Annotated in this window: 46 protein-coding genes and 3 pseudogenes; 21 read left to right on the plus strand and 28 right to left on the minus strand. The window is 46.0% G+C overall.

Going from position 1 to position 52,286, the window contains the following annotated elements; genetic code table 11:
- The 6 genes from QUB61_RS15855 to QUB61_RS15880 form a co-directional block, all read right to left on the minus strand.
- Positions 1–1,259 (minus strand): tetratricopeptide repeat protein (locus QUB61_RS15855; protein WP_333190024.1); only part of this gene is annotated, 1,259 nt, incomplete at its 3' end.
- Entirely contained in the window at positions 1,252–5,343 is a 4,092-nt protein-coding gene (locus QUB61_RS15860; protein WP_333129438.1) for a tetratricopeptide repeat protein, read from the minus strand. The genes QUB61_RS15860 and QUB61_RS15855, both read right to left, overlap by 8 nt.
- A 24-nt stretch (positions 5,344–5,367) precedes the next feature.
- The gene (locus QUB61_RS15865) at positions 5,368–8,199 is read right to left on the minus strand and encodes a tetratricopeptide repeat protein (protein ID WP_333129436.1); all 2,832 of its coding nucleotides are present in this window, start codon (positions 8,197–8,199) and stop codon (positions 5,368–5,370) included.
- 118 nt (positions 8,200–8,317) lie between these two features.
- Complete coding sequence (locus tag QUB61_RS15870; RefSeq protein ID WP_333129434.1) at positions 8,318–8,761, minus strand: transposase; 444 nt, start codon at positions 8,759–8,761, stop codon at positions 8,318–8,320.
- A 164-nt stretch (positions 8,762–8,925) separates the two neighbouring features.
- Positions 8,926–9,939: an RNA-guided endonuclease TnpB family protein gene (locus tag QUB61_RS15875; protein ID WP_333129432.1), complete on the minus strand. Its 1,014-nt coding sequence runs from the start codon at positions 9,937–9,939 to the stop codon at positions 8,926–8,928.
- 24 nt (positions 9,940–9,963) lie between these two features.
- Positions 9,964–10,605, minus strand: a complete 642-nt coding sequence (locus tag QUB61_RS15880; protein WP_333129429.1) for an IS607 family transposase — start codon at positions 10,603–10,605, stop codon at positions 9,964–9,966.
- Between the two features lie 107 nt (positions 10,606–10,712).
- On the opposite strand from QUB61_RS15880, the gene QUB61_RS15885 reads away from it, so the two are divergent.
- Positions 10,713–11,003: a hypothetical protein gene (locus tag QUB61_RS15885; protein WP_333129427.1), complete on the plus strand. Its 291-nt coding sequence runs from the start codon at positions 10,713–10,715 to the stop codon at positions 11,001–11,003.
- 38 nt (positions 11,004–11,041) lie between these two features.
- Here the strand turns inward: QUB61_RS15885 and QUB61_RS15890 are convergent, their stop codons facing one another.
- From QUB61_RS15890 to QUB61_RS15900, 3 genes and pseudogenes are all read right to left on the minus strand, one after another.
- Complete coding sequence (locus QUB61_RS15890; RefSeq protein ID WP_333129425.1) at positions 11,042–11,182, minus strand: hypothetical protein; 141 nt, start codon at positions 11,180–11,182, stop codon at positions 11,042–11,044.
- Between the two features lie 279 nt (positions 11,183–11,461).
- Positions 11,462–12,328: a calcium-binding protein gene (locus QUB61_RS15895; protein WP_333129423.1), complete on the minus strand. Its 867-nt coding sequence runs from the start codon at positions 12,326–12,328 to the stop codon at positions 11,462–11,464.
- 1,592 nt (positions 12,329–13,920) lie between these two features.
- Positions 13,921–14,236: pseudogene (locus QUB61_RS15900) on the minus strand (IS5/IS1182 family transposase); the annotation flags it as partial.
- Positions 14,237–14,624: 388 nt separating this feature from the next.
- Here QUB61_RS15900 and QUB61_RS15905 point away from each other — a divergent pair.
- The gene (locus QUB61_RS15905; protein WP_333129454.1) at positions 14,625–14,984 is read left to right on the plus strand and encodes a transposase; all 360 of its coding nucleotides are present in this window, start codon (positions 14,625–14,627) and stop codon (positions 14,982–14,984) included.
- A gap of 273 nt (positions 14,985–15,257) precedes the next feature.
- On the opposite strand, the gene QUB61_RS15910 is transcribed toward QUB61_RS15905, so the two are convergent.
- Positions 15,258–15,446 carry a hypothetical protein gene (locus QUB61_RS15910; RefSeq protein ID WP_333129420.1) on the minus strand — a complete coding sequence of 63 codons (189 nt, stop codon included), beginning with the start codon at positions 15,444–15,446 and terminating at the stop codon, positions 15,258–15,260.
- A 1,013-nt stretch (positions 15,447–16,459) separates the two neighbouring features.
- Positions 16,460–16,666: a hypothetical protein gene (locus QUB61_RS15915; RefSeq protein ID WP_333129418.1), complete on the minus strand. Its 207-nt coding sequence runs from the start codon at positions 16,664–16,666 to the stop codon at positions 16,460–16,462.
- A 431-nt stretch (positions 16,667–17,097) separates the two neighbouring features.
- Here QUB61_RS15915 and QUB61_RS15920 point away from each other — a divergent pair, with 431 nt between their 5' ends.
- Both QUB61_RS15920 and QUB61_RS15925 read left to right on the plus strand, forming a co-directional pair.
- Positions 17,098–17,295, plus strand: coding sequence for a hypothetical protein (locus QUB61_RS15920; protein ID WP_333129416.1), 198 nt, complete (start codon positions 17,098–17,100; stop codon positions 17,293–17,295).
- Between the two features lie 748 nt (positions 17,296–18,043).
- A complete protein-coding gene (locus QUB61_RS15925) occupies positions 18,044–18,244 on the plus strand; it encodes a hypothetical protein (RefSeq protein WP_333129414.1) in 201 nt (66 codons plus the stop codon).
- A 341-nt stretch (positions 18,245–18,585) separates the two neighbouring features.
- On the opposite strand, the gene QUB61_RS15930 is transcribed toward QUB61_RS15925, so the two are convergent.
- Positions 18,586–19,335 (minus strand): pentapeptide repeat-containing protein, encoded by a 750-nt coding sequence (locus QUB61_RS15930; RefSeq protein WP_333129412.1) that lies wholly within the window; start codon positions 19,333–19,335, stop codon positions 18,586–18,588.
- Between the two features lie 54 nt (positions 19,336–19,389).
- On the opposite strand from QUB61_RS15930, the gene QUB61_RS15935 reads away from it, so the two are divergent.
- The gene (locus QUB61_RS15935; protein ID WP_333129411.1) at positions 19,390–19,902 is read left to right on the plus strand and encodes a phosphoribosyltransferase family protein; all 513 of its coding nucleotides are present in this window, start codon (positions 19,390–19,392) and stop codon (positions 19,900–19,902) included.
- 420 nt (positions 19,903–20,322) lie between these two features.
- Here QUB61_RS15935 and dxr read toward each other — a convergent pair whose 3' ends face one another.
- The gene (dxr, locus tag QUB61_RS15940; protein ID WP_333129409.1) at positions 20,323–21,513 is read right to left on the minus strand and encodes a 1-deoxy-D-xylulose-5-phosphate reductoisomerase; all 1,191 of its coding nucleotides are present in this window, start codon (positions 21,511–21,513) and stop codon (positions 20,323–20,325) included.
- A 127-nt stretch (positions 21,514–21,640) separates the two neighbouring features.
- Between dxr and QUB61_RS15945 the strand changes: the two genes are divergently transcribed.
- The gene (locus QUB61_RS15945; RefSeq protein WP_333129453.1) at positions 21,641–23,254 is read left to right on the plus strand and encodes a DUF2079 domain-containing protein; all 1,614 of its coding nucleotides are present in this window, start codon (positions 21,641–21,643) and stop codon (positions 23,252–23,254) included.
- Positions 23,255–23,263: 9 nt separating this feature from the next.
- Positions 23,264–24,706, plus strand: a complete 1,443-nt coding sequence (locus QUB61_RS15950; protein ID WP_333129407.1) for a DUF2079 domain-containing protein — start codon at positions 23,264–23,266, stop codon at positions 24,704–24,706.
- A 76-nt stretch (positions 24,707–24,782) separates the two neighbouring features.
- Here QUB61_RS15950 and cas6 read toward each other — a convergent pair whose 3' ends face one another.
- A complete protein-coding gene (cas6, locus tag QUB61_RS15955; protein ID WP_333129405.1) occupies positions 24,783–25,907 on the minus strand; it encodes a CRISPR-associated endoribonuclease Cas6 in 1,125 nt (374 codons plus the stop codon).
- A 300-nt stretch (positions 25,908–26,207) separates the two neighbouring features.
- Here cas6 and QUB61_RS15960 point away from each other — a divergent pair, with 300 nt between their 5' ends.
- From QUB61_RS15960 to QUB61_RS15980, 5 genes are all read left to right on the plus strand, one after another.
- Positions 26,208–26,582 carry a ferredoxin-thioredoxin reductase catalytic domain-containing protein gene (locus QUB61_RS15960; protein ID WP_333129403.1) on the plus strand — a complete coding sequence of 125 codons (375 nt, stop codon included), beginning with the start codon at positions 26,208–26,210 and terminating at the stop codon, positions 26,580–26,582.
- Positions 26,583–26,729: 147 nt separating this feature from the next.
- Positions 26,730–27,137: a DUF309 domain-containing protein gene (locus QUB61_RS15965; RefSeq protein WP_333129400.1), complete on the plus strand. Its 408-nt coding sequence runs from the start codon at positions 26,730–26,732 to the stop codon at positions 27,135–27,137.
- A 316-nt stretch (positions 27,138–27,453) separates the two neighbouring features.
- Complete coding sequence (locus tag QUB61_RS15970; protein ID WP_333129398.1) at positions 27,454–27,966, plus strand: LptA/OstA family protein; 513 nt, start codon at positions 27,454–27,456, stop codon at positions 27,964–27,966.
- A gap of 172 nt (positions 27,967–28,138) precedes the next feature.
- Positions 28,139–28,867, plus strand: a complete 729-nt coding sequence (lptB, locus tag QUB61_RS15975; RefSeq protein WP_333129396.1) for an LPS export ABC transporter ATP-binding protein — start codon at positions 28,139–28,141, stop codon at positions 28,865–28,867.
- Between the two features lie 81 nt (positions 28,868–28,948).
- Positions 28,949–30,115, plus strand: coding sequence for an LptF/LptG family permease (locus QUB61_RS15980; protein WP_333129394.1), 1,167 nt, complete (start codon positions 28,949–28,951; stop codon positions 30,113–30,115).
- 78 nt (positions 30,116–30,193) lie between these two features.
- On the opposite strand, the gene QUB61_RS15985 is transcribed toward QUB61_RS15980, so the two are convergent.
- Complete coding sequence (locus QUB61_RS15985; protein WP_333129392.1) at positions 30,194–31,558, minus strand: hypothetical protein; 1,365 nt, start codon at positions 31,556–31,558, stop codon at positions 30,194–30,196.
- Positions 31,559–32,022: 464 nt separating this feature from the next.
- Between QUB61_RS15985 and pgl the strand changes: the two genes are divergently transcribed.
- From pgl to QUB61_RS16015, 6 genes are all read left to right on the plus strand, one after another.
- Positions 32,023–32,742: a 6-phosphogluconolactonase gene (gene pgl / locus QUB61_RS15990; RefSeq protein ID WP_333129451.1), complete on the plus strand. Its 720-nt coding sequence runs from the start codon at positions 32,023–32,025 to the stop codon at positions 32,740–32,742.
- Positions 32,743–32,948: 206 nt separating this feature from the next.
- Positions 32,949–33,740, plus strand: a complete 792-nt coding sequence (locus tag QUB61_RS15995) for an FHA domain-containing protein (RefSeq protein WP_333129390.1) — start codon at positions 32,949–32,951, stop codon at positions 33,738–33,740.
- Positions 33,741–33,837: 97 nt separating this feature from the next.
- Positions 33,838–34,314 carry an FHA domain-containing protein gene (locus QUB61_RS16000; RefSeq protein WP_445300244.1) on the plus strand — a complete coding sequence of 159 codons (477 nt, stop codon included), beginning with the start codon at positions 33,838–33,840 and terminating at the stop codon, positions 34,312–34,314.
- Between the two features lie 57 nt (positions 34,315–34,371).
- A complete protein-coding gene (locus QUB61_RS16005; protein ID WP_333129384.1) occupies positions 34,372–35,109 on the plus strand; it encodes a PRC-barrel domain-containing protein in 738 nt (245 codons plus the stop codon).
- A 170-nt stretch (positions 35,110–35,279) separates the two neighbouring features.
- Complete coding sequence (locus tag QUB61_RS16010; RefSeq protein ID WP_333129383.1) at positions 35,280–35,840, plus strand: hypothetical protein; 561 nt, start codon at positions 35,280–35,282, stop codon at positions 35,838–35,840.
- Positions 35,837–36,289, plus strand: a complete 453-nt coding sequence (locus QUB61_RS16015) for an FHA domain-containing protein (protein ID WP_333129381.1) — start codon at positions 35,837–35,839, stop codon at positions 36,287–36,289. Before QUB61_RS16010 ends, QUB61_RS16015 begins: the two co-directional genes overlap by 4 nt.
- 145 nt (positions 36,290–36,434) lie before the next feature.
- On the opposite strand, the gene QUB61_RS16020 is transcribed toward QUB61_RS16015, so the two are convergent.
- Positions 36,435–37,013, minus strand: a complete 579-nt coding sequence (locus QUB61_RS16020) for a DUF1997 domain-containing protein (RefSeq protein ID WP_333129379.1) — start codon at positions 37,011–37,013, stop codon at positions 36,435–36,437.
- 209 nt (positions 37,014–37,222) lie between these two features.
- Between QUB61_RS16020 and pheA the strand changes: the two genes are divergently transcribed.
- Both pheA and QUB61_RS16030 read left to right on the plus strand, forming a co-directional pair.
- Positions 37,223–38,149 (plus strand): prephenate dehydratase, encoded by a 927-nt coding sequence (gene pheA / locus QUB61_RS16025; RefSeq protein WP_333129377.1) that lies wholly within the window; start codon positions 37,223–37,225, stop codon positions 38,147–38,149.
- Between the two features lie 35 nt (positions 38,150–38,184).
- Positions 38,185–38,829: a pentapeptide repeat-containing protein gene (locus tag QUB61_RS16030; protein WP_333129374.1), complete on the plus strand. Its 645-nt coding sequence runs from the start codon at positions 38,185–38,187 to the stop codon at positions 38,827–38,829.
- Positions 38,830–38,862: 33 nt separating this feature from the next.
- Here the strand turns inward: QUB61_RS16030 and QUB61_RS16035 are convergent, their stop codons facing one another.
- The 10 genes and pseudogenes from QUB61_RS16035 to QUB61_RS16080 form a co-directional block, all read right to left on the minus strand.
- Complete coding sequence (locus tag QUB61_RS16035) at positions 38,863–39,801, minus strand: PspA/IM30 family protein (RefSeq protein WP_333129371.1); 939 nt, start codon at positions 39,799–39,801, stop codon at positions 38,863–38,865.
- A 216-nt stretch (positions 39,802–40,017) separates the two neighbouring features.
- The gene (locus tag QUB61_RS16040) at positions 40,018–40,659 is read right to left on the minus strand and encodes an LON peptidase substrate-binding domain-containing protein (protein WP_006632192.1); all 642 of its coding nucleotides are present in this window, start codon (positions 40,657–40,659) and stop codon (positions 40,018–40,020) included.
- A 512-nt stretch (positions 40,660–41,171) separates the two neighbouring features.
- On the minus strand, positions 41,172–41,489 hold the full coding sequence (gene rpsJ, locus QUB61_RS16045) for a 30S ribosomal protein S10 (protein ID WP_006632193.1): 318 nt from the start codon (positions 41,487–41,489) through the stop codon (positions 41,172–41,174).
- Positions 41,490–41,672: 183 nt separating this feature from the next.
- Entirely contained in the window at positions 41,673–42,902 is a 1,230-nt protein-coding gene (tuf, locus tag QUB61_RS16050) for an elongation factor Tu (protein WP_333129369.1), read from the minus strand.
- 101 nt (positions 42,903–43,003) lie between these two features.
- Entirely contained in the window at positions 43,004–45,076 is a 2,073-nt protein-coding gene (fusA, locus tag QUB61_RS16055) for an elongation factor G (protein ID WP_333129367.1), read from the minus strand.
- A gap of 345 nt (positions 45,077–45,421) precedes the next feature.
- Complete coding sequence (rpsG, locus tag QUB61_RS16060) at positions 45,422–45,892, minus strand: 30S ribosomal protein S7 (protein WP_006632196.1); 471 nt, start codon at positions 45,890–45,892, stop codon at positions 45,422–45,424.
- A 137-nt stretch (positions 45,893–46,029) separates the two neighbouring features.
- Entirely contained in the window at positions 46,030–46,410 is a 381-nt protein-coding gene (gene rpsL, locus QUB61_RS16065) for a 30S ribosomal protein S12 (RefSeq protein ID WP_172186436.1), read from the minus strand.
- Between the two features lie 99 nt (positions 46,411–46,509).
- A complete protein-coding gene (locus QUB61_RS16070; RefSeq protein ID WP_333129365.1) occupies positions 46,510–46,680 on the minus strand; it encodes a hypothetical protein in 171 nt (56 codons plus the stop codon).
- Positions 46,667–47,939, minus strand: a pseudogene (locus QUB61_RS16075) (RNA-guided endonuclease InsQ/TnpB family protein). Before QUB61_RS16075 ends, QUB61_RS16070 begins: the two are co-directional and overlap by 14 nt.
- Before the next feature lie 108 nt (positions 47,940–48,047).
- Positions 48,048–48,530: an IS607 family transposase gene (locus QUB61_RS16080; RefSeq protein WP_445300245.1), complete on the minus strand. Its 483-nt coding sequence runs from the start codon at positions 48,528–48,530 to the stop codon at positions 48,048–48,050.
- Between the two features lie 1,140 nt (positions 48,531–49,670).
- On the opposite strand from QUB61_RS16080, the gene QUB61_RS16085 reads away from it, so the two are divergent.
- Positions 49,671–50,522 (plus strand): Npun_R2479 family HD domain-containing metalloprotein, encoded by an 852-nt coding sequence (locus tag QUB61_RS16085; protein ID WP_333129363.1) that lies wholly within the window; start codon positions 49,671–49,673, stop codon positions 50,520–50,522.
- Positions 50,523–50,773: 251 nt separating this feature from the next.
- Here the strand turns inward: QUB61_RS16085 and QUB61_RS16090 are convergent, their stop codons facing one another.
- Positions 50,774–51,289 carry a transcriptional repressor gene (locus QUB61_RS16090; protein ID WP_190744344.1) on the minus strand — a complete coding sequence of 172 codons (516 nt, stop codon included), beginning with the start codon at positions 51,287–51,289 and terminating at the stop codon, positions 50,774–50,776.
- Between the two features lie 48 nt (positions 51,290–51,337).
- Positions 51,338–51,604: pseudogene (locus QUB61_RS16095) on the minus strand (chlorophyll a/b binding light-harvesting protein); the annotation flags it as partial.
- Positions 51,605–52,286: the final 682 nt, after the last annotated feature.

A 52,286-nucleotide genomic window follows, 5' to 3' on the forward strand; every position in this document is an offset into this window, starting at 1 on the left:
ACAGGCATCTTGCCTGTATCTGGTTGTGGAACAGGCATCTTGCCTGTATCTGGTTGTGGAACAGGCATCTTGCCTGTATCTGGTTGTGGAACAGGCATCTTGCCTGTCTCTGGTTGTGGAACAGGCATCTTGCCTGTCTCTTCTTGTGGAACAGGCATCTTGCCTGTCTCTTCTTGTATAACAGGCATCTTGCCTGTTCTCTTACTGATAAGAGATGCAAAACTTTGTTTGTAACTGACAGTTCGATAAAAATCAATCGCCTCAGCAATTTTACCTTGCCTCGTCAAAGCTTCCCCCAAATTCAGATAAGGCCAAAAAGCCTCCGGTTTAGCTGCAACAACTTCGCGGCACAAGTTCTCAACTTCATCCAGCTTGTTCTGCCTAACAAAAACTTCCCACAAATTGTAATAAAACCACCAAGGAAGATCGGGATTTATTTGTATTGCTTGGAAAAATGCCGCCGCCGCTTCCTCCCAATATTTTTGGTGGCTCAGAACAGCACCTAAATTGTAATAAGACCAGCAATCATCTGGTTTTTGGGCGACAGTTGCGCGAGATGAGGCTAATGCGCGATCCTCTTCGAGGGCAACGCTTACGCACTTTTCTTGCTGCTGCAACAACTCCTCTAATTCCGCTGATTTTTTACCACAACTCGGCATAGCTGTCAAGAGATATTGGTAAAAAATAATTGCGCTTTTTGGGCGATCGTACTTGGCTAAATTCTCTCCTAACTGCAAATAAAACTCCCAATTTTCCGGTGTAATTTGCAATTGAGATTGTTCTAAAACTAAGTTTAAATCCGACTCTGTTTGTCCGAGAGCGTATCCCAACTTCTCGTAAATTCCCGGCAAATCTCCGTCAAGTTCAATAGCTTTTAAATACGTAGCGATAGCTTCATCCCACTGTTTTAGTTTAGTTAAAGCGTCGCCTAAATTGCAAAAAGACCAAGCAAAATCCGAGTTGAGTGCAATCTCGCAGCGGTAAGCCGCAGCAGCCTCTTCCCATTGCCGAAGTTTCAGCAAAGCATCGCCCAAATTGTGATAAGACCAGGAAAAATCTGGATTTAACTCAACAGCTTTTTTGTAAGCAGCGACAGCTTCCTCCCATTTTTCAAGTTTCAGCCAAACATCGCCCAAACAGTGATAAGACCAAGAAAAATTAGGATTTAATTCAAGAGCTTTTTTGTAAGCAGCAACAGCCTCATCAAACCGACCGTTTTCTTGCAGGGAATTCCCTAAATCGTGGTAGTCATTATCCATGCAAAACTCCTGCAATAGTCAGTAATTTTTCCAGCGAGTTCAAATCCAAGCGCATATCTTTATGTAAAGGTTTTGTCGGAGTTCCCTTATCTACCAAATTACCAATTAAATAGTAATGTTCCAAACCGCACAAATTGCTAATCATCCAATAACAATGCGGAACGTAAAGTGGAGAAAAAATCTCAATGACCTTAGTTCCCGGACTGCAAAAAACTAGATTAGTCAACCCCCCTCCGTGAGGTGCGACAACTACTTTAGCAGCAGCCAAACACGCTGCTTGTTCCGCTACCGACATCGTTTCCAACTTGACACTGCGAAACCCAAATTTTTCTAAGTATTTGATTACCTCTTCATCGTTGACGATTCGCCGATAGGATGCTTGTTGGCGGCTGATATAAATCCGCTCAGAATAGTCTGTGCTTAGTGGCTGTTGTTCCTTTAAAAATGTCTGTCTGAGATATTCACACTTCCATTTTGAAACCGCCCCCGAGCCATCATAAGATATTGACGGAACTATTAATTTATCGGCTGTAATGTGTAAATTGCAGCGACTTTCTAAAAGTTTATCTTGAGGAATTCCTAAAGTATCTAAAGTTTCTGCTTGATAGGAAGAATCCGAGGCATTGACAACAAACTTATCTATAGTTTCTATCAATCCGCTCCGCTGTAAAATGTCAAATCGCGTAATCACATCAAATATCCAATGAAAATAAGCGGCTCCACCCCAGCGAGCCGATAAAAAAGCCACATTTCCATCGACGTGTTCAGCGGGAGGCAATTTGTCGGAAGTGATTACCAATTCAGCACAGCCCATTGAAATATCAGCAACAAGTTTATTGTCTGAAGTAATCACGGCGGTAGTCACAACATCTGCCCAAGCTCGTCCGTTTGGCAATACGGCAACAAAAGCTTTTCTGGAATGACTTTGATGTTCCCAAAATCTGCGGCTGCTGTCGATTGTTTTGGAATCAGATAAATTGATTTGACTCGCAGGATGGATGTCAATGCAGGTGAGGTGCGGATTGGATTCTGCTGCAACGGTCAAATCTTCTGTAAACCCACAGTATTTTTTGAGAATACTTAAGGGTAAGATTTGATTGCTGCATTTTGCCCGATCGCTCTCATCGACTTGTCCTTGTTGTTCCAGAGCATAACCTATATTATCGTAAGCTTCAAACAAATCGGGTTTAATTTGCAGGGCTTGAACTAAATTAGTGATTGCAGGTTCCCACTGCTGTTTTGCAATTAAACTCAAACCCAATCCTTCGTAACACCAGCAGGATTTTGGATCGAGATTGATACCTTTTTCATAAATGGCGATCGCCCTTTCCAATTCCCCTTGATTCCGCAGTGCATCACCCAACTTTTTGTACAGCCAACTATGCTCAGATTCTAGCTCAATAGCACGACCAAAAGCCGCTGCTGCTTCGGGCCAATGTTCTTGTAATTCCAGAACTTCCCCCAAACTATTGTACAACCAACAATCATCGGGATTTAATTCAATAGCTTTGCGGTAAGCCGCCGCCGCGTCCTCCCAATTTTCCAGTGCAACCAAAGCCTTACCTAATCTATCGTAAGACCAACAAAAATCGGGATTTAGTTCAACTAACTTGCGGTAAGCAACAGCAGCTTCCTCCCACTCAGAAAGCTCCATCAGCACATCGCCTAAATTGTTGTAAGTCCAACAAAAATCGGGATTTAACTCAATAGCTTTGCGGTAAACAGCAGCCGCTTCGCCCTGTTCCTCAATCGCCTGCCAAGTTTCCCCCAAAAAGTGGTAAGCCCAACTAAAATTAGGGTTGAGTGCGATCGCCCGTTGGTAAGCGGCCCGAGCTTCGTCAAACAGTTCTTTCTCTTGCAGAGTTTTACCCAACTTGTGGTAAGTTAAGTAGTTGCCCGACTTAATTTTAATAGCTGTTTGATAGCGGGCGATCGCCTCATCCAAATAACCCGCATTTGCCGCAATATCCCCCAACTTTTCCCAACCCAGAGACAACAGAGTTTGCTCTTCGCCCAAACTTTGATTGCCGATTTTTTTGACAATCAGTTGATAGCCTTTGTGTACTACTTCTAATTGACTTCCAAACATCTCCAAAAAAACATCTATCCCAATTTTAGTATCTTGCTCCGGGCTGTCGGGAAACGTAAACTCGTAATCGTCAAAAATCATCAATCCCCCAACTTTCACCAACCTCCAAGATAAAATCGCATCTTGCAGAGCACTGGTGGGTTTGTGACAGCCGTCAATGTAAGCAACATCATAATATTCCGAAGTCAAATCCACTAACAAATCTTGAGAGTAACCTTGTAATTCAATTACCCGATCGGCTGCCCCCGTTTTAACAATATTGCCCTTAAAATGTTCTTGAAAATACAAATCAATACAAGTAATCTTTGCCGTCGGATGAGTTAAAATATTATCCAGCAGCCAGCAAGCCGACATTCCCTGAAAACTGCCGATTTCCACAACTTGAAAATCCGCAATTCCGGTAAATTCCTGCAAATGCCGTTGCCAAATAGGAATATTGTGGGTAAACCAATCTTGGGTAAATTGATAATCTTTCGCCGCACACTCAGCCCAACCCCTCAATTTCGCCGCTTTTTGGTGGCAAATAATTGCTTCTTCTAATTCCCCTAATTGCGGTAAAATATTTCCTAAATCGTTGTAAGGCTTAGAATTGCTCGGCTCGATTTCTATTTGGCGGCGGTAAGTGGCAATTTGTGCGTACAACTCCTGTTGTTTCGCCCGAACCTCCTGGAGTTTTGCGACAACTTCCGCAGCATTGGGTTCAATTTGCAGTGCCATGCTATAAAATACGATCGCACCTTCAAGCTGCTTCTGTTTCGCTAAACTATTGCCTAAATTTATATAAAACTCTGCTCCATCTAACTCAATTCCCAGCAATTTGTGGTAAACTTTCCCGCTTGCGAGTACCTCGATACCTTGACAATAAGTTTCGATTGTGGTGTCTAAACCCGATTCGCTGCGCTTCCGCAAAACATATCCCAACCTCTGATTGATTCCCGTCAAATTCGGCTCAATCTGAACCGCGTGCAGGTAAGCGCTAACAGCTTCATCCCAGGATTGTTCGCAGGTTAAAGCAATTCCCAAATTGCAATAAAACCAAGGAATATTGGGATTTATTTCAATAGCTTTGCGGTAGCAACTAATAGCTTCAGACCACACTTTTTTGTGAGCAAAAGCGTCCCCCAAACAATTGTAGGCCCAGTAGGAACGATCGTTAAATTCAAGAGTCTGACGGTAACATTTAATTGCTGCGTCAAACTCGCGCTTTTGCATAAAAATATTGCCCAAGCTAAGGTAAGCGCGAGCATAATTAGGATTGATCTCAAGGCTTTTGCGGTAACAGGCGATCGCCCGATCCAATTCTCCTCGCTCCGCCCAAGTTTTACCCAAACTGTGGTAAGATTCAAAAAAATTTGGATTGATGGCAATCGCTTGTCGGTAATTGGCGATCGCCTCATCCCACCGTTTCTCCCCGACCAGCATTTCCCCCAAATTGTGATAAGCTGTTGCCAGCTTCGGGTTTAACCCAATTGCCCGCGAATAACATTCAATAGCGCGATCGAACTTTCGCAATTCAACAAAACTATTTCCCAGAGTGACGTGCTCGTCAGCAGTTGCCCAATTCGGCTCGATATTAAAAGCTTGATACCAACAGTCTGCCGCCTCTTCTCGCTTCTCTAACTGCGTCCAAATTCTCGCCAACTGCCGATAAGCAGCAGCAAAATTAGGCGCTAGCGAAATTGCTTTTTCACAATTGGCGATCGCCTTTTCCCACTGTTTTCCTTGAGAATACAAACTGCCGAGATTAGCGTAAACTTCCGGCAAATTTGGATTATGCTCGATCGCCCTTTCATACCACTGCTTAGCTTGCTCGATTTCACCTCGAACCTGCATCACCTTTCCCAGCGTCTGGCAAGCTGTAGACAAATTCGGTTCAATTTTCAACGCTAACTCGCAAGCAGCAACGGCCTCATTTAACCTTCCTTCGGCTAAATAAACTTCTGCTTGCCGACTCAAATCAACCGCTGCTTTTTCCATCTTCTCAATCGAGGGCATAATTAAAATTACTCCAGACACCAACTAACCCAAACCCACCACTTCAACCATCCTTTTCAGCGAACTTAAGTTCACCAAAATATCCTCAGTCAGGGAATTCTGATACATCAACTGTCTAATAGGATAGCATTCAAAAGCCTCCCCCGCTAAAAAGTAATGTTCCAACTGCAAATATTGACTGCTTCCCCAGTAATAATGGCTGATATAGTGAGGCGACACCAACTCAATTACTTTAGTTCCCTGGCGACAAAAAATCGTATTTGTCAAGCCGCTGCCGTGGGCAGCAACTATCACCTCAGCGTGGTAAAAATGAGCAATTTGCTCAGCCAAAGACATCGACTCCGGCAAAATAGACACAAAGCCAAATTGCTCCAAAACCTCAACCACATCTTCCTCATTCAAAACTCGTCGGTATCTCGCTTTGCTGCGGCTGATATAAATGCGTTTTGGATAGCTCGAACTAGGTATAATTCCCTTGAGAAACTCGCGCCTCAAAAAATCCATCGCCCACCCAGGAGGCCAGCCCAAATATCCCGCAAAAGACGGCACAATTAACTCTGTTGCTTGAATGTGAGGCAAGCGATCGCTCTCCAAGACTTTCTCTTCTGGAATGCCCAGAATTCTTAGACTTTCCCGCTGAAATTGGTGCTGACAACTATTCACCAAAAACCAATCAATCTCCGCCAAATCCCTACCGCTGAGCCGCAGCAATTCTATCCTCGGCAAAACATCAACCATCCAGTGAAAATAGACATTTCCCGACAAACCAGAAAGCACCGCCACGCTGCCGTCAATTTGCTTTAAACCGGGAAAGGACTCTAACTTAAAAACGCTGTGTTTTCTAACATCATGCTTTTCACATCCAGGCAAAAACCCCGGATAATCTCTCGACACATCAGCCAACAAATAATTGTCAGGAGTAATTACAGCGATTGCCTTGCAAATCATCCAATAATTTTCCTGCGGAACAATCCAAACTCGCCCGTTGGGAATCTGTGCCACAAAAGTCTTTGGCGACTCCACAGGTAGCGGTTGCAAGTTCGACAAACGGCAAACTCCCCAACCCAAATGCACCGGATCGAACCACTTAGAAATCCTCTGCAAACACAGCCCGCAAGTTAAACCAGTACAATCGGCATTTGCCAATTGCGAATTTGTTAGCGAGCATTGGGAATTCTGAATATTTGCGGCACAGGCTTCTGGTGCCGAGATCCAAACTATTTCCACATAATTGCCCGCATCCAACTTAGCATTAACCAGCCAATCCCAACTCGATAAATAAATAGCGTGAGGAGGTTCTATAGAATTGCGCTCGGGCGAGATAAAACTCTTTTTAGTCCACTCTTTCTGCTCCCCATACCCGTGCAATTGCAACTCTAAAACCTTTTGATAATAATCGATTGCCCGTTCCCAGCGCCCCTGTTTTTCCAGCAGCTTTGCCAACTCAAAATAAACCTGCGGTAAAGCAGGTTGAATCGTCAACGCCATGCGGTAAACTGCAATTGCTGCACTGAACCGCTGTTGCTGGGCTAAGGAATTTCCCACCCGCCAGTAAATCTCTGCATTTTGTGGCTGAATTTGCAAAGCTTTTTGATAATAAGCGGTGGCCGATTCGTGTCCGCCGTACTCTGTTAAAGCATTTCCCAAATGCAAGTAAATTTCTGCTAAATTATCGCAGATTTCAGCAACAGGCAATTCGCGACCGGCACTTGACAAATATCTAGCCGCACCATCTTTTTTCTTGACTTTTAAATCCCTTAAATCTGTGACATCCGTGACATCCGTGACCTCCGTAACATCCGTTATACAATCCGTTGCCGAACTTCCCATCAATGCTGTGAGAAATCGATCGCACGCAGCGATCGCCCTTGAGAATTCATCATCTTCTACAGCAGCAACTCTGCGCCTGTCTCCCAAGCGGCAGTAAGCCTCAACAAAATCGGGCTTCAGAGCGATCGCCCGCTGAAAATAAGGCATGGCGTCAGCAATTTTGCCCAAAACCATCAAAGAAAACCCGGCGTCTGTATAGCCCGAAATATGTTCGGGATTCAGCTCGATCGCGCGATCGAAACAAGCAACCGCCGCCGAATGTTCCCCCTGTATTTGCCAAGCTTTCCCCAGATTGTAGTGAGCCAAAACCATGTCCGGCTCCAACTCAATAGCTGTGAGGTAAGATGCGATCGCCCGATCGGGATTTTTGTTGAGCAACGCTTGACCCAAATTATTATGCAGCGTCGCCCAATCTGGCTTAATCTCGATCGCCCGTTGGTAAACCTCGATCGCCTCAGCAGCGCGATCGTCCTTGAGCAAAATCACACCCAAATTGCTGTAAGCTTCCACGTAATCCGGCTGTTTGGCAATCACCTGTCGGTAGGTATCAATTGCCGCTTCGAGCTGATTATTTTGATCTAAAACCACAGCCAGATTGTAGAAAGCAAGTAGATAATTGGGGTTAAGAGCGATCGCCTTTCGGTAACAGTCGATCGCCCCCAACAAATTACCCTGATTGTGAAAAACATTTCCCAAATTATAATGAAGTTCCGGCCAGTCTGGTTTCAAATCCAGAGCTTGCCGGTAGTGAAAAACCGCCTCATCCAGCCAGCAATAGTCGCTGTAAAGTTGACCCAAATAAGCATGAGCCAGAAAAAACTGCGGCGAAATCTCCAAAGCTTGCACAAAAGCGTCTCTTGCCGCCGTCGGATCGCCGCTCGCTTCCAGAATTTCGCCTAAAGTGGTGTAAGCCGAGGGCGAAAAGGGTTGAAGTTCGATCGCCATGAAGCAAAAATCGATCGCCTCAGTTAACTTCCCCCTGTTCAAATAAACTTGGGCTTGCCGGATATATTCTTGAGTGTTCATTGATCGCCAGCAGTTGCGGTTACATTACCGCTTCAGTAAACCCGATAAATTTTGATTTGAAAGTTTGATATTTTCACACTATTTATATTTTATGCGATCGGGCGATCGATTAATTTCACTAATACATCGGTAACATCCTCCCACACCAAATCGAAGATTGTGGTGTGGGCTGCCAAACCTCACGGCAAGGCATTCTAGTTTTTCCCTTGCGGGATTTCGCCACTGACCTACTAGATGGAGATTTCTCTTCCACCCCCGCGAGACCGACTGCAGAGGCGTTTTCTATTCCCCTGAGTCCCACGGTACTCAGTTGTGCTAGACCGCGCAACCGAATTACTTCTGATGCTGCACGATCTCTATCCCTTTCGTATCCCCAACTATCACACTTATGCACCCGTTCGGAAAGGTCTTTCTTGCCTGTATGAGTATAGCACTTCGGGCAGGTTTGAGACGTTCCCTTGGGATTGACACGAGCCAAGTAGACCTGATGTTTCTTGGCTACCCATTCGAGCAAATTCAGGAACTGACCGAAAGTCGCGTCAAGGGTATGTTTTCTCAACATCCGTTACATAAAACTTACCCAAAGTTACCCACAATTCTACAAATCTGGACTTTGGTGTTGACGAACTGTTTCACTCTGGCAGTGTCGGCACTCACCAGTCCACAGGCTAACCGCGTCTAACTGACGGTTTTTGACAAATTAATTGCAGCGTTCAAATCGCTGGCTCACGTCAAACCGCAGTGACCGCAATCAAACACTCCTTCTGACCGAGTGAGTGTTTCTTTTTTTGTTCCACAATTTGAGCCTGTGAAGCTAGACGGAAACCATCGGTCAGCGACAACTAATTTGGAACCGTACAGTTCACATTTGTAAGTTAGTTGACGGCGCCACTCGAAGAATGACAGTGAGGCGATTGATTTAGCCAGCTTGTGGTTCGCCAACATCCCAGACACATTTAGGTCTTCAATCACTACAGTGCCGTGGTTTTTTGCTAGTAGTGCCGTAAGTTTATGTAGAGTATCTTTTCTAATGTTGGCAATCTTTTTGTGTAACCTAGCAATTTGAATCTGTGATTTTTTCCAATTATTACAACCTTTCACTTTGTGGCGATTTAACCGCTGCATTCTCGATTGTTTAGCTTCGGACTTTTTGTAGGACTTGGCGCCTAAAACTACTTCGCCAGTTGATAATGTAGCCAGTGCTTTAATTCGTAAATCAACGCCTACAATACTGTCATAGACTGATATTTGTCGTTCAACGTCAAGCCGGAAACTAATGAACCATCTATTGGCAGTACGACTGATTGTGGCAGACTTAGTTAATACCTGTGGCAATCGTTCATTGGTTTTAATAATTCCCATCTTAGGAACTTGAATCTTGTTCTTGCCTTGGACTTTAACAGCACCTTCTAGAGTGAAAGAATCTCGATGACCCTTCTTTTTGAATCTGGGAGTGCCACGGTTTTTTTTAAAGCATCTATCCCAGACCGTCCTTAATGCCCTCAAAGATTTTTGTGGGGGCGACAAAGAGCATTCGTAGTACCAAGGACAATTAGGCTTCACTAAGGCTACTAACAATTTATGCAAGTCAATAGCGATCGTCAATTTTAAATTGTCCGAAAGATTAGTGTAGTGGTGTTCGAGAATATTTTTGGTTAACCACAATCCCCAATGCCATGCGTGACGCGAAACGCCACAATGTTTCATCAATGCTGTGGGTTGTTGGTTATTCAGTTTCAATTCTGTGAAAGAAACCTAAAAGCATTACTGCACCTCCTTAACTACTTGCGCCATACCCTCAATCAGTTTCTTGTTTTTCTGACTGCGTGAACCATAAAGACGTGCGCTAAACACAGTAATAAGCTCCATCATGTCTTGCACTAATTCTTGCTCAAAGGTCACTTCTTCGTTTGACTTATTAAGGATGATTACTTCTGTTTCAAATTCAGCACACATAGCAAAAACCAATTCACCGCCCAACCTCAATAGTCGGTCTTTATGAGTTAAAACTAGACGGCCTACATCACCCTGCATAATTCGTTTAAGAAGTTTTTGAAGTCCTCTTTTGTTATAGTTTAGACCACTACCTAAATCTTGGATTGTTTCAAATTGCCAGCCATTAGTAGCACTAAAAGCTTCTAATACTTGCGCTTGACGTACTAAGTCAGCTTTCTGGTCCTGACTGCTAACACGGGCATAATTAATAGTTATGCGATCGTCTAACTGATTGAAATCTCTAGGAGTGATCCGCTTAATATCTGCCAGAAAGAAACGTCGTTGCCCTGTGGGCGACCGCTCAAACTCGATCTTCCCAGTATCCGTCCAACGTCTTAAAGTTTTGGTAGATATGCCTAATTCTTTGGCGGCATCTCCAATACTTATGGTCACTTCTGAAATATTCTCCATATCGGTTGATGATAGAGACTACAGCTTTAGAGTTACCCATTTGGGGAGGAATGTCAAGGGATGTCTAAGAAATATCTTTCAGTTACTCACCCTTCCGGGATAGGTCTATGCAAGTTGATGGGTATCTTCCCGACATTGGGCAGGCTGATTTGCCACCCTGTAATCGGGTTGGTTTTGAATTGCGGAAACAGCATGGACTTCATCTGTCCAAACTTCTGGAAGCGTGGAAAGCCAAATCCTCTTTCCTGGAAGTAGTTCCAAGCGTCATGCAAACGACGGATGGTTGTTTGGAAAACTTGAGAAGGGACTTCTCCCAACAGAGGGAATTCTTTCTTCGCCTTGCGAAGTTCGTTTTGCTAAATGTAATTAGGTGGGAAATGGCTTATTGGCGGGAATGATATACTCACGTTCCAGTGAACAATAATCCAAACTACATTTACGCCCATTCACCCAATCTTTGATTTCCCGCAAAGCGTAGTTGTACACCTTGCCGGAAATCTCCAACCAATGCAGCATTGCCTGCTATCAGGGTGGCATCAGGATAAATTCGGTAGCAGTAGTTCACGATCGGTGTCATGTCACCAATTTTCACACAGCACCACCAATCTATAAACCTATATCTGTTGCTAATTTTAGCGGGTTTGACCGGATAAAATTAGCTTGGGGGAGTCCATGTATCCCAACGCCAAATTTAAAATTATGGCCTGGGACTTATAGGTTCCCCAAACCCCCACCGAAAGTTAAAGCTTTCAACTTCGCTCCGCCGCAGGCAAAATGAAGTTGAAAGCTTCCAAGACTTTCAGTGTGAGAACAGCCCCAGAAGTTATCCGGTGCTGCCCCACAACTGCCAGTTTTTTTAGAACAGTTCGAAGCTGTTCGGGCCAATTCCTTGCAGGCCAGGCTGCAACTGAGCAACAGTTAGCACTCCGTTGCTGCCGTTGAAGTACAACGCACCGCTTGTCGGGTCGTAGACCAACTTGTTCGTCGTGCCCGATGCTGGGCTGCGTTCGTTGAAACCAGCAACGACGACAAACTCGCTCGCCTCGAACGTGCTGCCCAAACCAGCGAACACACCGCCCTGCTTCAAGCGGATCTTATCTTCGCCTGGGGTAAAGTCAGTGATCGTGTCTACCCCATAATCGCCACCGCTGGAGAAGAAGTAGAACGTATCGCTGCCAGCACCGCCCGTGAGCACATCACTTCCTCTGTCGCCAGAGATAAAGTCATTGCCAGAACCACCATCGACAGTATCGTTTTCTTTACCGCCGTAGAGGCTGTCGTTGCCGTCGCCGCCGCCGACAACATCGTTGCCTTGGCCGCCAAAGACTGTATCGCTCCCAGAGCCGCCGAGTACGGTGTCGTTGCCTCTGTCGCCAGAAATCAAGTCATTGCCATCACCGCCGTCTACCAGGTCATTCCCTTTACCGCCAAAAATGACATCATCGCCCGTGCCGCCAGCGACCACATCGTTGCCGCTGCCTGAAAGGATGGTATCGTTGCCGTCGCCGCCGCCGACAGTGTCATTGCCGCCGCCCGATATAATCAGCTCGTTGCCACTGCCACCAGCGATGACATCAGCGCCCGCAAAAGTCAGGATGATATCGCTGCCGGGGCTGCCGTTCAACCTGTTGTCGCCTGCGGTGCCGATAACGTTTGAGCCTGCGCCACCGACACCTCCAGGTAGTGAACTTGCTGGTTGTGTTGGATTAGTTACCTGTGTCATTTACACTCCTCCTAAAAGATGAATCATTTTTCTACAATACACTTTTGTCTGCTATACAAAACGTGGCTAAGCTTATATAAGCTCCACCATTCAACTAGAAGTAGTTTCCAGAGGGTCTGCTTCCTGCTTCAACCAAGGGAGTCGGCTCCTACTTGTCCACAGGCGTAAATTCGGGTGGAGCAGCACCCTATTTTTCAAATGAGTACAACTATTTTTTTTGAAGCTTTTAGCCCATGAAACCGGACATCGGTTGAGACCCTAATTGACCCGGCTGCCATAAGTTGTCATGTAATTTAAATTGTCCGTAAGGAGATCGGGATCGCAAGTGGAATCCTGTATTCCTCGAGCAGCAAATATCGGTTGTTTCCTGCTTTGGACTCTCGACTCCACCACTCCCTCCTCTAACACCAAAATATTTCAGCTAAACGTTTGTGAGTGTACCATACCGAGCTTCGATGCGGCTAGTCATTTTTAAAACAATAGCCGGGAAATACACATAAACCATTTTTAATCGGAGTATGCTCTCCTGATTGAGAAATCGCACCGGGCCCGCGGGCACAGTCGTGAGCCGGGAAGTTCGATCGCCGGCAATGGGGCTGGAACTCAGTTGCGATTTTTCAGTACACTGTTGTTGACAAGACTTTTGGTTTTCGCCAATAGTTCCCCAGAGATCAAAATTTTTTAGCTGGCTTTCAAAGCAAGCCCGCGCACGCTGGAGCCCGCATTCAATCAAAAGTGCCTCCCAACACAGTCCCGGACGGACTCTTGAGGCTCATCACCTTGATGTTTCCACCGAAATTCCTCGCGCTCAACGCAGGATTTTGGCTAAAAAACCCGGTTTCTCAACCAAAATCTGTCATTTGGGCCATGAGCCGCATCCATCCCGACAATCTGACAATGCAGCGCTTGTGTTGTGAAGTTGGGATGAACGGTGGGCCCGTAGAGTTGTGACGGTACTGTCAGTCGATTTTAAATTTTAGATTTTAGATTTTAGATTTTAGATTTTAGATTTACTCCACAGATGAATCTGGGAGCTTGAACTAGGATCTAAAATTTGGGTCGATGGCGACTCCTGTCGGAAACTTGTATCCGTTTTTGGGCGGGGTCAAAGCTGAGAATAAGCTGCTGCGAATCTTGTACCAGTTTATAAACAGAATGTAACAGCAGGCCCGCGCTCCAAACCCCGTCCTCAATCATTCCCCATCTAAAATCTCAAATCGAGAATCTCAAATCGTATTAATTGTCTGTTGGTTCCGGAGACAGTGTCAAACAGAAAAATATGCGATCGCGCTGCCCCGAGCCTCCGTAAGTTTTTATATAATTAGATTCGATCGATACTTCGGACAGTTGTTAATTGCCAACAGTAGAATCATGGTTCCAGGGCAATATGCTTGCACAGGGCAACAAGGACTACAAACTCAAAACCTAAATTCAATTGTGCGGACTCGTCGCAAAAGCTAAACCCGGTTTCTAGCTACCTATGCGCGGGCCATGAAACAGTCCGAAGTATTGATTTGATAATTTACAGCCAACCTCAGAGGCTGTATGAAAAGTGGCAAAGGATACCAACTTAGGCTAATTGCCTGACCATAAGCCGAATCATGGAACCGATCGTCCTTGCTCAAGCCTCGATACCAATTGAGCAAACCAAAAGTTTGTTCAACCACCCATCTTTTTTTCAGTAAAACAAAGCCTTGGGTCTGTTGCGGTCGTAAAACCACCTGAATCATCGATCCCCAGCTATCCATAACCGATTTGAAAAACGGAGGGTCGCCCTCACCCCCATCGGTCCAGATCGAATACAGCCGTGAAACCCTTTGTCCCATCTGGTAGACCGAAAGAGAGAACCTGTTTGCTCGCTTCATGTTCGCAAACACTTGCTCCGGTGACCACCACGCGTAGCACTAATTAAAATCAGCTTGGCATTCATACGCAACTTTCTGCGTCGGTATCGAGAGACAGGGGACATAGCAGCGAAGCCGCAAAGGGGAGCTCGTCGTTCTAAGATTAAAGGACAAGACGAAGAATTATTACAAAAACTTGTAAAGGAGCAAAATGATATATATCTGCGAGAACTTCAAGGCTCCCTTTTAGACCGCACAGGCCTAGAAGTTAGTGAATCTAGTTTATGTCGCCAGCTCAATCGACTAAAATTAGGGCGCCAAAAAAAGTTTAATAGCCAGTTAACAGCTCTCTGAAAAAGTTCAAAAGCTGCGGTATGAATGGAGGATTTGGCTAAATAGTATAAATGTAAGAAACATTGTATTAATCGATGAGACTGGTGTACGTCTAGCCGCTGCGAAGGTATGGCAGATGTAAAGGAGGAGAACGAGTCTATGATGAGCGACCAGGAAATCCGGAAAAAAATGTCACTTTAGTTGGGGTAATGAGTGATGAGGGTTTAATTGCCGATATGACTTTACCGGGTGGTCTAAACACGCCTAGTTTTTTGGCTTACCTTGAGAAAATATTACTGCCGCAGTTCTGGGTGGGCGCAATTGTAGTTATGGATAATTTATCTGTTCATCATGGCGAAGCCCTCGAAAGTAGGATTGAATCTGTCGGAGAAGAGAGTGAAATTCTTATCTCCCTACTCGCCGGATTTATTTCCCATCGAGTTGTATTGGTCAAAAATCAAAGTAATTCTTTGTTATGAAGCAGCTTGAACTTCAAATGTTCTTGATGAAGCGATTACTAAAGCTATTAATGCTATTACTGATGAAAATGCTTTGAACTGGTTTTATCGCTGTGGTCTATTTTTAGAGCCAATTAGATTGTTAATTTTTGTGGTAGATTTGATGGCAAATAGCTGGAAGTTAAAATATTAACTTCTCCGCCAATATTTTATGGCTAATTGTTAACCTCGAGCGGGTCATTAACGATTAGCAATTTCCCGGACTTTTGGTTCGGCATTCATAGAAAAGCTCTACTATTTATTCCGATGGTGTGCTTGTAGTTGCGCTGTTGACCCGTTGGAATTGCTCTGGCTGTCGTACCTGTAGAGGCGATCGTCGCTCTCGAAAATATAATTGATGGAAGTAGCTGCATAGTATGCCAGCGCTACCACCGACACTAGATTAAGAATTCTATAAATTGGTTTCTCAGACACTTGGTTCATTTTTACTCCTACTTATTATGCAAATAGCCAATCTGGATACAGGGACGGCACTTTTGTTGATAAGTTCCCCAACATCCAGCACCTCTAAAAATTTCGCTCGCGTTATACACTCCTGATGCCCGATCGCCCAAAATAAGTCGTACTTGAGATTTGAAACAGTTTTTGTTGCCTGTTTCATATTGCATTCTATGCCTTCGATTGTCTATCTAACTTTGGTAATAGTTAGGCAATTTGGGCGCAAGCAAACTTTACAATTGCCTGTTTAGAGCTGCTACAATTTGAAGATATCGAGCTGAAAAAGGTTGTAGGGCAAGGAGCTTAGCTGTTTTTCAACGCCAAGCAAGGATTTTCCCAAATTTGATTAATGGTGCGCACTGGCCGGAAGTAATAAAAATTCTTAAGTTGGTCAGCGGCAGGCTAAAATATGTCTGAAGTTATACTTTTGCCAGCAACAGGCCGTCTTACTTTGCATATTAATTTTGAGCTTGGTTGAGGTTGCCGGTAATTTTTGAGTAATAAAATGTTGCGGTCGCTGTCCGACAATTTGGGTCTGCCACTTGGGTTCTGACAATTTTGGCGCTCGCGGCACCATTAAATCACGATGTGACAGAAGAAAAGTAGGCGTCAGTCGATTTGAGACTTCGGGCCCAGACGTTCGGCGTAAGCGAGCGTGGAGTCGCGCGAGCGTCCTCGAACGATTTGAGATTTGAGATTTACTCCACAGATGAATCTGGAAGCTTGAACAAGAGTCTAAAATTTTGGGCGGATGGCGACTTTTGTCGGAAACTTGTATTTGTTTTTGGGCGGGATAAAAAAGCAGAAGGCAGAATTTTAAATCGGTAAAAAAAGACTGTTTTAGGATTCAGAAGTTTTATTTAAGTCTACCTTCAAGCTACATTTTTTTTACTATGAAACAAGATGATTAACTCGCTGCGAGGATAGATGCACCCCAGATAATTGAGGAGGAGATAACCGACTGTGTGTAAGCCAGTTCCTTAAACAATTCATGAGAATTATTGCTCGCATTGAGCTATTTGTACAACATAATTTTTGCTGGTAATTTGCCAAATGGATACGGGCAGAACAACAGGCCAAACCAGAGGGCCGATGACTAAGGCTATCCAAGATATCAAGTCATTTTTAGCTGTCGCAGTATCGTTCCAAAAACTTTTGAACCAAACAAGAAAAACGATTAAGGCAATGGAAAAGTAGCTAATCATTATCATTTTTTTACCTGCCTGCCTATAGAGGAGAGAAAAGTATTGATAATTATTGTATCTCAGGGTGTAGCTCGCCGATCGCAACTTTAGGCCCTGGGGTGGATGCTGCAAGTGTCTAAAACCCAAAGTTTCACACCTCTGGGAGTTCAGAGCCTGCGATGTCGAGCGGACGCACTCCTGCAGGAGCTGCGGCGCGGAACCTCAAAGTCTTGCGCTCAGGACTTTTCGAGGTTTCGTCAAACCTTGAGGCTACCACCGCAATGACAGCTTATGCGATCGAGGTCTTTGGTTCTCTGTGATTTAAGTGACGTATACTCGCAGACTTCGGTCACAAATCGAGCTAAGAACAATCACACAGCTTAGTCGAGTGCAATCACCCTACTCTGTTCTCAAATGCTCGATATTAGAATAGTCGAGTTCAACGAGATTTCATGGAAGCTCTGACTTTAAAATCCGATCGCGCGATCGCTGAACTGTTCTATCAAGTCACCCATTCAGGCAATCTGACTCGTACTGAAAGCCACGGACTGCGCGCACTCGGAGAAAGCGCTCTCAGCGAAGACGCCCGAGATGCAGCCAACCGCCTGCTTCACGCCATCCGCCGCGGATGGGTCAGGATTTCCGATTAGTCCCCTCACACAGGAAGTTGAGATCGGTATTTTTACTCTCTCTCATGTCAAGCTTTGCCAACAATAAGATTCAAGTGAGTAGGTCGCTCCATTAACCCTCTCAAAAAAAATTGTACTGCGATCGAAAAGCTCGAACCCGGTTTCTTGAAGAAGCCGGGATTTGGGATTTGAAGCAGCCAGTCGATTTTAGATTTTAGATTTTAGATTTTAGATTGGAGATTTTAGATTTTAGATTTTAGATTTTAGATTTTAGATTTTAGATTTACTCCACAGATGAATCTGGGAGCTTGAACTAGGGCCTAAAATTTTGGGCCTCGGGCGACTACTGTCTGAAACTTGTATCCGTCTTTGGGGGGAATTAAGTAGATACACGGAAAAACCCCCACATCAAGAAACCAGGTAAATGCACGTAAAAGCGCGTTTTTAAACACCGTAAAAGCTTTACGTTTAATTAAGCCTAGCGATATACCTAGCAGTCAGTAGTAATCTATAAATAGATACATCTTAATTTATTTGTCACAGTGTCTTAACAAAAAGTAGAGATTTGGGAATTGCCAAAAGCGAGGAATCTGGACGGGGTTTGTGTTTCGAGTTGCAGGGCGATCGAGGAAAAATCCGATCCCCAAGTCCCGCTGACACAAATCACTAATCAAAACCCAATCGATCACATTTACTCGCGTCGTTGAATCACATAAATAGTGGCAAAAAAAGTCAATACTATCAAAAGTGAGTTAAAACAAAAAAACCGATGATCACCCAAACATTTTTACCTCAATTTACTATTGCAGAGCTAGTCTTTCAGGTATATCACTCAGGTCTGCTGACTCCCACTCACCGACAACAGCTCAAGACAGCGCTGTTAAATGACTGTCTTACCGAAGAAGATCAAACAGCCATCAACCGCTTGCTCCACGCCGTTCGCCGGGGCTGGCTGAAAGTTGTAGATTAAATTCTCGCCCAAATATTTTTTTTGTCGCTCCTCTCTACAGGAACTGTCAGTCGATTTTAGATTTTAGGCTTCCGCGTGAGGCTTCCGCGAGCGTCGAGCCGTCGAGTCGCGCTCACCCGAACAATTTGAGATATGAGATTTACTCCACAGATGAATCTGGAATTTTGAACAAGACTCTAAAATTTTTGCCTCTCCACCACAGGAGTCCGGGGCTTGTCTCGATTTTTGGGCCCGGTCCGATGAACGCAGAATTAAATCCCCTTAATAAAATCAGGCCTTAGCCTAAATGTAGGGTGCGCCACAAGCACCCTGCGGTTTTAACTTCTATTTTGCCAGCTTATTTAGGCAGAGATTTTGCCGTCAGGCATCATCGCCTCTCTCAGATTCGCTTCATTTAGATTTGTCCCGCGCAAAGAAGCTTGATGCAAGTTTGCTCCCCGGAGATTTGCTCCCTTGAGAGAAACTCCGGTCAAATCTGCTAGATGGAGATTTGCACAGCTCAAGTTAGCTCCGCTCAAATCGGCTCCCTTCAAATCCGCTTTTTCGAGATTTGCTTCGGTCAAATTTGCCCAACTCAGATTTGCTTGAGTTAGGTTAGCATGGCTGAGGTCAGCTTGTGTTAAGTTCGCGTCGGTTAAATTTGCTTTGCTGAGGTTGATTCTGCAAAGTTTTACTTGTGTCAAGTTTGCACCTTGCAAGTTAGCGTTAACTGCATAAACTTGAATCAAAATTGCCCGCTGAAGGTCTGCCTCTCTCATGTCTGCACCCCTGAGACTCGCCCCCGTTAAATCGGCCCCGCTGAGCAGGACACTCCGCAAGATGGCTCCGCTCAAGTTTGCTCCCACCGCCTCGCATTCGCCAAAATTAGCGGACATGAGGTTGGCTTGGGAGAGGTTGGCTTGGCTGATATCTGCTTGATACAGAGTGGCTCTGTAGAGGGTGAGACCCATCGCACTGGCACCCTTTAAACTAGCTTGACTCAGGTCAATATCGCGCAAATTTGTCCTTGACATATGGACACCGCTGAGGTCTACTTTGTGAAAAACCCGTTCTCCGCCTGCATACCGTCTGAGAAGTTCCTCTGCATCCATGTCATTTCCCCCAAAATATTTAATAATACCTTTGATATTTCAATAATATTAGGCATGAGCGACCTTTACGTTTCTTGGTCTGAATACCATCGAAAAATTGAGGATTTGGCTGTAAAAATTGATGAATCTCAGTGGAAATTCGATCGAATTGTCTGTCTGGCGAGGGGAGGGCTGCGGGTTGGGGATACTCTGTCGCGGATTTTCGACAAACCTCTGGCGATTTTAGCGGCCTCGTCCTATGGTGGGGCAGAGGGAAAAGTCCGGGATGCGATCGAGTTTGCCCGCGATTTGACAATGGTGGGCGATAATTTGGGCAGCCGCATTGTCCTGGTTGACGATTTGGTGGATTCGGGAATTAGTTTGGATAGAGGTATCGCTTGGCTGAAGAGTCGCTACGGCGAGGATATTCAGGAAATTCGGACTGCTGTACTCTGGTACAAGGCTTGTTCTGTTGCAAAGCCGGATTATTATGTAGATTATTTGGCTGACAATCCTTGGATTCACCAACCTTTTGAAATCTACGAAAAGATGAGTGCGGCTGATTTGGCGGCGAAAGTTGGGAGTTAGTCAATAAAAGACTAAAATTAAGTCAATTTTTTATAGGGTTTTGCCGATATTTTGCACTTTTTGGCATAGTCCGTCAGGGTGGGAAACCCCTGTCTCATAGCTAAAGTCCTCTCAAAGAAAACTGAATATTTATTAAGGTTGGGCAGTCGGTTTGAACTGAGAGGTTGCACCATTCTCAATAAGCTTTTTATGAACAGGCAAGATGCCTGTTCCACAAAGTGAGATGTTGCACCATTCTCAATAAGTTTTTTATGAACAGGCAAGATGCCTGTTCCACAAAGAGTGAATTTTCTTGTGGAACAGGCATCTTGCCTGTTATTGAGAATAGTGCAAGATGTGAGTTTGAACCGACTTTAGCTATGAGGCGGGGAATTAATTCACTCCTAGGGCTTGTGGGTAATTGCAAGTATGCTGATACAATTAGCGAACCGAAAGAATACGATCGCCCAATTCTATACTCTCTGCCAAAACTTCCTGCCGCGCCCACCGATCCGCCGCCAAAATATCGTCTAAACCAGGGCTTTCACAGTTATCGGCTTGATGTTTGTCGCAGGCGTTCTCAATCAACTTCGGAATATCCAAAAACTGAATCTTCTCCTCCAAAAACAGCGCTACCGCCTGTTCATTTGCCGCATTCAGCACCGCAGGCATCGAACCGCCCGCACGTCCCGCCGCATAAGCCAACTGCATACAAGGATACTTTTCGTGGTCGGGTTCACGGAAAGTCAAATCCCCAGCTTTTACCAAATCCAGCCGTTCCCAATCTGTATGAATTCGCTCCGGCCAAGACAAAGCGTAAAGCAGCGGCAATCGCATATCCGGCCAGCCCAATTGCGCCAAAACCGAAGTATCTTGCAACTCAATTAACGAGTGAATTATGCTTTGAGGATGGATGACAATATCAATGTCGTCATAATCCATCCCGAACAAGTAATGAGCCTCAATTACTTCTAATCCTTTATTCATCAAAGTAGCAGAATCGATTGTGATTTTCGGCCCCATCGACCAATTCGGATGTTTCAAAGCATCGGCTACTGTTACTGCTGCTAATTTGTCGCTAGGCAAATCTCGAAAAGAACCCCCCGAAGCAGTGAGAATAATTCGCCGCAACCCTCCTGCGGGTAAGCCTTGCAGACACTGAAAAATTGCCGAATGTTCCGAGTCGGCCGGTAATAGTTTAACGCCGTATTTTTCGATTAAGGGGTTGACAACGGGGCCCCCTGCGATTAATGTTTCTTTATTGGCTAAGGCAATATCTTTGCCTGCTTTGATAGCCGCAATTGTTGGCAGCAAACCGGCACAGCCAACTATGCCGCTGACGACGGCTTGAGCGTCGCCATATTTGGCAACTTCGACAACGCCTGACTCGCCAGCAAGTAAAATAGGTTGAGGGTCGAGATCTGCGATCGCCTCCTTCAATTCCAGTAATTTATCTTCGTCGCAAATCGCGACAATCTCCGGTCGAAACTGGCGAATTTGCTGGGCCAGCAACGTTACATTTTGTCCGGCGGTTAACCCGACAATCCGAAATTGCTCGGGGTATTGAGCTACAATATCCAGAGTCTGAGTGCCGATCGAGCCTGTAGAGCCGAGAAGAGTTAGTGCTTTCACAATTTTTTAATGTTTTGTGGATTATTCTAATATTACGATTGCGGGGATGAAAATTAGTCGTTAACTATTGCGTGGAAAGCACATTCGACGGAATCATATTTTGAGTGACCACAAGGTGCCAGATTTCATGCAGAATAGGGAAAATTTTGCTGATGACCGTGAGGACATCAGTGTCTCGATCGCCGAAAATAGAGAGGAAGGTCGATCGCAGCTACCGTCGAGTTTGGTTTGGGCGATCGCTGCTGCTGCGGCAATTTTCTTTTTGTGTAGCAGTTTACGGCACGCTTTATTCCAATCAACTGCTTTCGATTTGGGAATTTTTGACCAAGCAATTTACTTAATCAGCCAAAACCAAACGCCTTTTTCTTCTTTAATGGGGATTCATATTTTGGGCGATCACGCAGCGGTAATCTATTATCCGCTAGCTTGGCTGTACAAAATTTCCCCGGACGTGCATTGGCTGCTGTTAATACAAGCACTTGCATTATCCCTGGGGGCTTGGCCTAGCTGGAGTTTAGCGCGTTTGGCAGGTTTAAATCAAGAACAATCCCGTGCGATCGCATTGATTTATTTGCTCTATCCGGTGGTATTTAACATCAATTTATTTGATTTTCACCCGGAAGTAATAGCTTTACCCGCACTTTTGGCAGCAATTTTGGCGGCGCGTTTAAATAAAATTGTGTGGTTTTGTACCGCTATTCTGTTAGTTTTGAGTTGCAAGGCGGTTTTGTCCCTAACCGTTGCTGCTATTGGTTTATGGCTGTTTTTTTGCGAAAAAAAGCAACGGTGCGGGGCGATCGCACTTTTGCTGGGTGCAGCTTGGTTTTTGATAGCTTCCCAGAAAATCATCCCCTTCTTTAGCGGCAGCGAAGTCGCTGGAGTCGGGCGCTACAGCTATTTAGGCAAATCCGTACTAGAAATCATCATCAATCTCATATTAAAACCACAGTTAGTATTAGGAAAAGTCCTTTCCTTCGATACATTAAAATATTTGTTTCTCCTCACCTTACCTGTGATTTGGCTGCTATTGCCATTCTCGGGAAAACTACGGATACAATATCTAACAGCACTAATTCCTGCCATCCCTACCCTGCTCATCAATCTCCTCTCTGACTTGCCATTTCAACGCAGCTTAGCCTATCAGTATTCAGTGCCTGTAATTCCTTTTTTATTGTTAGCAGTTATCGCGAAGGAAAAAACAAGGAAGAGGGAAGAAATAAGAGAAAACAAGGAAGAGGATAAAGCAAATAACCAACTGTTTTTAACATCTGTAAATTTGCCAAAATTTTCCTCTAGCAAATTTGCAAATTTACACATTAAAAATTTCCGAATTACTCAACTCAGGCAGGGAATTCAATTTCCGAGGATTATGATAATTTGGTCGTTAATAATTTTCCTATTTCTGGGCGAATATAAAGATTTTTATCTGTACCTAAATAGACTAGATACCTGGCAAGCTACACGCGAAGCAGTCGCACAAGTTCAACCTCAAAGCAGTATTTTAACAGATAATAGACTTGCCCCTCACTTTGCCCACCGCCCAATAGTAAAATTGCTTTCACAAATTTCGCCCCAAACAAATTTAGCTGAATTTCAATACATATTATTAAACCTGCGCCATCCCTGGCCTGATAGTGAAAAAATTGGTGATACCTTAGCAAATCAACTTAAAAAATCTCCCGATTTTAAATTAACTTATCAAAAAAACCAAGTTCTGCTATTTAAACGAATCCCTGATTAAGCCAATAAAATGCTAACTTTAAAATCCCTAAAATCTCATCCAGTATTTTTAATGATTGTCGTGACAACGATAGTCTTATTTACCGCCAGCAGCGCGCGGCACGCTTTGTTTCAGTCAACTGCATTCGACTTAGCAATTTTTGACCAAGCAATTTATTTACTCTCCCAAAACCAAACGCCATTTTCCTCTTTAATGGCAATAAATATTTGGGGAGATCACGCCGCTTTTATTTTCTATCCACTAGCTTTACTTTACAAAATATATCCAGATATTCACTGGCTTTTTTTAGTGCAAGCTGTTGCCCTAGCTTTAGGCGCTTGGCCGAGTTGGAGTTTGGCACGTCAAGCCGGATTAAATAATAGCATATCTTGGGCGATCGCCTGTATTTACCTCCTGTATCCATTAGTATTTAATGTCAATCTCTTCGACTTCCACCCAGAAGTAATTGCTTTACCAGCACTGCTAGCAGCAATCTTAGCCGCTAGGCTGAATAAAACCTTGTGGTTTTGTGCTGCTATTGTATTAGTTTTGATGTGCAAAGCCGTGCTATCTTTAACTGTGGCTGCGATGGGTTTGTGGCTGTTGTGTTTTGACAAAAAACGCAATTGTGGGCTCATAGCTCTATTTCTAGGCGCGGGTTGGTTCCTGGTAGCTACTCAGGCAGTTATACCGTATTTTAATCAGGGAAGAGAACACGCGGGAATCGGGCGATATCAATATTTGGGAAACTCGGTTTTGGAAATTGCTATTAATTTAATAGTGAAACCAAATCTAGTTTTAGAGCGTTTGTTTTCTTTAGAAACTTTTGAATATTTAGCGTTATTGCTATTACCAGTAATTTGGTGGCTGTCCCCGCGTCATCTGTCATCTTTAATTAGTGCTGTGCCGATGTTGGCGATGAATATTCTTTCCGATATCCCCGCTCAGCGGGATTTAATTCATCAATATTCTGTGCCGATATTGCCGTTTTTGGTGGTTGCCGTAATTTCCAGTTTAGCATATAGCAATCAGCAAAAGGGAAAGACAATATTTGATAGATTGCCACTTCCTAATTATCCATTGCCTAGAGTCATTGTAATTTGGTCGTTGATTGCTTTCTTAGCTTTAGCGAAATACGGCTATTTTTGGACTATTTATTTAAAAGGGCTCGACACTTTGCCAGCTACCAAAGAGGCAATTTCTCTTGTTGAAACCAAAGGCAGTGTTTTAACAACTGCTCAGATTGCTCCGCACTTAGCGCACCGCCCTGTAGTAAAATTAACTCAGGCTCACGCGCCGCCTGCAAATCTCGCAGAATTTGATTATGTATTGCTGAACCTCAGATATCCTGGCTGGATGAGCGATCGAGCTTTTGTGGAAAACCTCATAACTCAACTAAAAAACACCCCTCAATTTCAACTAAAATATCAGCGAGACGACATATACCTATTTACCCAAAACGCTAACAAATAAATCATCTTCTCCTCCTTCGCGCCCTTCGCGCCTTCGCGGTTCGTAAAACAAATCTCATTTACAAATCAATTTAACCTTAATCCTCAACTTTCAAAGCCCTTCTTGCCAACTTCACATAAGTTTTCACAGTTTCATAAGGCATTTCCAAATCAGCAGCAATATCCAACAAAGATTCCCCCAATTCCCGGCGCGCCAAAATCGTCGCCCAAGTTTCAGCAATCTCAGCAGCGCGACTTCCGCCTGTACGCTTTCTGTGCGCCATAAACTTCTGTGTCAATTCATCTATTCGCGCCGCCAATACGCTTTGTATCGACACTTCAGGTAGCGCTTCTGTCAACCATTGTGCTCGCGTTTGTCCCAATCCAAAAGTTGTTTTGTGACCAGTGCCGCAATAAGGCGCTAACCGCCCCAAAGCATAAAATAATTGTACCAAATCAGGGCGATTGTGAGCCGATCGCCCTAGCCCAAATTCCACAGCCCCAGTGAATCCCGTTACCATGCCTTTTTTGCCCGCCGCTACCTTTTGCGACTCCAATTTGTGGCGGCTAATAATTGCATTTTCATCAATCCAATTCAAAAATTCTGCTCGGTCAAAATTCACCCCCGAAAAGTTATTCCAGCGGCGCAAATAGCTGTGAAAAACATTTTCTGGAACTGGCAAAGGGAAGTGATGGCCTTTGCTACGAAAGCTTGTAGGACTCACAAAACTAAGTTTGATGGTTGGCGAAAAGGGGGGTTCTGCTGTTAATAATTGCTGGTAATTTGTGGGCTCAAAAGCAATATTCCAAGAGCGAATTAGCAGGGGAGAATTTCGCAAATCTATCTCTTCGGGCAAATTTTGCAGCCACTGACTCAGCCACTGCACTACTGGCTTTGAAAGTCCTGTTACGTACCAGCGATAAATTCGATCGCCCACAAGCTGAAATTCTTTGCCACCGGGGAGCAAATCACCTTCCAATCCCGAAATAGTAAAGGCTTTTTCTGACTGTTCATCGTGCAAAAGTTTCGATAAATCCGGGTCAGTTTGGTGTACTTGACCTAAAAACCAAGCGTGCAAACCTATAGCATACTGCGCGTACAGATAGCTAGCAGCGCGGGGGGTCAATTCAAACACTAATCCGACTAACTCGGTGTCATCCGGCCAAATCAGCCCAGAGGGAGGAGATTTTTTGCTGTGGGTGCGGTTCGGGGAAGTTGCCATCAGATGCCACTAACAGGGAGAGGGCTGTGCTATCTTATCCGATTTTTATCCCCTTTGGGGGATGATTGTTGAGGGCGATCGAGCGCCCAAATCTTTTGCCTGCTTCAAAAACCGGGTCTGCCGCCAGTTTCCCGCGCCCTCGGGGATACACAAAAATCAGTAAAAAACCAACAACCTAAAACTCAATCTTTGTCAAGGTTTTCCTCCTTGTAAGTAAACAGAAATATACAAGTGTTTAAAATCACCTTCTGCGCTACAATTGTTAAAAGCTCGTAGCATCCTCAACTCCGATCCTAAACTATGAACACAACAGAGAACACAACAGAAAAATCTAAACTCTCCAACGAAAAAACTTTGGAGGCGATGAAGAATTTCTCCGAAACCTATGCCAAGCGAACGGGAACATACTTTTGTTCCGAGCCTTCCGTCACTGCTGTCGTGATAGAAGGATTAGCAAAACACAAGGATGAACTAGGCGCTCCCTTATGCCCTTGTCGCCATTACGAAGATAAAGAAGCCGAAGTAAAAGCCGCCTACTGGAACTGTCCCTGCATTCCCATGCGCGAGCGCAAAGAGTGTCACTGTATGTTATTTCTGACGCCAGATAACGATTTCGCTGGAACTAATCAGGAAATAGGAATGGATCAGATTCAAGCTGTCAGAGACACTATGTAATCGGTTAAGTAGGCGGTCGTGAAATGGCAATAGTTTTGAAAATAGGTCGTTATTTTTCCTATTTTTAAGACTTAGCTATTAAAAAAAAATCGATCGCCGCCTACTCAAACACACATCCGCAATCGAAAATTCCCCATCTCCAATCGAATGACAGAGGAAATCCCGCTCGACTTTTGGCAAGGTATCGAACAGTTTAACAGCCAAGAATTTTACGCTTGTCACGATACTTTAGAGGCTTTGTGGATGGAAGCTGGCGAGCCGGAAAAAAGGTTTTATCAGGGAATATTGCAAATTGCCGTCGCGCTTTATCACTTAGGAAATCACAACTGGCGCGGTGCAGTAATCTTGCTGGGAGAAGGAATAAATCGGCTCAGTTATTATCAGCCGATCTATGCCGGAATTGCCGTAGAAGACTTGCTCGCACAAAGTGCTAAACTTTTGAGCGCTTTGCAACAAGCTGGCCCGGAAGAAGTAGCAGAATTTGTGCCGCTTGTAACAGGTACAGAAGTCGCAGGCTTGCAATTGCCGCGAATTATCAAAGTACCAAAAAGTTAAATAAAGGTTAAATAAATGTTTGTATTAGGGTGTGCAGCAGACTTTGGCTCTACACAGAGGATGGCTGGCTTTCTTGCCCGCTGCACAAGCAGATTGATTTGCTGTGGAACAAGCATCTTGCCCGTTCCCGGTCAAGACAGTTCCAGCCACTCAGCAAAACAGCCAATAAAATTCGCGGTTGTCTTGCTAGGATAATTGGTTGAGACTCTCGGGTCAATAGATCGATCTCACGAAAATCTTTCTGACCGTTAAGATAAAATACCTAACTGGAGATAATGCCCTTCAGCAATTTCAAAAATTTTGAGGCTCCAAGCTTATGATGCCCTCCGCTAAACTGCTCAATTCCCGAATATTCAAAGGATTATCGCTGCTGTTGCCCCTCACTCTGGCAGGCGCGATTGCCTCTCCCACTTACCCGCAAGCCGGGCCGCCCCGCACTCTCAGTGTGCGATCGGACATTCAAGAAGCCGACTCCAAAACCGGCATCGTGACAGCCCGCGGCAACGTCCAAATCAACTATCCAGCCCGCCAAATACAAGCAACCGCAGCTCAAGCTCAATACTTCAGCCGCGAGCGCCGGATCATTCTCAGTGGAGATGTTTACGTCTTGCAGCAGGGCAACAGCCTGCGCGGTGAAACCATAACATACCTCATCGACGAAGGGCGGTTTATTGCCCTGCCGGACAACCCAGGACAGGTAGAATCGGTCTATCTGGTTGCCCCAGAGCAAGATGCAGCAGCCCAAAATGCAGTTGGCTCCCAACGTCCCCCAGTAAATCCTCAGCCCGCTGTTAAACCGCCCGCAAGCCCCCAAACAGCTCCCAGGTAAAAATAGCTGGTGGCATCGAAATTTCGCATCGGTAAAACATACTACTTGGGATAGATGCGAAATTTCCTCTTTTATAAATTAAAAAACTGGAGATTGTAAAATATCAACTTGAGACTCGATCGCACAAAGCTGCAGTCTGAAATTTAGCTTGTAGAGGTTGCCGGGAGCGAAAATGAAAATTGTACTCGAAAATATTCACAAATCCTACGGAAAACGCAATGTAGTCAGTCGCGTCAACCTTTCGGTAGCCCAAGGAGAAATAGTAGGACTGCTCGGCCCCAACGGTGCCGGTAAAACCACAACATTTTACATAGCAACCGGATTAGAAAAACCAAATCAAGGCACCGTTTGGCTAAACGATTTAGACATCACTAAATTGGCGATGCACCAGCGAGCGCATTTGGGAATTGGCTATCTCGCTCAAGAAGCAAGCATTTTCCGGAACATGAGCGTGCGCGACAACATTTTGTTAGTCCTAGAACAAACTCAAGTGCCGCGCTGGGAATGGCGCGAGCGAGTCGATTTCCTGTTGCAAGAATTTCGCTTAGAAAAAATAGCATCGAGTTTGGGAATTCAAATCTCAGGGGGAGAAAGGCGGCGGACTGAACTGGCCAGAGCATTAGCCGCAGGGCGAGACGGGCCGATGTTCCTATTTTTAGACGAACCGTTTGCAGGCGTCGATCCGATCGCCGTAGACGAAATTCAAACCATTATTGCTAAACTGCGCGATCGCAAAATCGGCATCCTCATCACCGATCACAACGTCCGAGAAACCCTCGAAATTACCGATCGAGCCTACATCATGCGAGACGGCCAAATTTTAGCCTCCGGGGCTGAAGAAGAACTCTACAGCAACCCTTTAGTGCGGCAGTATTACTTGGGCGACAGCTTCGTGCGATAGTCTTTTGAATGCCTTCGGCAAACCGTCGAATTTGAGATTTTAGATGTTAGATTGAGGAGCAATCTGCGACAACGCGCCACTATGAAAATAGCAATATCCAATTCTTTGAATCCCATCAACTGGCTGCCGAGAATTTCAGTAATGGACTGGTACATTACCAAAGAACTAATCGGGCCATTTCTCTTTGGCGTCGGACTCTTTACATCCGTCGCCGTCACAGTTGGAGCCTTATTTGAATTAGTCCGCAGAGTAACAGAATCCGGCCTCCCCTACAGCGCCGCCATAGAAATTTTTCTCCTGCAAATTCCCTACTTCGTAGTATTGGCTTTCCCCATGTCAATGCTGCTAGCAACCTTAATGGCCTACAGCCGAATGTCCAGCGACAGCGAACTCATCGCCCTCCGCAGTTGCGGAGTTAGCGTTTACCGATTGATGCTGCCCGCAGTGATTATGAGTTTAATTGTTGCCGGCTTCACCTTTGCTTTGCAAGAGTTAGTCGTACCCGCCGCCAGCTACAGAGCTACTCTGACTTTAGACAGAGCCCTGAAGCGAGAAAAACCGATATTTCAAGATAGAAATATTATCTACACAGAATTTCGCAAACCAGAAAAAGGCGGCGACGAAACCCTAGCCCGCTTTTTTTATGCAGAACAGTTTGACGGCCAGCGAATGAAAGGTTTAACAATTATCGATCGCTCCACCCCAGGCCTCAATCAAATCGTTTCTTCAGAATCAGCTACTTGGAATCCCTCAGAAAATACCTGGGATTTTTTCAACGGAACCGCTTATATAGTTGCTCCTGACGGCTCTTACCGCAATATAGTTAGGTTTCAACACCAGCAGTTGCAACTCCCCCGCACGCCCTTAGATTTAGCTGCTAGAGCGCGGGATTTCAAGGAAATGAACATTGCCCAAGCTTTAGAGCGTTTGGATATCCTTAAAAACAGCGGCGACGAACCGCAAATTCGCAAATTACAGGTGCGAATTCAAGAAAAATATGCTTTTCCTTTCGTGTGCATGGTATTTGGTTTAGTGGGAGCCGCTTTGGGAACTCAACCGCGCCGCTCCGGTCGAGGAACGAGTTTTGGTATTAGCGTAGTTGTGATTTTTGCTTACTACGTATTTTCTTTCATCACCAGTTCTATGGGCGTGAAAGCTGTTTTGACTCCGATTCTGTCAGCTTGGCTGCCGATCGTGTTTGGCTTGGGAATCGGGGGATTGTTGTTGGTGCGGGCTGCTTCTCGGTAAGTTTTACCAATAACATGGGAATGCGTAATTGGGAATTGGGAATTGGTAATATGGTTTTCGTTGCCGAACTTCGTTTATTTAAGGATTAGCAAAAGTATTGATTTCGCCGCCGCCAATGTAGCGTCCCGGAGTCAGGGACCGGGGTGTAGCAAAAGGTTGCGGTTGCATTGGCTGCACGCCCTGATTTGTGTTTTGGGGAACGACTCCAAAGTTAGGCGGATCGGGCAAGTTAAGCTGACTCGGTTGAGATGGTTGAAATTCAGAATTCGCTGAATTAGGAGAGAATTGAGGGCTAATTATCTTGCTTCGACCAATCCCACTCGGAAACGGGGACTGTCCGACATTGGGAAGTAGAGGTAAGGGCGTTGGTGTGGCGACTGGAAGTGCAGCAGGTTGAACTTCAGGTGCGAAGCCGGAACCAGATAAATTAGTTTGGTAGGGATTTTTCGGCAAAGCCACCGTTGCAGCCCCTGCATTAATTTCGGGGAGGTTCGGTACTCTGGAATTTAACCCAGCAAATGATTCAGTGACTGTAGCTGTCGGGTTTAATAATTTAAGAGATTCCTCGATCGCAGTATTTGTCGGAGCCGCAAGTGGGGGAAGTACTGCGGGAACATTCACAGGATTTGCTCCACCTTGAGGTTTAGCGGTCGTTGGGAGCAAATTTGCCGCATTTGCCGCAGCCGGATCCCGGGCCGGTCGATCGAGCAATGTAGCCGAGTCGGCAGTTTTCTTCGCCGCAGCCGCCGTTGCCTCCGTGTTAGTAACGACGTATTTTTTCATAGCTGCTTGCAGCGGACTCAAAGGAAGAGAATTTTCGTTTTGTTGGCCTGAATTAGCACCACTCGAGGCCTGGGATAAAGTTGCTGTCGCTCTACCCCCAGACTCAGGCTCGATCGTTTTGATCCCGGACATCAGTCCCCCACTGCCAAATAAACTCAAAGCTGATGTCGCGTCTGAACTTGGCAAGCTGGAATTTTGCGGGTTATTGTTTGCGGTTCCCACAGCAGGATTTGCTACATTTGGCAAGGGCAAAAATCTGCTGCTTGCCACCCGCTTGGGGGCTGAAGATGGCTGAGGAATTCCGAGGCCCCGAGCGCTAATTTCCTCGAATAAACCTTGGCTTTTTACTACTGATGAATTTAACAAGTTCTGTTGAGAAGAAGTAGAGCCATTTAACTGATTGACTAGCACTGGTAAGCTGTCGATTTCCGCCGCAATGGCGCTATCTTCCGCAGACAGCCCCGGCAGCGAACCTGAATTGTTTGAGGCTGCTTCTTCTTGCCCATCTATGCTCAACCTTTCTGGATTTACAGAGACCTCCCAGATAAATACCCCCCCCGCACACAGCACGGCTAGCGGAGCCCAAACCGCCGGTTGCGTCCAGTGGCGCAACCGCGCTATCAGATAGCGGACAGATTTAAATCGCTTAAAACTTGACATAGTTTTGCTTCCATCCGAGCCTGCGGATTTAAAACTATTTTTCCTACTCTACCACATCGATGTTGATTATTTTTGCTGTCCCGGGGTAAGTGCGATCGGGAGCATATCGGTTGTGCTTTTACTGTCCCTGTGCGATCGTCTCGCTATATGTAACTTTGCTGTTCCCGACCACTCCCACAAAACGCTTTTTACTCGGAGCGCAGATGCTCCCTGTGCGATCGGACTTTTGATTGAAAGTTGCGAAAGATCAATGCAACAGGTGAAAATCCCTAACGCACTGGTAGAGATATGTCTTGCTTTCCTCAAATCAAGGGGGATAAGATGATAAAATTTGATGGGACGCGCTGCCCGGCCTGCCGGGCGTGTCAGCCGAGGGACCTGAAAGCAAAATGTCAAGGCAAAATGTCAAGGCAAAATTGGCAATTGCTCAGAACAACACCCAAGGAAAGAGAGAGAGGAAATTGATGAAAAAAATAGTAGAAGTATTAGCAAATCGGGAAGAATTAATAGATCGATCGCTCGGGATTGTCCTGTCAAAAATCCACTCCGCCATAGCAGAACGCGGAGTTTGTACGATCGCCGCCGCGGGCGGAAGCACACCCGAACCGCTCTACAGATCGCTCTGTGCCCAAGACCTGCCTTGGGACAAAATTCACGTTTTCTGGGGCGACGAACGCTACGTTCCCCCAGAACACCCGGACAGCAATCAAAAAATGGCGCGCCTGGCGTGGCTCGATCGAGTAAATATCCCCGCCAGCAACATCCACCCCATGCCCACAGGCGCCGGCGACCCCGCAGCCGACGCCTCGGCGTACCAAATCGAATTGCAGCAGTTCTTCAAAGCATCCGATGGCGAGTTTCCTGCTTTCGACATCATTCTATTGGGTATAGGGGACGACGCCCACACAGCCTCTCTATTTCCCGGCACAGCAGCCTTGCAAGTCCGGGACGCCCTAGTAACTGTCGGCAACAAAGACGGTCAACCCCGCATCACCTTTACAGTCCCCTTAATCAACCGCGCCCGGTGCGTCATCTTCATGGTCGCAGGAGCCAGCAAACAACCCGCCCTGGCTCAAATTTTTGCCCCCGCAGCGGACGAAATGACCTATCCAGCCAGACTCGTTCAACCAGAAGGCGAACTTTGGTGGCTGCTCGATGCGGCTGCTGGCTCCTCCGTAAAATAGCAGACAGATCCGATCGCGTGCCAACACAATCAGCAGTATCACCAACCCAAGAGGGCCCATCACCGCGAACGTCACGGCGTCAGCTCAGTTCCTAGTATTAGCGAAGCAATATAAGAATTGTGGCGGTTAAAGTTAAAATTTGACCATATACACCAGTAGTTTTATGAGGCTGATTTGAAAATCTGGCCGATAGCAAGGAGAAATCGATGATTGTCTGTCCCAATTGCAATCACCAGAACCCCGACGGGGCCAGCCAGTGCGAGGCTTGCTACACGCCTTTACCTGTTACCGCAAGTTGCTCGAACTGCGGTGCAGCGGTTCAGACAGATGCAGCATTTTGCGGTCAGTGTGGCTTTAACTTGCGTCCGGGTTCCATAGTTCCAGAAGTTGAGGTGAAAGTACCGTCCCCCTCGCCTGTGGGTCCGACAGTGGTATCGTCACGGGCGCCGGATTTAGCGCCAACCGAACCCCTGATGGCAATGGAACCTCTAGTTACCCTAAATAAGGGGCCCAACTTGGAAAAAATTCCCCCCAGCATTCCTACGATTCCAGATCCCCCGCCTTCGCCCTCGGTTCCTGTTACAACTGAATCGGTGGCAACACCAGTAAATACCTCTCCCCCGGTTCGCGGCCTGCAGCCTGCAGGTGTAGCTAAAACTCAACTGCAACAGCAGTCGGCGCGCCTGCTACACGTTCAGACAAATACGCCGATGGAATTGCCTCACAGTCTGTCTGTGGTTCACATAGGCAAGCCAAATGACTTAGTGCCACCGGATATTGATGTTTCTGGATTTGCTAATTCTGAGATAGTTTCTCGGGTACACGCAAATCTCCGGGTGGAGGGAGATGCTTGCTACCTAGAAGATGTAGGCAGTTCCAACGGCACTTACGTCAACAATACTCCGCTGCCCCAGGGAAACCGACACAGGTTGCGACCGGGAGACCGCATATCTCTGGGCAAAGGAGACCTGGTTACGTTTTTATTTCAAATCTCTTAGATCGAGTTTGGATTGGGCGATCGAAAGTCTAAAATCTAAAATCGCATCTTGAGGGGCTCTACCAAAACTCAATGCTGCCAATGTGATTAAGCTGACCTTGCTACATCCACTCCAGTCTATACCCGTCCGCAGTTGGACCTTTGAAGACGAGCAGGTCGTCCGGCTCGGACGATCGACGGAAAACCACGTCGTTCTTTTTAGCGCTGTGGTTTCTCGTCGCCACATCGAATTGCGGCGCAGCGGCATAACTTGGGAACTGATCAATTTAGGTACCAACGGCACTTACCTCGATGGTAAGCCGATCGTTAAGGTTCCCGTTGTGGACGGTCTGATCGTTCACTTGGCTCGCTCGGGTCCGAAAATTCAAATCAACGTCGGCCCGCATCCGTCCTCAGTCGAGTTAGGGCTTCGGACCGTCAAGCCAAGGGATGCTAAAGCAATTCACGATCCTTCGGGCGGCGCGCACATTACCACTATTCCTATTCCCAACCAACAAGAAGTTGGCACTTCCAGGGAAGAGGAGGAGTTAACGGAGGCAGAGAATACTCGCAATTATTCGGAAGAAGAATATTAAATCGGGATCTTTGGACGATCGACATTTTTCACGATCGCGGCACTCAGGAGTTTATTTATGAGTACATCACAACAGATTGTTAGGCGCAGCGAACTGCTCAACCGCCGCACGATCGACCGCTCAACGGCGGAAGAGGTCGGCAGGGTAGATCGGCTTTGGCTCGATTCTCACTCAAGGCGGGCGATCGGCTTTACTTGCAAGTCAGGACTTTTGGGCAACAAAAAACGCTGGTTCGCTTGGGCGCAAGTTGATACGGTGGGCGAAAATATTTTTGTCACCATTAACCCGGAACAGCCGGAATTGGATCGGCCGGAACAAGCTGTTTGTCCGATCGGGATTGAGGTTCTCACCGACTCCGGGAATAAGGCCGGTACGGTGGTTGACTACCTATTTGATGTCCGGACGGGTACAGTGATCCACTACCTGTTTAAATCGAGCGGCTGGCGCGGCGTTTTAGACGGGATTTACTTGCTACCGGTGGCAGCTATTTCGACGATCGGCAGCAAGCGGGCGATCGTGTCTGAAGCTGCTGTATCGGAACCCCAGCAGTACGCGGAGGGACTGCACCAAAAAGTCGGTCTCGTAGCAGAGTTTTTACACGAAGATTTCGACAGAACTATCAAAAATGTGGCAGGCGTGAAGCGGGGCGCTCAAAGTCTGGCGGAAAAATTCCAAGATAAAGCTCTAGAAGTCAGGGATGTAGCTCAAGAAAAAGTTGCAGAGTTGAAGCGGCAAAGGCATGAATCTGCCCCGCCAGAGCCGGCTCCGGAGCCGGCCGAGTCGGATTTGAGCTGAAGTTTTGGCTTATCGATCGCTCGGAGACTAATTGCCGAGCGCCTTGTGGGGGTGGCGCGCGCGAGGAAGGTCGATCTGTATTTTCGGTTTAGGAGATTGAGGCGTTCTCGCTCAGAATTGCAGCGAGCCTCAAAGCATTGTATTTTAAAAGTATCGCATCAAAAAGGAAAATGTTAGCAACTCCAAAAGACCTATGCTGTTTGATACAACCCACAAGTATTTTATCTAGAGACCCCAGCATTAATAATTGGTTAACTTCTGTTTCCACCAACAGCGATTCGTCGATCGTTGAGGGTCGCAAAATCGAGAACTCGAATCAGCGGTGCAACCACGGCGGGTCTGAGTTAAATTCTCTGGTTCGCCAGCGGGAAAATGGTTATTTGGCCGCTCGAATTGAGCAGCTTACCTATCGGCGCAATCGCTCCATCGCAGACCCAATTAATCAAGCGGTTGAGACGGCCCTCAATTACTGGGAAGTTCGCCAGATTAATAACATCGTGTTTGGTTGTTACCTCCGACAGCAAAAAGTTGCCCCGGCGCCCCAAGCTAAGGATCAAAAGTTTGTTCAAATGCCTCAAGCAGCCAAAAGTTCAACTTTTACGGCACAGCGAAGGAATAGTGGCGCACTCACCGCGCCTTTAAAAATCAAATTTTTTGCGGTTTTATCCCAAAAAATCTATCTGGGAGCATCCCCCTTTCTGTCTGGCGGCGGAGTGTCAAAACATCAGTGATTACCTTAACTCTGTTACATCCTATCCAGTCTGTCCCGGTTCAAAGTTGGTGTTTTGAATCAGAACCGGTGGTTCGGATCGGTCGATCGAACGACAATGATGTAATTATTTACAGCGCTGTAGTTTCCCGCCACCACGTAGAGCTGTGGAATCACGGGAATGACTGGAAAATTATTAATTTTGGTGCTAACGGCACTTATGTAGATGATAGACCGATCGCTCAGGTGCCAGTTGTGGACGGGATGACAATTCGCTTGGGCAATTCCGGACCCAAAATCAAGATTCGCGTGGGCGCAACGAATCAACCGGGCAAAATAACAAGGCCACCGCAGCGCGAACTCCGCCAAAAGGACGAAGTTTCAAAAGACAGGTCAACTGCAGGGCCTCGGGGTGTGGGAATCATCGAAGACGATGAACAGGGAGGGCTCACTCAAATCGATCTTGACTGACAGGCAGCTATGTATCCCTGCAAGCCAACTCAAACAAAGCTCAAGGTACGCAATTCGATTATCTAACTAATTAATTTTTCGGTAACTGGCCTGATTTTTGCCTAAATATGCCTATAAATTAATTAACAGCTTCTCTAGTAGGCTCTCACCCTTCTAAAGATAAGATTTGGGGGAGATCGATCGATATTACCTCTGTTTCGTTGCTTGCCCACCGACGGTAATCCGAGAGCAACTGAGACATCAACCGCTGTTTGACGCTCACGAGTACGCTCTTGAGCAAAGCGTTGCCCGTTGCTTCTAAAATTGGTTTGGGCGTCAGCCAAAACGGCGGCGGTAACTCTACTTGCACTTCCAAATCCGCTTTTCCCTTCAAGTATGCTACCCCGCTGCTTTGGTGTACACAAAGCTGTCCTTTGAGATTGAGAGCAAAGCGATCGTTTATATAACCCACGCCACGAATTTCGCAGGCGACGGACTCCAAATTGATGGTGCCGTCCGACTCAGCCCACACCCTCATGTCTACTGTGGGTTGAATGCTCAGCATCATAAATTGTAACGGCCGCATTTTCAGCCGGAAACACTCATCGCTTAGCTGCTCTGTGCGACTTCGATCGACGAGGGCGTTCACCAGTCGCCTCGGCTGGCGCAGATAATGTTGAATGGGAACCCGTTCCTCTGGTACGGCGATCTCAACGGATTGGGAAGCATTAAAGCGGGTATACATGAGAAAATATCAAAGTATAGGATTCTATAGCATATCTTAATAAACTATCACGTTTTTTAAGGTGATATAAGTCGCGCACGCTTGTCGCGGACTCAGCAATGTTATCCGAGAAATCACTGATAAAAGCTTTCGGGACATCGCTAATTTTTCATCATACTTGCTAGCTCATGAGAGTAAAGCAAACATTTGTAACCTAAAATAGCCTCTAAATGAAAATTTCGATCGCACATCTGGGCCCTGTTGGTACAAATGCAGAAACAGCCGCTCTAGCTTATGTCAATTGGTTGAGCCAAGAAACTAACTTTGAATGCACCCTGTGTCCTTATTCCACCATTTCCCAGGCGCTAGAGGCATCGGCCTTGGGGCAGGTTGACTATTCAGTTGTGCCTGTCGAAAATTCGATCGAAGGCAGCGTGACGGTTACCCTAGATACACTGTGGCGACTCGATCAACTGCGCATTCAACACGCCTTAGTTTTGCCAATTTCCCACGCGCTGGTGTCTAATGCTACAAATTTTAACGAGATTCAAAAAGTTTACTCTCATCCGCAAGCGCTAGCTCAATGTCAGTTATGGTTGGGGCAGTTTATTCCCTCAGCTCAATTGATTCCGGCCAATTCAACTACGGAAGCGTTGCAATATCTGGAAGATACAAATGTAGCCGCGATCTCTTCGCCAAGAGCGGCTGAACTTTACAATTTGCCAGTGTTAGCTCACCCCATTAATGATTATCCCGATAATTACACTAGATTTTGGGTACTCAGCACGAGTGTTGGAGAAATCGCCAACGTAGAACCAGCGCAGCGCTCATCCATTACATCCACCACAAAATCTGCTGCTAAGTTGATCCTTGATGCTTCACCGTCTAATTGCACCCATACCTCATTAGCTTTTAGCGTACCAGCCAATATGCCGGGAGCACTGGTAAAACCTTTGCAAGTATTTGCCAGTCGCGGTATTAATTTAAGTCGGATTGAATCTAGACCGACTAAACGATCGCTCGGAGAATATATTTTCTTTATGGACGTTGAGGCTAACGCCTGCCAAGCATTTGTTCGATCGGCACTCGAGGAGTTAAAAAATCACACAGAAACTTTAAAAATCTTTGGTTGCTACAGTGTACTGTCAGTAGTATAATTTTTTTTTTAAGTAAAACTTAGGAGGCTGGCGAGATGAATGCTGATGAACTTCTCAAGCGATACGCAGCCGGAGAAAGAAATTTTCATGAAACAAACTTGAAAGAGGCTTCTTTGCGAGAAGCTTTCCTAATGCATATTAATCTAGCTTGTGGAAATCTGAAAGAAATCAATTTGGCTTTTGCCAACCTAACGGCGGCAAACTTAATAGGTGCCAACCTCAAGAATGCTTGCCTGGTGATGAGCAAACTAAATGGGGCTAACCTAAGCCAAGCAGATCTAACTGTTGCGAGATTAACAGGAGCTGACATGATTGAGGCAAACCTGGAAAACGCCAACTTGAGCGACACCAAAATGATTGGTGTTAATTTGAGGGGAGCATCCTTGTACACCGCAAACTTGATGGAAGCAAACCTCATAGATGCTTGCTTGGACAATACAAACCTCGAAGAAGCCTATCTAAGCGAGGCTAAACTGCGGGGAGCGAGTCTGAGAAAAGCCAACTTGAGAAAAGCTTTTTTGTGTGAAAGTAACCTTGAGGGCGCTGACTTGAGAGGAGCTGACTTGAGGGGTGCTAATTTGAGCGGGGCATTTTTGTGCGGTGCTAATCTCGAAGGAGCTAAGCGAGATGAGGCAACAATTTTCAGTGGGACAATACAGTTTTGCGTCAGACAAGCCTGAACTCGCGCAATATATAAGCGGAGAATCCGACAACTAAGGACTAAAAAATATACTATTGACTTGGCTGAAAGTGAAATCTATTTGTTCCTGTACCCGAGCAAAATGAAGCTGCATCTTGAGTATCTCTTTCTTGGAATTAGCTTCAGCAATCTTACTTTCCAAAGCCAGCAAGTTGCGGTTGAGAGTTTCTACTCGCACAGTTTGGTCGTCTAAGTCAATTTTTAGTTCTGCCGCCTTATCGAATTGAATCTGCTTGCGATCCAAGGCGAGGCGGACTGAATTTTCATCCTCTTTCTGAAGGGCTAGCAAAGCTCGCTGCTGCCACTGATTGGCTTGAGATTCAGCTTGATTGTACAGCCACTGAATACGCAGTTGGGCGGAAATCGCGCTACCAACAGCCTGACGCAGTTCTTTGAGAGGTTCCTGAATTTCTAAGATTAACAGATCCCAAAGATTCATCAGTTCGCTGGTAAATTCTTCGCGCTCTACAGAGGCTACCAATGCTTCTAACAGCAACAAATTTGGTTGCATCTGCTGTGTAATTGTCTCAAATATTAACTCTGCTTCGGACAATTGCCGATCGTCATTTTTTTCTGAGACTGCACCGGATGAGCGATCTAATATTTTTTGATTGCTGTCTACCTCAGCTTCTGAATCTGAACTTGAAGCTACAAAGGCCTGTAATTTTTCGCGGGCGATCGAACTGAGTCTTTTTCGCAGCAAATCGCAGGCCGCCCGCTGCACTGACCCTGTCTCGCTTTGACAAATCTTGATGACTATTTTTAAGCCTGCATCGCCGTAATTCAATGTCTCCCTCAGGGCGGCGATTCGATGTTCGCTGACAGAACTAGACAGCCGGTGTTTAACTCCTGCTAGTCCGCCGAGAACGACACCGCCCACAGGAGGCGGCAGTTGACCGCCTCTAACTGCATCGTAGGGTTTCGGTTGGTCGAGATTTTCTAACACAAGCATTTACTGCTATAAAGAACCTATCCGAACCTGTTTGAAGTTAAGGATTAAACAGATACCAGTTCCAAAAAAGAATGGAACTGTAGGCCCGCGATCCAAACCCTTAGTTCATCAGTCAATCGAAAATCAAAAATCAAAAATCGAAAATCGAATGATTTGTGTGTAATTCTTGCTTCAATGCAGGCAACACCGATTGTGCTTTTTTCCTGCGCCAATTGGCTACTTGAGCGTATCTTTAAGTACAGTCCTCGCTGCCAAGTGATTGCGAGTAGAAGTCAAAATTTCTGTTTCGCGTTCCAGCCTCGCTGCAGTATCTTGTAATTCTAAAAGAGTTTGCTGTTCTGTCGCTGCACCGTAAAGGTAGCTGGCTACCCAATAGGACAATTCGGTGGGCAAACTGGGAATGTCTTCCGGCAGGTCGATCGGCTGATCCATCAATTTGCTGGAGAGGCGAACGACATCTCTCAGCAGTTGTTCGACATCTTTTCCCAAAGGTCTGAGGTCTTTTTGCGGCGGTTCGTCTTCAATCCATTCTACTAGACCGACTAAATACGGTTTTTCCCGAACCGCGTCGAGCACTCGGAACCGCTGCTGCCCGAGAGTCATAATTTTCATGCGATCGTCGGGCAGGCGCTGACAGTGAATCACTTCGGCGCAACAGCCAACGGCAGAGACTTTGTTTTGGTTGGGGTCCCACATGAGCACACCGAAACGGCGATCGCCCTCCAGAATCGTATTCATCATTATTCGATAGCGAAACTCGAAGATTTGCAGCGGCAGCGGTCTACCTGGAAATAGAACCACTTCCGGCAACGGAAATAAGGGGAGTTCGCGAACTGCTACAGAGGAAGAGGATGCCATTGTCGCTCAAAAGTGACGGTACTTGCGCTTCTTTTTCTTACTTTAACTGATTTGAGTAATTCCGGCGCAAGAGCGATCGGCTTTTGGGCCGCCAACGGGATCGACTGCTCGCGATCGCCCGTGCTGGCAGCTTGACAAAGCCGTCATTTCGTCAAAATGCTAAATATACCTATTTGCTGAACTAAGTGATGCTGAAGGCGATGATAGCGACTGAAGCGAGGAGCGTTTGTGTAACCCTCCCCCCTTAATTAAGAATAATTATTTAAGTTCGCGCCGTACCAGAAATTATTGCTGATTACTGACTAATAACTAATGACTAATGACTAATAACTAATGACTAATAACTAATAACTAATGACTAATGACTAATAACTAATAACTAATGACTAATAACTAATAACTAATGACTAATAACTAATAACTAATGACTAATGACTCTCGAACTTTCTGCAAAAAGAAGGAACAAATGCTCTTTCCTTTGTTCCTTCTTTCTGCGTTTGAGATAGGTCAATCTACAGCTTGACTTCGATATCTACGCCGGCTGGCAAATCCAGTTTCATCAAAGCGTCAATGGTTTTGGCTGATGGCTGGTGAATGTCGATGATGCGTCGGTGCGTGCGGGTTTCAAAGTGTTCGCGAGAATCTTTGTCTACGTGGGGCGATCGCAGCAAGCAGTAAATCCGCCGTTTTGTCGGTAGGGGAATCGGGCCGATCGCTGTGGCTGCTGTCCGATTTGCTGTATCTACAATCTTTTCGCAGGATGCGTCTAGAATTCGGCGATCGAAAGCTTTGAGGCGAATGCGAATTTTTTGCTGTTGAATTGTTGCCATTTTGGTTTCTTGAATTTTCTAGGTTCAGTTTGTTGTTTGCTGTCTGTTGTCTGTTGTTTATTTGCAGTTGTGTTTGGCCTAACGGCTAACTGCGGACTCATGATTAATAAATAATCACTAAATAGCAGAAAAGCCTGATTAAATTTGGTGGCTTTTCTGCTATTCAAGAGTGTTAGTCGATTCCTACTTGAGGATTTTGGAAACAACGCCGGCGCCGACGGTGCGGCCGCCTTCGCGGATAGCGAAGCGCATTCCTTGTTCGATCGCGATCGGGTGGATCAGTTCAACAGTCATTTTGATGCGGTCACCGGGCATCACCATTTCAGCTTCCGAGCCGTCGTCTGCAGTGAACTGGTTGATCGTACCAGTTACATCCGTTGTGCGGACGTAGAACTGAGGGCGGTAGCCCGAGAAAAATGGCGTGTGACGGCCACCTTCTTCCTTTTTGAGGATGTAAACTTCAGATTCAAACTGAGTATGAGGACTGATGGATTTGGGCTTGGCAATTACCATCCCTCTTTCAATATCCGCCTTTAAAATCCCCCGGAGCAATAGACCCACGTTGTCGCCGGCCAAGCCTTCATCCAACGACTTGGTGAACATTTCCACACCAGTCACCGTAGTGCTGCGAGTGTCCTTAATGCCAACCACTTCTACTGTTTCGCCGACTTTGATTGTGCCGCGCTCAATCCGACCAGTAGCAACAGTACCCCGACCAGTAATCGAGAATACGTCTTCTACAGCCATCAAGAAAGGCTTGTCAACTTCGCGCTCTGGTGTGGGGATGTAAGAATCTACTTCTTCCATCAGCTTGTAAATTTTGTCAACCCACTCATTCTCGCCCTTTGTAATCTTGGGATTGGCAATCATCGCTTCGAGAGCTTTCAATCCCGAACCGGTCACGATGGGGATGTCATCGCCAGGAAAATCGTAAGAACTCAGGAGTTCCCGAATTTCCAGATCCACCAATTCTAGTAGTTCTTCATCGTCTACCATGTCTTCTTTGTTCAAGAAGACAACCAGGCTGGGAACGCCAACTTGCTTAGCGAGCAGGATGTGTTCGCGAGTTTGAGGCATGGGACCGTCTGCTGCTGACACTACTAGGATGCCGCCGTCCATTTGAGCTGCACCGGTGATCATGTTTTTCACATAGTCAGCGTGTCCGGGACAATCTACGTGGGCATAGTGCCGAGTTGTGGTTTCGTATTCCACGTGAGCAGTATTAATCGTAATACCCCGTGCTTTTTCTTCAGGCGCGGCGTCGATTTCGTCGTACTTCTTAGCCTTTGCTTGACCTAGTGCAGAGAGAGTCATCGTAATCGCGGCGGTCAAAGTTGTTTTGCCGTGGTCAACGTGACCGATCGTGCCGATGTTTACGTGGGGTTTAGTCCGTTCAAATTTTGCGCGTGCCATTCTTGATCTGTTCCTTGTTTCTTTTAGCGATTTTAGACTTGAGATTTTAGATTCTCGATTTTGGATTCAATCCAAAATCCAAAATCTAAAATCTAAAATCATTAGTTCCCTTTGTTCTTAGCGATAATGGCTTCTGCCACATTTCGCGGCACTTCTTCGTAATGGCTGAATTCCATTGTGAAGATGCCTCGACCTTGGGTTTTCGAGCGGATGTCAGTGGCGTAACCAAACATTTCTGCTAGTGGAACTTTTACAGAAACTTTGGCAATCCCCTGATCCGTCTCTTGACCTTCGATCTGGCCCCGACGTGAGTTGAGGTCTCCGATGACGTTCCCGATGTAATCTTCGGGAACTTCAACCTCTACTTTCATCATAGGCTCTAGCAGCACTGGCGACGCCTTCATTACGGCTTCTTTGATCGCCATTGAACCGGCGATCTTAAATGCCATTTCTGAGGAGTCTACGTCGTGGAAAGACCCGTCTACCATAGTAGCTTTGAGGTCAATCACGGGATATCCTGCTACAATACCTGATTCGCAGGCTTCTTTCATCCCTTGTTCTGCAGGACCGATGTACTCTTTGGGTACAGTGCCGCCGACAATTTTGGAGACAAATTCAAAGCCGGTTCCCACTTCTGCTGGTTCTAGTTCGATCACGACGTGACCGTACTGACCTTTACCGCCGCTTTGGCGGATAAATTTACCTTCGGCGCGGACGGCTTTGCGAATGGTTTCGCGGTAGGCTACTTGCGGCTGACCCACGTTGGCTTCTACTTTAAATTCCCGCAGCATCCTGTCTACGAGGATTTCCAGGTGCAGTTCGCCCATGCCGGCGATGACTGTCTGGTTGGTTTCTGGGTCAACGTTGACTCGGAAGGTGGGGTCTTCTTCCGAGAGCGACTGGAGGGCTTTGGAGAGCTTCTCCATGTCTTGTTTGGTTTTGGGTTCGACAGCCACGGAGATGACTGGCTCTGGAATAAACAGGGATTCCAGAATCACTGGCGCTCCTTCTTCGCAGAGGGTGTCGCCGGTGAAGGTGTCTTTCAAACCCAAGGCTGCTCCCAAGTCTCCTGCCCGCAGTTCCTCAACTTCTATCCGATCGTCGGCTTTGAGGACAATTAAGCGAGACACGCGCTCTTTTTTGTCTTTGGTGGAGTTGAGGACGTAGGTGCCTTTTTTGAGGATACCCGAGTAGACGCGAACGAAGGTCAGGCGGCCGTAGGGGTCAGCCATGATTTTGAATGCCAGGGCTGACAGCGGCGCGCTGTCGTCTGCAAATCGTTCTGCTGTGTCGCCGTTGGGCAGGAGTCCTTGAATTGGGGGAACTTCCAAGGGCGACGGCAGGTAGTCGATCACTGCATCCAACAAAAGCTGAACGCCTTTGTTTTTGAACGCCGAACCGCATAGCATGGGGACGATCGTGCCAGAGATCGTGCCAGTGCGCAAAGCTGCACGAATTTCTGCTTCTGTTAACTCTTCGCCTTCGAGGTATTTCTCGGTGAGGGCGTCGTTGGTTTCTGCTACGGACTCGATCAGCTTGGTGCGGTATTCTGCCGCTAGCTCTTTTACTTCATCGGGGATTTCTACTTCCTCGATGTCGGTTCCCGTGTCGTTGTTGTAGATATAGGCTTTCATTTGCACTATGTCTACAATTCCCCGGAAGTTTTCTTCGCTGCCGATCGGGATTTGGATGGGTACGGCGTTCGCTCTCATGCGATCGCGAATTTGGCCGTAGACTTTGTAGAAGTTTGCGCCCATCCGATCCATTTTGTTGACGAACACGATCCGCGGTACTTTGTACCGATCGGCTTGTCGCCACACTGTTTCGGATTGCGGCTGCACTCCCCCTACCGAGCAGAACACTGCGATCACTCCGTCGAGCACTCGCATCGAGCGTTCGACTTCGATCGTGAAGTCTACGTGTCCGGGAGTGTCGATGATGTTGATTTTGTAATCTTTCCAACTGGTGGTGATAGCAGCGGCAGTAATTGTAATTCCCCGCTCCCGCTCTTGCTCCATCCAGTCAGTGACTGCTGTTCCCTCGTGCACTTCACCCATTTTGTGAACCATGCCTGAATAGAACAGAATTCTTTCAGTTGTTGTTGTTTTGCCCGCGTCAATGTGGGCTGCGATGCCGATGTTGCGAGTTTTTTCTAGCGGGACGGTACGTGCCACAGCTACCTCCTTAATCTTGTGTTGCTGTTATAATACTATTATACTACACAGAAACCCTATTTTGCACTCTCCAGCGATTTATTACAGTCTCTGGAGGTTATTGTTACATTTTAATATTTTTTGCAAGATTTGTTTACAAAAATATTAAGGATGCGACATGGAGGATTCAGAGAGTGGGTGAATTTTGAGTGCCTGAATTTTGATTTTGGGAGTTTTGAGTTTGCTTCACTAAGGGCAACTGCGCCAAGGGAAGCAATCTCAACACTCAAAACTTACACTTGCCAATTTCTCGCCCGATGCTTTTATACCGCACGGTCGCGCTCTTCTCCATGCCCGAGTTGGCAATTAGTACCGGTAGTGAGCAAAAGCCTTGTTAGCTTCGGCCATGCGGTGTGTTTCTTCGCGCTTGCGAATAGCACTGCCTGTTTCGTTAGCTGCATCCATCAGTTCGTTGGCTAGCTTAGCTGCCATCGAGCGGCCGGTGCGGGCGCGGGCAAATCTGATCAGCCAGCGCAGGGCGAGCGTTGTACCGCGATCGGAACGCACTTCCATCGGCACTTGGTAGGTGGCGCCACCTACCCGGCGGGCTTTGACTTCGACCAGGGGTGTAGCGTTTTTGACTGCTTTTTCAAACAAGTCTAACGGTTCAGCCCCTGTGCGTTCTTGGATGGTTTTGAGGGCGTCGTAGACGATGCTGGAGGCAACGGATTTTTTGCCGTGCTGCATGATCCGTCTCACCATCATGCTTACCAACCGGCTGTTGTAGGTTGGATCTGGCGGAACTGGACGTTTTTGAATAACTGTGCGGCGAGACATAGTTCTATTGGGGATTTTTGATTTTGAATGATTGAGTTTGGGGTTTTGAGCTCAGATATCGATCTATGACGATCGAGCGTGCGATCGGCGCGATGGGATTTATTGTTGCTTCCCAACCCCGACGGGCGAGATCCTGGTTATTTTTTCTCTTTAGGACGCTTTGCCCCGTATTTGGAACGAGCCTGCTTGCGGTCTTTCACCCCAGCGGTGTCTAATGTACCGCGAATGATGTGGTATCTAACTCCGGGCAAATCTTTTACCCGACCGCCCCGGATCATTACTACCGAGTGTTCTTGCAAGTTGTGACCGATGCCTGGGATGTAGGCTGTCACTTCAAAACCAGAGGTCAGCCGTACCCGAGCCACCTTCCGCAGCGCCGAGTTGGGTTTTTTCGGGGTGGTCGTGTACACTCTGGTGCAAACTCCGCGGCGCTGGGGGCAACTCTTGAGAGCTGGCGATTTGGTTTTTTTCTGCGTTTGTTCCCGTGCTGAACGGATGAGTTGCTGAATAGTGGGCATGAGTTACGGCATTTCTAGCTTTTTGCTGAATATAGTGATTTAGCGGCATCCGCACTGAAAGTCCCTTCCCCTCTAGGGGGACGGGATTAATGAAAATAATTATGGGTAAGTGAGGATACCAGACTCTATATTGTACATGACTCGACTTTCTTTGGCAAGAAATTTGGCAAAGCTGTCGAACTTCTTTCCTTGCTGCCAGTTTCGACGATCGATCTCAACGGGCGAATGATATGTGACATAGCTGGTAAAAGTATAGTCATTTATAGACATGGGAGGCTTCAAATCCCTCCCCCTTCACTTTTACTTTGAGCGGATTGACCCGCGCAAGGCTCGAACTACGCCCACGACCTATCCCATTGCTGAACGCATTGGGGATTGCTTTTCTGAGGATGTTGTACGCGGCGTTGACATCAGAATTAATTAACTGACCAACTGATGTTTTGTACAGCCCTCTTTTAATCCGCTTACCAGTAAACACAGGAGCTTTATCTGTTTTCCCGTAGACAGGGATTGAATCTAAACCCAGAAAATTTGCGCGAGATGTGTAAGATTCTTCCTGCACGATTACCTTAATTCCCACCAACCGAGCTTTGTACTCCAACATTTCAATTAATCGAGCGTGAGGAATACTAACAAAGTTTTGGTTGGTTTGCTTCCCGAGAGCAATTTCAGTTTTCCACTGTGCATTCTTGCCAATTACTAGCGTCCCAATCTGCTTGGCCGTTAAAATGTCAATAATTAGGCGGCTGGCATGATGTAAGTAATTATCTGTTTTTTGGTAGCGACAGCGAGTTAAGCACTGAATGCGAGGCGAAGTTTTGCGATTCCCTTTTAACTGGGATTGTAATTGTGAAGAGCGTTTGTTGTAGAATTGATTGATCGATTTCAATAGTCGCCCGTTAATCAACAGTGGGGTAAAACCCGGTTGATTTGAAGTTAGCGCCACCAAATTATCCAGTCCTAAATCAATACTAGCTACAGAATTGGCATTACTGGCGGTGGACTCCGGTTCATCATAGATAACCTCAATTACATAGGAATCGCATTTGGGGACTAACCTAACGAAAGCAAATCTGAGCGAAACTGACTTGAGTTTTGATAAAAAAGTCAGTACCAGAAAGTTTAATGATTCCTTTTTTCGACTGCTTGCTACTAATTGCTTGAATTGTGTAGACAAGAAGGTTTCGCCCTTTAGCCTTATCTTTGTACTTCGGCAGTTTCGGGCGACCCGTGAATTTAGAGTCATCAGTTTTGTAAGCCTTAACCGCCTCAAAAAAGGATTTCCAATTCTTGTCTAGCACCATCAAGATTTGTTGACTAACCTTGGCGGGCATTGCCTTGTATGCTTCGTGAGACTTCATCAAACGGTTCATTTCGTTGTAGTTGACATAGTTCCATCCATAAATAAAGCTCTGACGAATGACGTAATTGGCGGCATTGTAGAGGTTCTTTGACTTGAAAGCTAGTTTGTCAATCTGGGCGAAACGGTGTTCCGTAGATTTAATGATGTGTCGCTCTGTCAACTGCATTCAGAACCTCCATCTTTCAACGAGCGCGATTATTTTTTCTGTCTTTCTACTAGCGCGTCGCTGTCCGTAAAGTCGGGCAGCAAAGCTTGTAACTATCGCCACCAAGTCTTACATCAACTCATCTTTTCCATTCTCCGCTAGATTAACTATTTCTAACTTAACCCCCAACCGAAGAAGCAATACGCCTAAATAATTTGTACCAAATCGAGCCAAGCGGTCTTTGTGTTCAACCAACAGAATATCGTAGTCATCTTGTTGTAGCAGTGTTTCCAACTGCTTTCTGTGGTCGTTCAATCCGCTGCCGATTTCTTTGACGCTTCTAACGATTTGATAACCGTTGGCAATTGCGTACTCGGTCAACCGCTCTGATTGACGGTTGAGATTATCTTTATTCTCAGAAGATGAGACTCGGCTATAAATAGCGACTCGGTTTTTCTTAGCTTTGTTTGATGGCGGCTGTGGCAGGTAGTCAACTATGATCAGACCGCTTTCCGTCTGTCGTGCCGGATGTGGCAGCTTATTTGCTTTCCACCAGCGCCATGCGGTTGTGTAACTTATGCCTATTGCTTTGGCGTAGTCCGGTAGTTTCATTTCGACCTCCTGACTACAGGATACTACTCTTGCTTACTGCTGCTTATAACCTTAATAAAGTTTTACAATACTACGATCTAAACGCAACCGTGAGGCTTGTCACAGCCGTCAGCAAAATTTATGACGATCGATATTTCGATCGAATCACCATTTTTCGGAAACGCCCATCCACTCCAGTCGGAGATCGCATCACAGTCTCAGCATCACAGTCACTGGCCGATCGGCATCACATAAACTTATCTAAAATTGCCGGGCAATAAGAAATATACATTCAGTTGACCGCAGATGACAACCAAAGCTTATATTCCTGAATAGGGAATTTCCGAACTTTACTTGAACATTTGGAAATTCGGTAAAATTGATCGGACTCAGTTCCAGACTATTCAATACGCAATTAATTCTCACAGTTTAACTGAGTGTCAAAAGAATTCCCCATCCTTCTAAAAGGTGGGGATGAATTTTGACCAATAAATAAAAGCGAAGCAACATTGTTTTCTTCTATTGTAATAATGTTGTATACTACTTTTGTTGCTATCTTGCATGGCGTTCTCTATAGTAAAGCTTGATAATTCCTCAGAAGTGTGCATGGGATTCGCTCTCGATCTCAGTCTAACATAGCCCTCTGTGTCACTGGTAGAAAGATAAGTCCAAACATAAGGCAGCCCAATAAACAAAGAAATAACTCTTGGGGAAGCAGAGAGTCTGCCTGTGGACGGCGAGTAAGACCAAAACACAGACGACTGTGTAGAGGCATCGGCGGATGAGACGGGAAGCTCCAAAGACGAATAAGACCGTCCTTGAATTGAGTTGATGTTGGAAGCCCCAACTTCAGCGAAGCAAGTTGGGGTACTTCACGAAGTTCAGACGAGCGAAAAATTGTCAGCAGGCTGCTCTATGCAGTACGGCCCGGATGGGTGCCAGTGATGGACCCAGTTGCTTGGGAGTTTTGAGGGCGGGCGCGAGATTGCTTCGTGACTCCCCGGGGGTAGTGGCGTCAATGAGTTTTGAGATTGCTACGCGCGAGCGAACAACGCACACGGGGTGCATGAGTTGTGAGTTAAAATCTCATCCATAAAATTAGAGGGTTCCCAAATAGATTCACCGCTCTTGAAAGGCAATATTAAGGTAAAAGGACAGGATATGTTTAATTCTACAGAACTGCTGATCGAGGCTTTCATCGAACAGCTTGAGAACGGGTACAGCCGCACTTACGGAGGCTACAAATCCGACTATGCTGACATTATTGCCTGGGTGGGGGCAATGGCGTTAGAAAACATCGCCAACAGCGACGGTCTTTATCACAATGTAGAACACGCCATTTGCATTACCTTAGTCGGTCAAGAAATCTTGCGGGGAAAACACATTCGCAAGGGCGGAGTTTCCTGCGACGATTGGCTCCACTTCATCATTTCTTTGCTGTGCCAAGATATCGGATATGTCAAAGGAGTTTGCCGGCAAGACCAAAAATCAGAAGGATTGTATGCTACGGGAAAAGATGGCATGAGAATTGCACTTGCTCCCGGTGCAACAGCGGCTAGCTTAGCTCCTTACCGAGTTGACAGAGCTAAATTGTTCATTGACGAGCGCTTCGGCAACCACAAGCTAATTAATGCTGAGATAATTAAGCAGAACATAGAACAGACTCGTTTCTCGGTGCTTGACGGCAACACTGACGAGGATGCAGTTAATTACTCTAGTTTAGTTCGTGGTGCTGACTTGATAGGTCAGCTCAGCAACCCGCAATATTTGCAGAAAATAGGCGCGCTGTTTTACGAGTTGGAAGAAAGCGGTGCTACTAAACTTTTGGGCTACCGACATCCGGGCGACTTGCTGCAAAGCTACTCTAAGTTTTACTGGAGCGGCATTTATCCGCACATCAGTGAATCTCTCGGTTACTTGCAGTTGACGCAGGAAGGCAAACAGATTGTTGCTAGTTTGTACGCTAACATATTTCGGATGGAACATCAACGTTCCGATTCTGAGGTTGCTTGACGGAAGGGGAAGGGGAAGGGGAAAGCGGCAAGTTTTGAATGGGTGAGATTGCTTTCCTAAGAATTGCTTCGCTAACATTCCTGGCAACGCTATTAAGGAGAAGGGAAAGACGGCAAGTTTTGAATGGGTGAGATTGCTTTCCTAAGAATCACTTCGCTAACATTCCTAGCAACGCTATTGCCGTACCTGAGTTAAAAAGTTACCAATTACCAATTACCCATTCCCCATTACCGAAGTGTATTTCATCCAACTCAACTAATTTCCTCCTCAATTTCCGAATGATATCTCGGACAGGACCAATTACTCGGCAGCAAAGAAGGCCATCCCTCCCGCAGCGCTTCCAAACAAACAGCACGCACAGTTAATTGACAATCAAGCAGTTCTACACCAGCTTTTTCAACTTGCTTTTTGCCAATTTTTAAAATCGATTCATCGCTAAATTCAAAGGTTTTGTGACACTGAATACAAACTAGATGGTGGTGGTGGTGCAATTCCCGCAAATTCAGTTCGTAATGTTTGTGTCCTTCTGCTAATTCTAGTTCACGCAGAATCCCAATCCTTGCTAATAAATGCAGGGTTCGGTAGACAGTAGATAAACCAATTCTTTCTCCTTGATTCTGCAAAGTCTTGTATAATTCTTCCGCACTCAAATGATTTCCTTGCCGCAGACTTTGAAAGACGCTCAAAATAGTTTCTCGCTGGGGAGTCAGGCGGCAGCCTCTCTGATTGAGTTCGACTTTGAGTGAGTTAGCGCTGTATAAATTCATGTCGTAAAAAATCAAAAAGTTGAACGGGAATTTTACTGGATTATCTGTTTTGCCTCCCGCACCAACGCCCAAGCCGAGTCTGGCTAGGTTTGGCAACAGGATTAAGCCTTGTTCGTACATGGGCAATTCTGGGTTGAAGCGTCCAAGCTCAAATAGGATATAGGCTCCCGCCCAGAGGACGATGAGGCCGGCGTGGGCGACGTGGCTACCGAGCAAACGGCCGTCCAGGTTGGTTAAGCGGGGGTTGCCGGCCCACCAGGGAATGGATTCTCCTTCGGCTGGGAAGGATTTTGTGGCCTTGCTTGTCACGGCGATTTACCTCTTGAGAAAGATGTCTGTTGAGTTTTAAGCGCTTGCAGGTTATTGATATAAATAATCAACAATTTTAGAAGTTTCGTCAAGGGGTATTTGATAAAAATTTTCACTAATTTGAGTTCACATATGTAACTGAAGAGTAAAAAACATCGTGATATCAAGCTTACGACTGTTTTGGGCGCTCTCTCGGAAGTAGGCTTCCCGTTAGGAAAAATAGTAACTCAAGGAATAGTTCATAATTTATTGATAAATAGTATTATTAAGGCTAGAGTATTGTTTAAGTAGCTATTTAATCCTCTGGGAAAAGAAAAGGTGGAAAAAGAAATCCGGTACTTTCCTCTGGCCAAGCTTCTATAAAAGTGGGGTTATATCAATTCCGGTTGCACCGGAATGATATACTCAAAGAGTGTCAAGAGTGCAACGAGGACAAATCATGCCTAAACGCCTCAAGTTAGAGCCTCATCAAACCTCCTTGCCCGTTATCTCAACTTGGTAGTGCCCTGAAGGAAAGGATAAAAAAATCAACCGAATTCAAATAAAAGTAGGCACCTGGAGTTGTAAATTATCATTATAATGATGTAGAAAACGCCAAATTGCAGCAAGAGGATTTTCTAATTTTTTAGAGAAGGCTAAGCTCTTTCTTACCAACCGAGATACTCGTTGTCGAATAGTACAGTTGAAG

Origin of the sequence: Microcoleus sp. C2D2, assembly GCF_036702495.1 — a bacterium.
In the GTDB taxonomy this organism is placed as follows: domain Bacteria; phylum Cyanobacteriota; class Cyanobacteriia; order Cyanobacteriales; family Microcoleaceae; genus Microcoleus.

Bases quoted from the DNA above. Each gene is read 5' to 3' on its own strand.
- QUB61_RS15945 (WP_333129453.1), top strand. From the start codon at position 21,641: ATGCAGAATAGGGAAAATTTTGCTGATGACCGTGAGGACATCAGTGTC.
- QUB61_RS16010 (WP_333129383.1), top strand. From the start codon at position 35,280: ATGTTAGCAACTCCAAAAGACCTATGCTGTTTGATACAACCCACAAGT.
- QUB61_RS15885 (WP_333129427.1), top strand. From the start codon at position 10,713: ATGCAAGTTGATGGGTATCTTCCCGACATTGGGCAGGCTGATTTGCCA.
- rpsL (WP_172186436.1), bottom strand. From the start codon at position 46,410: ATGCCCACTATTCAGCAACTCATCCGTTCAGCACGGGAACAAACGCAG.
- QUB61_RS16030 (WP_333129374.1), top strand. From the start codon at position 38,185: ATGAATGCTGATGAACTTCTCAAGCGATACGCAGCCGGAGAAAGAAAT.
- QUB61_RS15925 (WP_333129414.1), top strand. From the start codon at position 18,044: ATGATCACCCAAACATTTTTACCTCAATTTACTATTGCAGAGCTAGTC.
- pheA (WP_333129377.1), top strand. From the start codon at position 37,223: ATGAAAATTTCGATCGCACATCTGGGCCCTGTTGGTACAAATGCAGAA.
- QUB61_RS16005 (WP_333129384.1), top strand. From the start codon at position 34,372: ATGAGTACATCACAACAGATTGTTAGGCGCAGCGAACTGCTCAACCGC.
- QUB61_RS15995 (WP_333129390.1), top strand. From the start codon at position 32,949: ATGATTGTCTGTCCCAATTGCAATCACCAGAACCCCGACGGGGCCAGC.
- QUB61_RS15930 (WP_333129412.1), bottom strand. From the start codon at position 19,335: ATGGATGCAGAGGAACTTCTCAGACGGTATGCAGGCGGAGAACGGGTT.
- rpsJ (WP_006632193.1), bottom strand. From the start codon at position 41,489: ATGGCAACAATTCAACAGCAAAAAATTCGCATTCGCCTCAAAGCTTTC.
- QUB61_RS15965 (WP_333129400.1), top strand. From the start codon at position 26,730: ATGACAGAGGAAATCCCGCTCGACTTTTGGCAAGGTATCGAACAGTTT.
- QUB61_RS16090 (WP_190744344.1), bottom strand. From the start codon at position 51,289: ATGAATTTATACAGCGCTAACTCACTCAAAGTCGAACTCAATCAGAGA.
- QUB61_RS15860 (WP_333129438.1), bottom strand. From the start codon at position 5,343: ATGCCCTCGATTGAGAAGATGGAAAAAGCAGCGGTTGATTTGAGTCGG.
- QUB61_RS15895 (WP_333129423.1), bottom strand. From the start codon at position 12,328: ATGACACAGGTAACTAATCCAACACAACCAGCAAGTTCACTACCTGGA.
- cas6 (WP_333129405.1), bottom strand. From the start codon at position 25,907: ATGGCAACTTCCCCGAACCGCACCCACAGCAAAAAATCTCCTCCCTCT.
- QUB61_RS16020 (WP_333129379.1), bottom strand. From the start codon at position 37,013: ATGTATACCCGCTTTAATGCTTCCCAATCCGTTGAGATCGCCGTACCA.
- QUB61_RS16070 (WP_333129365.1), bottom strand. From the start codon at position 46,680: ATGTCTATAAATGACTATACTTTTACCAGCTATGTCACATATCATTCG.
- QUB61_RS16080 (WP_445300245.1), bottom strand. From the start codon at position 48,530: ATGAAACTACCGGACTACGCCAAAGCAATAGGCATAAGTTACACAACC.
- QUB61_RS15980 (WP_333129394.1), top strand. From the start codon at position 28,949: ATGAAAATAGCAATATCCAATTCTTTGAATCCCATCAACTGGCTGCCG.
- QUB61_RS15970 (WP_333129398.1), top strand. From the start codon at position 27,454: ATGATGCCCTCCGCTAAACTGCTCAATTCCCGAATATTCAAAGGATTA.
- tuf (WP_333129369.1), bottom strand. From the start codon at position 42,902: ATGGCACGCGCAAAATTTGAACGGACTAAACCCCACGTAAACATCGGC.
- QUB61_RS16085 (WP_333129363.1), top strand. From the start codon at position 49,671: ATGTTTAATTCTACAGAACTGCTGATCGAGGCTTTCATCGAACAGCTT.
- QUB61_RS15915 (WP_333129418.1), bottom strand. From the start codon at position 16,666: ATGATTAGCTACTTTTCCATTGCCTTAATCGTTTTTCTTGTTTGGTTC.
- QUB61_RS16035 (WP_333129371.1), bottom strand. From the start codon at position 39,801: ATGCTTGTGTTAGAAAATCTCGACCAACCGAAACCCTACGATGCAGTT.
- QUB61_RS15920 (WP_333129416.1), top strand. From the start codon at position 17,098: ATGGAAGCTCTGACTTTAAAATCCGATCGCGCGATCGCTGAACTGTTC.
- lptB (WP_333129396.1), top strand. From the start codon at position 28,139: ATGAAAATTGTACTCGAAAATATTCACAAATCCTACGGAAAACGCAAT.
- rpsG (WP_006632196.1), bottom strand. From the start codon at position 45,892: ATGTCTCGCCGCACAGTTATTCAAAAACGTCCAGTTCCGCCAGATCCA.
- QUB61_RS15890 (WP_333129425.1), bottom strand. From the start codon at position 11,182: ATGACACCGATCGTGAACTACTGCTACCGAATTTATCCTGATGCCACC.
- QUB61_RS16040 (WP_006632192.1), bottom strand. From the start codon at position 40,659: ATGGCATCCTCTTCCTCTGTAGCAGTTCGCGAACTCCCCTTATTTCCG.
- QUB61_RS15950 (WP_333129407.1), top strand. From the start codon at position 23,264: ATGCTAACTTTAAAATCCCTAAAATCTCATCCAGTATTTTTAATGATT.
- pgl (WP_333129451.1), top strand. From the start codon at position 32,023: ATGAAAAAAATAGTAGAAGTATTAGCAAATCGGGAAGAATTAATAGAT.
- QUB61_RS15960 (WP_333129403.1), top strand. From the start codon at position 26,208: ATGAACACAACAGAGAACACAACAGAAAAATCTAAACTCTCCAACGAA.
- QUB61_RS15985 (WP_333129392.1), bottom strand. From the start codon at position 31,558: ATGTCAAGTTTTAAGCGATTTAAATCTGTCCGCTATCTGATAGCGCGG.
- QUB61_RS15880 (WP_333129429.1), bottom strand. From the start codon at position 10,605: ATGGAGAATATTTCAGAAGTGACCATAAGTATTGGAGATGCCGCCAAA.
- QUB61_RS15910 (WP_333129420.1), bottom strand. From the start codon at position 15,446: ATGAACCAAGTGTCTGAGAAACCAATTTATAGAATTCTTAATCTAGTG.
- QUB61_RS15870 (WP_333129434.1), bottom strand. From the start codon at position 8,761: ATGTTGAGAAAACATACCCTTGACGCGACTTTCGGTCAGTTCCTGAAT.
- QUB61_RS15865 (WP_333129436.1), bottom strand. From the start codon at position 8,199: ATGAACACTCAAGAATATATCCGGCAAGCCCAAGTTTATTTGAACAGG.
- QUB61_RS15935 (WP_333129411.1), top strand. From the start codon at position 19,390: ATGAGCGACCTTTACGTTTCTTGGTCTGAATACCATCGAAAAATTGAG.